This is a genomic window from Streptomyces sp. NPDC101237, assembly GCF_044767465.1.
Classification (GTDB): Bacteria; Actinomycetota; Actinomycetes; order Streptomycetales; family Streptomycetaceae; genus Streptomyces; species Streptomyces gramineus.
The window spans coordinates 108,150-162,965 of sequence record NZ_JBIWNY010000006.1 but is presented as its reverse complement, the minus strand read 5'-3'; the positions used below and the strand labels follow the sequence as shown (position 1 = coordinate 162,965).

The window sequence follows — 54,816 nt, the reverse complement described above, 5'->3', positions numbered from 1 at the left end:
GGCACGGCCATCTGCGGGTGGGCGCGGCCTCGGCCTACGTCCGCTGCGACGACGACACCGTCCTGAACGAGATCATGGCCGACAAGCGGGCCGCCGCGCTGGGCCTGCGCCGCCTGGCCCCGACCGTGCTCGCCACCCAGGGCGACCCGGCGGGCATCCTGGAGGGCCTGCGCGCGATGGGCTACGCGCCCGCCGCCGAGTCCGCCGAGGGCGACGTCCTGATCACCCGCGCGCACGCCCACCGCACCCCGCCGCGTGCGGCCCCCGAACCGGTACCGGACGGCCCGCCCCCGCCGGACGGCACCCTGCTGGCCGCCGCGATCCGTGCGATCCGCGCCGGGGACCTGGCCGCCACCACCCCGCGCAAGGCGGCCGGCACCCCGGTCCAGGGCGGCGAACTCCCGCGCACCGCCGCCGCCGAGACCCTGGCCACCATGCAGGCCGCCGTCCTCACCGGCGGCACCCTGTGGATCGGTTACGTCAACGCCGAGGGCACCGCCAGTCAGCGCGTCATCGCCCCGATCCGGGTCGAGGGCGGCTTCGTCACGGCGTACGACCACACGGCGGACGAGGTGCGCACCTACCCCCTGCACCGGGTGACCGGGGTGGCGGAGCTCGCGGAGGACTGAGCGGCCCTCAGCAGGCGTTCCGGACCGGTGCCGGGTGCCTGGTGCCTGGGGGCGGGGCGGGGCGGTGCCGGGTCGGGTCGTCGGTCGGCCGCGGGCCGGTGGGGGCCGTTCGCGCAGTTCCCCGCGCCCCCAAGCAGGTGGGCCCGCCGGCCCGGCGCGACAAGCCCCCGCCGCGCCGCAGACCGGCCGGGGGGCCTTCGCGCAGCTCCCCGCGCCCCCAAGCAGGTGGGCCCGCTGATCCGGCGCGACAAGCCCCCCGCCGGGCCGCGGACCGGGGGGCCTTCGCATAGATTCCCTAGATCCCCGCGCCCTCCAGCACGGGGGCCCGCTGGTCCCAGGTGAAGGGGCGCGGGGAACTGCGCGACAAGCCCCCACCGGCCCGCGCCGGCTCCCGGCCCGGAACCGCCGCCCCATGAGGCACACTGGAACTTTGGCCCATGACGATGGCCGCCATGGCGATGGCCGATGGGCCGAAAGGGAAAGGGTGCCGCGCGTGAATGGTCCGTTGATCGTCCAGTCCGACAAGACGCTGCTCCTGGAAGTCGACCACGAGCGGGCCGACGACTGCCGTCGGGCGATCGCCCCCTTCGCCGAGCTGGAGCGTGCGCCGGAGCACATCCACACCTACCGGGTCACCCCGCTGGGCCTGTGGAACGCGCGGGCGGCCGGACACGACGCCGAGCAGGTCGTGGACGCGCTCGTCGAGTACAGCCGCTACCCGGTGCCGCACGCGCTGCTGGTGGACATCGCGGAGACGATGGACCGCTACGGCCGGCTGACGCTCTCCAAGCACCCGACGCACGGCCTGGTGCTCACCACCACCGACCGGCCGGTCCTGGAGGAGATCCTGCGCTCCAAGCGGATCATCCCGCTGGTCGGCGCCCGGATCGACCCGGACACCGTGGCCGTGCACCCCTCCGAGCGCGGGCAGATCAAGCAGACGCTCCTGAAGCTGGGCTGGCCCGCCGAGGACCTCGCCGGATACGTGGACGGCGAGGCCCACCCGATCGAGCTGGCCGAGGACGGCTGGGCGCTGCGCCCCTACCAGAAGCAGGCCGTGGAGAACTTCTGGCACGGCGGCAGCGGTGTCGTCGTGCTGCCGTGCGGAGCGGGCAAGACGCTGGTCGGCGCGGGATCCATGGCCGAGGCCAAGTCGACGACGCTGATCCTCGTCACCAACACCGTCTCCGCGCGCCAGTGGAAGCACGAACTGGTCAAGCGGACCAGCCTGACCGAGGACGAGATCGGCGAGTACAGCGGGACGCGGAAGGAGATCCGGCCCGTCACGATCGCCACGTACCAGGTGCTCACCACCCGGCGGAAGGGCGTCTACCCGCACCTGGAACTCTTCGACTCCCGTGACTGGGGCCTGATCGTCTACGACGAGGTCCATCTGCTGCCGGCTCCCGTCTTCAAGTTCACCGCCGACCTCCAGGCCCGCAGGCGGCTGGGGCTGACGGCCACCCTCGTGCGCGAGGACGGCCGGGAGTCGGACGTGTTCTCCCTCATCGGGCCCAAGCGCTTCGACGCCCCCTGGAAGGAGATCGAGGCGCAGGGCTACATCGCGCCCGCCGACTGCGTCGAGGTGCGGGTGAACCTCACGGACTCGGAGCGGCTCGCCTACGCCACCGCCGAGGCCGAGGAGAAGTACCGGTTCTGCGCGACCACCGCGACCAAGCGGAAGGTCACGGAGGCGATCGTGAAGCGTTTCGCCGGCCAGCAGATCCTGGTCATCGGCCAGTACATCGACCAGCTCGACGAGCTGGGCGAGCACCTGAACGCCCCCGTGATCAAGGGCGAGACCTCCAACGCCCAGCGCGAGAAGCTCTTCGACGCCTTCCGCGAGGGCGAGATCAGCGTGCTGGTGGTCTCGAAGGTCGCCAACTTCTCCATCGACCTGCCGGAGGCGACGGTCGCCATCCAGGTGTCGGGCACCTTCGGCTCCCGCCAGGAGGAGGCCCAGCGCCTCGGCCGGGTGCTGCGCCCGAAGGCCGACGGCCACAAGGCGCACTTCTACTCCGTCGTCGCCCGCGACACGATCGACCAGGACTTCGCCGCCCACCGGCAGCGGTTCCTGGCGGAGCAGGGCTACGCCTACCGCATCGTCGACGCGGACGAACTCCTCGCGGAGGGCACGGAGGGCGTCGCGGGCACGGACGGCTGACGGTCCGGGCGGGCGCGGACGTGCCGCCGCAGGGCCAGCGCCGCTCCCGCCAGCAGCGCCAGCCCCAGCAGCGGGTAGGGCGCGGCGAACGGCTGCTGCCACCAGGGCAGGTGCAGGTCCCGGTCGCCCTCGTGCGGCAGCACCCACATCGTGCGGGCGGTGAACACCAGGGCCGTGCAGGCCGCGAGGAACGGGCGGCCCTCCGCCCGGAGCACCGCGAGCAGCGGCACGCACCACACCCAGTGGTGGGACCAGCTGATCGGGCTGATCAGCAGGGCCGTGAACGCGGTGAGCAGGATGCCCAGGCGCTCGCCGCGCTCGCCGTGGGCGCGGTGGGCGCGGGCCGCCAGCCACAGGCCCGCCGCCGCGAGCACGGCCGCCGGAAGCACCCAGGCCGGGCCCGGCGCCTGCGTGCCCGCCGCCCGCGCCACCAGGCCCTGAAGCGACTGGTTGTCGACGATCCAGGCCTTGCCGATCCGGCCCGTCTCGAACAGGCGCCGTGTCCAGAAGTCCACGGTCGCCGCCGGGAGGAGCAGGGCACCGAGCCCCGCCGTGGCGGCGAAGGACGCCGCCGCGACGCCCGCCTCCCTTCTGCGCGCGGTGAGGAACAGGTAGGCGATGAAGATCGCCGGGGTGAGCTTGAGGCCCGCCGCGATCCCGAGGGCCAGGCCCTTGCCGCGGGCGCCGGGCGGGCGGGTGAGGTCCCACAGGACGAGGCAGGCGATCAGCAGGTTGATCTGGCCGAAGAGCAGCGTCTGGAAGACCGGCTCCAGCCAGAGGGCGAGAGCGGTGGCCGTGCACAGCACCGGGAGGGGTGCCGGGCGGCCGGCGAGGCGGGCGGAGCGGGCGACGAGGCAGGCGAGCAGGAGCGCGTTGCCCGCGAGGAACGCCGCTTTCAGGGCGGGGACGGGGATCCAGGTCGTCGGGACGAACAGGACCGCCGCGAAGGGCGGGTACGTCGCCGGCAGCCGCCACCGGGTGACCGTGAAGCCGTACAGGTCGCCGCCGCGGACCACGGCCTCGCCCTCGGCCCGGTAGACCAGCAGGTCGGCCATCGGGGCGTGCAGCAGGAGGCACAGGACGGCGAAGGAGGAGAGGGAGACCGCCAGGAGGGAGAGGGCCAGGGTGCGGGAGGGCAGGGGGGAAGACGTCACCGTCCGGTTCGGCACGGAGGTGACCCTATGCCGTCACCTGCGGCGTATGCCCGCTTCCTCGCCGTACTCGCCGAGTATGGCGACGCTGAACGCCGCGCCGACGAAGACCTTGACGGCGCGCAGGGCGTCGCCCAGACGGTGGTGCGGGTGCGGGACGCCGTCCAGGGCGGTGGCGCCCGGTGGACGGCTCGGGGCCGGATGGATGGTTGCTGCGCTCATGCCTCCATGGTGGAACGCCGGACACGGGTACGGCATCGGTCCACGGGTCCAATTTCGCGGACCCGCCGGTCCACCCGCCGACGGACGGCACCCCCTGTCTCCGCCCCACCCCACGAGGGACACGCCCCCTAGGGGACCCGGCCACGACGGCCCGCACCCCCCAGGGGAACCCGGCCGCGACTCCGGCCCCGCTCCCGGTCCGGGCCCCGCCCGCGCGGCGCGCCCCGCCGTAAATCCATTGGCCTCCCCGGCCCTCACCTCACTACAATCTCCGCTCTTGCCCGCCTCCTTCCCCGGAGTGCCGCCGACCGGACGGAAACCGGCCGGCTGACCGCCACCTGTGCGCCACTCATCGTGGGCGCCACCCCCATCCGCAGGCTTCGGAGGCACCCCCTTGTCCACGCCCGCCCACGACCCCCTCACGGACCCGCACGCGGCACCGGCCACCGACCCCCTCTCCCGCGAGCGCGCCCACCTCGCCGGATCCCGGGCGGCCCTGCGGGCCATGCGGGAGGACGTCGAGTCGCTGGACATCAGCGACGTCAGCGCGAACTGGGTCAACGCCGAGGTGCTGGCCCGCCAGATCGACGAGCGCATCAAGGCGCTGGCCGACCTCAGCGACACGCCTCTCTTCTTCGGCCGCCTCGACTACCTGCACGCCCCCGGCGCCGACCAGGCCGAGGGCGCGGACGGCGAACGCTTCTACATCGGCCGCCGGCACGTGCACGACCACGACGGCGACCCGATGGTCATCGACTGGCGGGCGCCGGTCTCGCAGCCGTTCTACCGCGCCTCCAAGAAGGACCCGCTGGACGTCTCGCTGCGCCGCCGCTTCGGGTACACCCGCGGCGAGATCACCGCGTACGAGGACGAGCACCTGTCCGACCCCGGCGAGGCGGCCCGGACCAGCAAGCTGCTCCAGCAGGAGATCGAGCGCCCGCGCGTCGGACCGATGCGGGACATCGTCGCGACCATCCAGCCCGAGCAGGACGAGATCGTGCGCAGCGGGCTCGGCGGCACCGTGTGCGTGCAGGGCGGGCCGGGGACCGGGAAGACCGCCGTCGGCCTGCACCGGGTCGCCTATCTGCTCTACGCCCACCGGGAGCGCCTGGCCCGCACCGGCACCCTGGTCATCGGCCCGAACCGGTCCTTCCTGCACTACATCGAGCAGGTGCTCCCCGCGCTCGGCGAGCTGACGGTCCAGCAGGCCACGGTGGACGACCTGGTGGCGAACGGCGTCGAGGTGCGCGGCACCGACCCCGCGCCCGCCGCGGTCGTCAAGGGCGACGCCCGGATGGCGGAGGTGCTGCGCCGGGCGGTGTACGCGCACGTCACGATGCCCGTCGAGCCGGTCGTGGTGGTCCGCGGCTCCCGCCGCTGGCGCGTCCCGGCGTACGAACTGGAGGCCATGGTCAAGGAGTTGCTGGACCGTGGCATCCGGTACGGCGCCGCGCGCGAGGCCCTGCCGCAGCGCATCGCGCACGCCGTCCTGGTCCAGATGGAACGCTCGGGCGAGGCTCCCGACGACCGCGTGCAGGACGCGGTGGCGCGCAACACGGCGGTGAAGGCGGTCGTCAAGCAGGTCTGGCCGCCCGTCGACCCGGCGAAGCTGGTGCTGCGCCTGCTCACGGACGCGGACTTCCTCGCCGAGCACGCCGCGGGCATCCTCGACGAGGACGAGCAGAAGACGATCGTCTGGGCGAAGCCGGTGCGCGGCGTCAAGGCGGCCAGGTGGTCGGCCGCGGACGCCGTGCTGATCGACGAGACGACGGACCTCGTGCAGCGGACGCACTCCCTCGGCCATGTGGTCCTGGACGAGGCGCAGGACCTGTCCCCCATGCAGTACCGGGCGGTCGGCCGCCGCTGCACCACGGGCTCGGCGACGGTCCTCGGCGACCTGGCGCAGGGCACCACGCCCTGGGCGACGCGCAGCTGGGACGAGGCGCTGGCCCACCTGGGCAAGTCGGACGGCGTGATCGAGGAGCTGACGGCCGGTTTCCGCGTCCCGACGGACGTCATCGGCTACGCCTCCCGGCTCCTGCCGCACATCGCGCCGGGCCTCACCCCGGTCGCGTCGGTCCGGGAGAACCCCGGCTTCTTCGCGGTGCGTGCGGCCGCCGGCGCCGCCGAGACCGTGGCGGCCTGCGAGGAACTGCTGCGCAACGAGGGGTCGACGGGCCTGATCGCGGCGGACGCTCGGGTACCGGCGCTCGCGGACGCCCTGACGGCGGCGGGCATCGGATACCTCGCGCCCGGTGAGGAGACGACGGCCGAGACCCGCCTCACCCTGGTGCCGGCGTCCCTGGCGAAGGGCCTGGAGTACGACTACGTGGTGCTGGACGAGCCGCAGGCGGTGGTCGACGGCGAACCCGATGAACGCACCGGCCTGCGCCGCCTCTACGTCGCGCTGACCCGTGCCGTCTCCGGTCTGATCGTGACGCACGCGTCCCCGCTCCCGTCCCAGCTGGACTGACGCGCACGGCCACCGGACCGCCGGAACCGCTCCGGCGCCCGGCGTGCCCGGCCGGCCGTCAGACCGTGTCGAGGGCCTGCCGCCACGCGCGTACCGCCGGTGCCGAGACCGGGCCCTGCCAGCCTTTTGGCCGGGCCGCGCCGCCGATGTGGAAGGCGTCGATCCCGGCCGCCAGCAGGCTCGGCAGGTGGTCGAGCCGCAGGCCGCCCCCGACCAGGAGGGTCTGGCCGTATCCCGGCTCGCCGCGGCGCCGTGCCTCGGCGAGCAGGGTGGGCAGGCCCTCGTCCACGCCCGTCGCCGCGCCCGCGGTGAGGTAGGTGTCCAGGCCCGGCAGGTCGGCGAGCTGCTTGCGCAGCGCGTCCCGGTCGGCGGCGCGGTCGATGGCCCGGTGGAAGGTCCAGCGGCAGCCCGCCAGCTCGGCCGTCACGCGCTCCACGGCCGCCAGGTCCACGTCCCCGCCGGTGCCGAGGAACCCGAGCACGAACTGGTCGGCCCCGGCCGCGCGCAGCTCCGCGGCCACCCCGGCCAGGCGCTCGACGTCGCCCGCCGCGAATCCGTCCGTCAGCCTCAGCATCACGCGCAGGTCGATGTCGACGGCGGCCCGGATCGCGGCGAAGGTCCCGGGCGACGGGGTCAGCCCGTCGGCCGCCATGTCGGTGACCAGTTCGAGGCGGTCCGCGCCTCCGGCCTGGGCGGCGACCGCGTCCTCGGCGTCGAGGGCGATCACCTCCAGGACTGCACGCGTGCTCATAGGGCCCCTTCCGTGGTGTTCCCCGGGTACCCCCGGCACGGCAGGCCGATCCGCGGACCGGCCGGCCGTAGGAGGTCTAGTCCAATCCAAGGGTACGGGGGGACCGTATACGCACGCGAGACCGCCCCCGGCCGCTCACCCGTACAGATTCAGCTCCTCCACCGCCGCCCCGGTCAGCTCGTACGAGGCCCCGTCGGCCGCCCGGCCCGTGCACAGCCTCACGAGCGTCGCCGAGTCCCCGATGAAACGGGCCGGGGTCCGGGTCCCGCTCGGCACGCCCAGGTGGAGCGGCTCGTCCACGTCGTCCAGGTCGGCCTGCAGGCGCGGCCGGCCCCGGCCCCGGGTGATCCCCGCCAGCAGCGAGAGCGCGTGCGGCCGGGAGCGCAGGAGCGGGAGCAGCGCGTCACGCTCGACGGCGAGCAGACGTCCGGGCAGCGTGGGGTCTCGTCCTTCGTCGGCGGCAGTCGTGCGGTCCACGCCGGGGGCTTGTCCGTCGCACGCGGGAGAATGCCGGCATGGCCGATCTCCAGGAACTGCGTGTCCGCTGGCGGCACGCCCTTCTCGCGGCGCGTGGCGACGACCCGCGCCTGCCCGACCCCGACCGGTACGCCACGGCCCTGCTGGACCGCTGGCGCGAACCCCAGCGCAGGTACCACACCGCGGCCCACCTCACGGCGGTCCTCGACCACGTCGACGTCCTGGCGGAGCACGCGGACGAGCCGGACCTGGTGCGGCTCGCCGCGTGGTTCCACGACGCCGTCTACCTGCCGGACCGGTCGGAGAACGAGGAGCGTTCGGCCCGCCTCGCCGAACGCGCCCTCGCCGAGGCCGGGGTGCCGGTCGCCGGGACCGCCGAGGTGGCCCGCCTGGTCCGGCTGACCGTCACCCACGACCCGGCCCCCGGCGACCGCAACGGCGAGGTCCTGTGCGACGCCGACCTCGCGATCCTCGCCGCGCCGCCCGCCGCGTACGCCGCCTACACCGCCGAGGTGCGCGAGGAGTACCACTTCGTGCCGAGCGACGCCTTCCGGGCCGGCCGGTCCGCGATCCTGCGTCAACTCCTCGGCCTGCCACGGCTCTTCAGGACGCCGTACGGCCGGGACAGGTGGGAGCCGACCGCCCGTCACAACCTCGCCGCCGAGCTGGAAATGCTGTCGACCCCACCCGACCCGGCGCCCTAGGGTGCGGCTCATGCGTGAAATGGGCGGGGATCAGGTGGAAGAGGCCGTCGCGGCCTGTGTCGCGGTGCTGCGGCCGGCGGTGGACCGGGACTGGACGGCGGTGAAGGCGGCGGGCCTGGAGTGGAGCTGCCATGAGACGGCGGTCCATGTGGCCGACGACCTCGTCGCGTACGCGGCGAATCTGGCCGGGCGCGCGAAGGACGCGTACGTGCCCTTCGAGCTGAGGCTCGACGACGGCACCGACAACTCCGGTCTGCTGCACGTGCTCGAGACGACCGGCGCCCTGCTCGCCACCACCGTCCGGACCACCCCGCACGGCGTCCGCGCGTTCCACCCCTACCCCTTCCGCAGCGCCGACCGGACCGGCTTCGCCGCGATGGGCGTCGCCGAAGTGCTGCTGCACACGCAGGACATGGCGGCGGCCCTGGGGCTGCCCCACCAGCCGTCGGAGGAGCTGGCCGCGTCGGTCCTGGAAGTGCTCTTCCCGCACGTCCAGCCCGGCCCGACGCCCTGGACGACCCTGCTGTGGGCCACCGGCCGCGGCGAGCTGCCCGGCCGCGCCCCGGTCGCCGAATGGCGCTGGCGCAACAACCTCGTCATCGGCGCCGACCGCCTCGACCTCGTCGGCATCCGCCCCGCCGAGGCCCGTGACCTGCGCCTGGGCGGCGACGGCGGCTTCACGTGGGCCGAGGGCGGTCCGTACGAGGGCACCCGGGACGCCGCCGGGTTCCTGCTGAAGGCGTACGAAGGGGGCGTGCACCGGCCCGAGTTCGGGGTGTTCGCGCTGGTCCGACGGGAGGACGGCCGCGCGGTCGGCGGCCTGGGCTTCCACTCCGCGCCGGACGAGGAGGGCCGCGTCGAGATCGGCTACGACCTGACCGAGTCCGCCCGCGGCAACGGCTACGCGACGGAGGCGCTGCGCGCGCTGGCCGACTGGGCCCTGGCCCGCCCCGACGTGACCTCCCTCTTCGCCACCGTCGAGCCCGCCAACACCCCGTCCCAGGCGGTCCTGGCCCGCGCCGGTTTCACCAAGGTGAGCGCGGAAGGCGAGGGACTGGCCTTCGAACTGCGCGGCCGCTGAGCAGGGTCACCCCGGCAGCCCGCGCTTGCGTCGGCGCAGCCCGGCCCCGTGCAGCAGCCGCACCACCTCGCGGCTGCTGACCCGCACCGCGCCCGCCCGCACCGCGTCCGCGTACCGGTGCGAGGGGATGTCGTAGTGGTCCCGCTCGAAGGCCCGGCGCGGCACGCCCAACTCCTCGGCGAAGGCGTGCAGTTCGGCGTAGGACACGTCGCTGACCAGGTGGGACCAGAGCCGGTCGTGGCCCGGCCAGGTCGGCGGGTCGATGTACACGGTCATGAGAACACCGTCACGAGGACGCCGTCCCGCCCGGCGCCCGGCCCAGCGAGCCGACGGAGGCGACCTTCACGCCCGCCTTGTGGCACACCCAGTGCGGGTCCGGGCCCAGCTCCGGCTCGACGTCCAGGGCGTGCGGGTCGCCGGTGGGGCACACCGGGCACAGCGGCCAGCGGCCGTGCCGTTCGAGGAGCGCGTCCTGGACGTCCTGGGCGACCAGCCCCGCCACGAACTCCACCCCGTCCGGCCACTGCTCCACCCACCAGCGGCGCTGTACGACGGAGTCCTCGACCAGCGAGACGACGTCCGCCTCGGCGACCTCGCGCGCGACCAGGTCGGCGAGGACGCGGGCACGGGCGGCGTGCAGCGCCTGCTCCAGGGGGGTCACGGGGTCCATGGTCCTATTGTGCGCGGTCTTGACCCGACACCCGCAACGAAAATATCTTTCAGGAGTGACCGAGAACGTGAAGGAAATTTTCGGCAACCGTCCGGGCGGGATCCCGGCCCCCGGGAGCACGCCGCCGGCCCCGGCCGCCCTCGCGGCCAAGGTGCGGACCCTCGCCCCGTCCATGACCCGCTCCATGCAGCGCGTCGCCGAGACCGTCGCCGGCGACCCCGCCGGCTGCGCGGCCCTCACCGTCACCGGTCTCGCCGAGCGCACCGGCACGAGCGAGGCGACCGTCGTGCGCACCGCCCGCCTGCTCGGCTACCCCGGCTATCGCGACCTGCGGCTCGCCCTCGCCGGGCTCGCCGCCCACCAGCAGTCCGGACGCGCGCCCGCGATCACCACCGACATAGCCGTCGACGATCCGATCGCCGACGTCGTGGCGAAACTCGCCCATGACGAGCAGCAGGCCCTCGCGGACACCGCCGCCGGCCTGGACACCGTCCAGCTGGACGCCGCGGTGAACGCGCTCGCCGCCGCCCGGCGGACCGACGTCTACGGCATCGGGGCGTCCGGGCTGGTCGCCCAGGACCTCACGCAGAAACTGCTGCGGATAGGGCTGATAGCGCACGCGCACAGCGATCCGCACCTGGCGGTCACCAACGCGGTGCAGTTGCGCGCGGGTGACGTGGCCGTCGCCATCACGCACTCCGGGGCCACCGGCGACGTCATCGAGCCGCTGCGGGTGGCGTTCGAGCGCGGAGCGACGACCATCGCCGTCACCGGACGACCGGACTCCTCGGTGGCGCAGTACGCCGACCACGTGCTGACGACGTCGACCTCCCGGGAGAGCGAGCTGCGGCCGGCCGCGATGTCCTCGCGCACCGGTCAGCTGCTGGTGGTGGACTGCCTCTTCGTGGGTGTCGCGCAGCGGACGTACGAGACGACGGCACCCGCGCTGGCGGCGTCCTACGAGGCGTTGGCGCACCGGCATCGTAATTTGCCCCGGTAGACCGTAGGGGCGCGTGCGGTACGACGGACGCGGCCGCGCCGTGGGCCGACGTGCCCGCGCACGGAGCAGCCGCCTGTCCGGCAGGGCCCGCGTCCCTGGGTGTGTGCGCTCGACCGAGTCAGAAAGAGCCGTCCTCCATGACCACCGAACACCGCTCCCTCCGCAGCCAGCTCGACACGCTCACCACCGAGGCGTTCCGGCCCGAGCTCGCCGAGATCGACACGCTTCCCACCCTCGACATCGCGCGGCTCATGAACGGCGAGGACGCGCAGGTCGCCGCCGCCGTCGCGCTGCGGCTGCCCGAGATCGCCGGCGCCGTCGACGCGATCTCGGCCCGGATGTCCACCGGCGGGCGGCTGGTCTACGCCGGTGCCGGCACCGCCGGACGGCTCGGCGTGCTCGACGCCTCGGAGTGCCCGCCCACCTTCGCCACCGCCCCCGGACAGGTCGTCGGCGTCATCGCGGGCGGTCCCGCGGCCCTGGTCACCTCGGTGGAGGGCGCCGAGGACTCGGCGGAACTGGCCCGCGAGGACCTCGACGCCCTCGGGATCGGCGCCGCCGACGCGGTCGTCGGGATCTCGGCGTCCGGCCGCACCCCCTACGCCGTCGGCGCCGTCGAACACGCCCGCGCCCTCGGCGCCCTGACCGTCGGTCTGTCCTGCAACGCGGGCAGCGCGCTCGCGGCCGCCGCCGAGCACGGCATCGAGGTGGTCGTCGGCCCCGAACTGCTCACCGGCTCCACCCGACTCAAGGCGGGCACCGCCCAGAAGCTCGTCCTCAACATGCTGTCGACGATCACGATGATCCGGCTCGGCAAGACCTACGGGAACCTGATGGTCGACGTCCGGGCCTCGAACGAGAAGCTGCGCGCCAGGTCCCGGCGGATCGTGGCCCTGGCGACCGGCGCCGGCGAGGAGGAGACCGAGCGGGCCCTCGCCGCGACCGACGGCGAGGTGAAGAACGCCGTCCTGGTGATCCTGGCCGGTGTCGACGGCCCCACCGCCGCCCGCCTCCTGGAGCAGTCCGGCGGCCACCTGCGCGCCGCACTCACCACGGCGGCCCCGCGCACGTCACCTCCCTCCCCGACGGCGTGACCCGGTGCCGCGAGGCCCGCGCGCACCTGGCGCCGACGCCTGCGGGGCCACCGTCGTCCACGCCGTGGCCGGTGGTGGCCCCGCTGCCGGACTCGTGGCACCCGCCCCGCGCCCTCCGCGCCCCTCCCCCGCCTCGCCGGTGCGCTGTCGGTGCCGTGTGCCACGCTGGGGGCTATGAACCACTCCCAGCTCACCGCCCTGGGGCGGGCCCTTCGGCTGCTCGGCGAGCACGGGGAGGCGCTGACCGCCACCACGCCCGACGGCAAGCTGCACGAGGTCAAGAACGACCTGCGGCGCGCCCTCGACCTGCTGGAGGAGAGCGTCGGCTCGGCCGCGCCCGCCACGCGGTGCGCCGAGCACCCGCAGGGGCCGGTGGACGAGAGCGCCCCGGATCTGTGCCTGCTCTGCGAGACGCGGCGGCGGGCCGCCCGGCGGTCGGAGTACGCGGGCGGGCCGCGGCCCGCGCAGGGGGAGGCCGCCGCGGGGCCGTCGATGTCGCGGTACGGGGTGCGGGCCGACCGGCCGCAGGCCCAGCAGCGGTGGCTGCCGGAGGCGTGGAACGGACGGGAGTGGGAGCTGTGCGGCACCCCGCGCCGCGACCGGCGCGAGGCCGAGCTGTACATCGGTGCCCAGCGCCGCGGGTCCCGGCCGGCCATGGCCTACCGGCTGGTCCACGAATTCACCGACTACGAGGTGCTGCGGGTCTGGGGCACACCGGTCCACGTGGACATCGAGCCGCTCGGCAACCTCTGATCCCGGGCCGGGCGCCGCTCCGGTCAGCCGAGCAGCGGGGCGGGCGTGAACTCGTGGACCAGCCGGTAGGCCATGCCCGGACGGTACCGGGGGCCCGGGGCCGCGTCCCGGTACGCGCACGCCCCCGGTCCGGCCGGTCGCCGGTGGTCCGGGGGCGCGTGCGGGGCTCAGGTCAGCTGAGCGTCTTCAGCGAGGCGGCGTCGTAGGAGGCGAGTTCGTCGGTGCGGCCGGCCAGCACCTTGGCCGCCCACTCCGGGTCCTGGAGGAGGGCGCGGCCGACGGCGACCATGTCGTACTCGTCGCGCTCCAGGCTGTCCAGGAGGTCGTCGATGCCCCTGGTCACGGAGCCCTCGCCCACGAAGGCCTTGATGAAGTCGCCGTCGAGGCCGACCGAGCCGACGGTGATGGTCGGCTTGCCGGTGAGCTTCTTGGTCCAGCCGGCCAGGTTGAGGTCGGAGTCCTCGAACTCGGGGAGCCAGTAGCGCCGGGTGGAGGCGTGGAAGACGTCGACGCCGGCCGCCGCCAGCGGGGTGAGGATCGCCTCCAGTTCCTCCGGGGTCTCGGCGAGGCGGGCGTCGTAGTTGTCCGACTTCCACTGCGAGTAGCGGAAGATCACCGGGAAGTCCGGGGAGACCGCCGCGCGGACGGCGGCCACGATCTCGGCGGCGAACCGGGTGCGGGCGACCGGGTCGCCGCCGTAGGCGTCGGTGCGGCGGTTGGTGCCCGCCCACAGGAACTGGTCGAGGAGGTAGCCGTGGGCGCCGTGCAGCTCGACCCCGTCGAATCCGATGCGCTCGGCGGCGGCCGCGGCCTCGGCGAACGCGCGGATGACGTCGTCCAGGTCCTGCGAGGTCATCGCCTTGCCCTCGCCCTCGGTGCCGTCCAGGCGGATGCCGGAGGGGCCGACGGCGGGGGCGTCCGCCACCGGCGGCTGGCCCTGCTTGCGGACCATGCCGATGTGCCACAGCTGCGGCACGATGGTGCCGCCCGCCGCGTGCACGCCCTCGGCGACCTTCGCCCAGCCGGCCAGCTGCTCCTCGCCGTGGAAGCGCGGGATGCGGGTGCTCTGCCCGGCGGAGTCGTGGCCGACGTACGTGCCCTCGGTGACGATCAGGCCGACACCGGCGGCGGCCCGGCGGGAGTAGTACGAGACCACGTCCTCACCGGGAACGCCACCCGGGCTGAACTGGCGGGTCATCGGCGCCATCACGATCCGGTTGGGGACCGTGAGCCCGTTCAGGGCGATCGGACGGGACAGGATCTCGGCCGCGCGGGAGGCGGAGGGCGTGGTGACGGTCACGTGGGGGGCTCCTCGTGAAAAGGTGATAGACCGGACGGTATGTGCACGCGCATCGAGTGCACATCCGGTGTCAACGAGTTCCGCGGAGCCCTCCATTCCCGCCCCGGCGGGAAAGTCGTATGACCCAGGTCACGCGCCCTCGCCCGGCACGCCTGCGCGACCACCAACTCCCGCTCCGGACAACGCCCGAGGGCGGCACCCCCTGCGAACAGGGAGTGCCGCCCTCGGTCAGGACGAGCGATCGACCAGGGTCGATCAGAAGTCCATGTCACCGCCCGGCATGCCGCCCGGAGCGGCCGCGGCGGCCTTCTCCGGCTTGTCGGCGATGACGGCCTCGGTGGTCAGGAACAGCGCGGCGATGGAGGCGGCGTTCTGCAGCGCGGAACGGGTCACCTTCGCCGGGTCGATGATGCCCTCGGCGATCATGTCGACGTACTCGCCGGTCGCGGCGTTCAGGCCGTGGCCGACCTGGAGGTTGCGGACCTTCTCCACGACGACGCCACCCTCGAGACCACCGTTGACGGCGATCTGCTTGAGCGGGGCCTCCAGGGCGAGCTTCACGGCGTTGGCGCCGGTCGCCTCGTCACCTTCGAGCTCCAGCTTCTCGAACACCTGGGAGGCCTGGAGCAGGGCCACGCCACCACCGGCGACGATGCCCTCCTCGACGGCCGCCTTCGCGTTGCGAACGGCGTCCTCGATGCGGTGCTTGCGCTCCTTGAGCTCGACCTCGGTCGCGGCACCGGCCTTGATGACGGCGACGCCACCGGCGAGCTTGGCCAGGCGCTCCTGGAGCTTCTCGCGGTCGTAGTCCGAGTCGGACTGCTCGATCTCGGCGCGGATCTGGTTGACGCGGCCCTGCACCTGCTCGGTGGAGCCGGCGCCGTCGACGATGGTGGTCTCGTCCTTGGTGATGACCACCTTGCGGGCGCGGCCCAGCAGGTCGAGGGTCGTGTTCTCCAGCTTGAGACCGACCTCCTCGGAGATGACCTCGCCGCCGGTGAGGATGGCGATGTCGTTCAGCATCGCCTTGCGGCGGTCGCCGAAGCCCGGGGCCTTGACCGCGACGGACTTGAAGGTGCCGCGGATCTTGTTCACGACCAGGGTCGACAGGGCCTCGCCCTCGACGTCCTCGGCGATGATCAGCAGCGGCTTGCCCGACTGCATGACCTTCTCCAGCAGCGGGAGCAGGTCCTTGACGGAGCCGATCTTCGAGTTGGCGATCAGGATGTACGGGTCGTCGAGGGACGCCTCCATACGCTCCATGTCGGTGGCGAAGTACGCCGAGATGTAGCCCTTGTCGAAGCGCATACCCTCGGTGAGCTCCAGCTCCAGACCGAAGGTCTGGGACTCCTCGACGGTGATGACGCCTTCCTTGCCGACCTTGTCCATGGCCTCGGCGATGAGCTCGCCGATCTGGGTGTCGGCGGCGGAGATGGAGGCCGTGGAGGCGATCTGCTCCTTGGTCTCGACGTCCTTCGCCTGCTCCAGGAGGGCACCGGAGACGGCCTCGACGGCCTTCTCGATACCGCGCTTCAGAGCCATCGGGTTGGCGCCGGCGGCGACGTTGCGCAGGCCTTCCTTGACCAGGGCCTGGGCGAGCACGGTCGCGGTGGTCGTACCGTCACCGGCGACGTCGTCCGTCTTCTTGGCGACTTCCTTGACCAGCTCGGCGCCGATCTTCTCGTACGGGTCCTCCAGCTCGATCTCCTTGGCGATGGACACACCATCGTTGGTGATCGTGGGGGCGCCCCACTTCTTCTCAAGGACGACGTTGCGGCCCTTGGGGCCGAGGGTGACCTTGACGGCGTCGGCGAGCTGGTTCATACCGCGCTCAAGGCCGCGCCGCGCCTCCTCGTCGAACGCGATGATCTTGGCCATGTGAAGTGGTCCCTCCAGGACTGGGGGTGAGTCTTTACGGACCGCGCCCGCGCCCGCGACGGACGGCTCGCCGACCCGTGGGTCCTTTGCCCCACCCGGCCTGCGGGCCTCACCGACCCGGTCCATTTTTGTCACTCTCACCTTCAGAGTGCTAACGCCAATGATTAGCACTCGCCCATCGAGAGTGCAAGGCGCCCTCGCGAAGCGGGGGCTCGTTCAGGGGGGGTGGCCGGGTGACGGACGGGCGCGGGAAGCCCGGCCGGACCGGGGGCGCGCCGCGGCCGCGGCACGTCCGCGCCCGTCCGCGCGCCGCCTCGATGTCCGGGGCATGCCAAAGGGCTCGTAACCCATGACTCCCCATGGGATACGAGCCCTCCGACAAGAAGGAAGAACGACGCTGTCAGTCGGCGCGTGCTTCAGCTGGTCGCGAGCCGGACCATGTCCGCCTGCGGCCCCTTCTGGCCCTGCGAGATCTCGAAATCGACCCGCTGACCTTCCTCCAGGGTGCGGTAGCCGTCCATCTGGATCGCGCTGTAGTGGACGAAAACATCCGCACCACCGTCGACCGCGATGAAGCCGTACCCCTTCTCCGCGTTGAACCACTTGACGGTGCCCTGAGCCATGCCTAACTCCCCTATTACTGGCCCTTGCACAGATCCACACTTCGCGGATCCGGGTCAGACCTCACTCCCCAATGGTTGGGGGCGTGCGCCGGAACGCGTCGACCGCGGCTGAATGTATCTGCCCAACTGCCGTCTGCAACAGGTCAATCGGACGAGAATTCTGGACGGGAAGGGTCCGGAATGTAGTGAGAATTCGGCTGAATTCAGGGCAAGTCGGGCCCTATAAAAGCCGCAAAAGCCGCGTACGGCCGCGCACTTTGGTTACTTCTTGGCGGGCCTGCGGTATCGAATACGGGGCTCCCGACCTGGAGATCGGGATCGCGTTCCCCAACTGTACCGCGCTCAACCACACAGAATTGCCCCCTCCGCTTCTCTCACGGAGGGGGCAATCGGATGAACACTCGGTGATCGGCCTTACCGAAGGTAATGTTCGGTCATTCGATCAGCCTGTCAGCGGAACGGCGGATCAGCCGCCGGCCACGGCCGGGATGATGGAGACACCGGCGCCGTCGGGCGTGGCCGTCTCCAGTCCCTGCTCGAACCGCACGTCGTCGTCATTGACGTACACGTTGACGAAGCGGCGCAGCTTGCCCTCGTCGTCGAGCACCCGGCCGGCGATACCGGTGTGGTTCCTCTCCAGGTCGGATATGACCTCGCCGAGGGTGCCTCCTTCGGCGCTGACCTCGGCCTGGCCACCGGTGTAGGTGCGCAGGATGGTGGGGATGCGAACGGTGACGCTCACGTGTGAACCTCCGATGGGGCGACGCGCTGGAATGGACAGGGCCGGCTCAGGCGAGCCCGGCTTCACGGAACGACTCGAGCGTGGGCCGGATGGTGGCCGTCAGACCGGTCCCCGCCACGGCGTCCAGCGTCTTCAGTCCGTCACCCGTGTTCAGTACGACGACCGACTTCGACGGATCGATCTGCCCGTTCTCGATGAGCTTCCTGGTGACGCCGACCGTCACCCCGCCGGCGGTCTCCGCGAAGATTCCCTCGGTCCGCGCGAGCAGCTTGATCGCGTCGACGACCTGCTCGTCGGTGACGTCCTCCACCGCACCGCCGGTACGGCGCGCGATGTCCAGCACATAGGGTCCGTCGGCCGGGTTGCCGATGGCGAGGGACTTGGCGATCGTGTTCGGCTTCTGCGGCCGGACCACGTCGTGGCCCGCCTTGTAGGCCACCGACACCGGCGAGCATCCCTCGGCCTGCGCACCGAAGATCTTGTACGGCCTGTCCTCGACCAGCCCGAGCTTGATCAGCTCCTGCAGCCCCTTGTCGATCTTCGTGAGCTGCGAGCCCGAGGCGATCGGGATCACCAGCTGGTCCGGGATCCGCCAGCCGAGCTGCTCGCAGATCTCGTACGCCAGGGTCTTGGAGCCCTCCGCGTAGTAGGGACGCAGGTTGACGTTGACGAAGCCCCAGCCCTCACCGGCCGAGTCGCCGATCAGCTCGGAGCAGAAACGGTTCACGTCGTCGTAGTTGCCCTCGATGCCGACGAGCTCGCCGCCGTAGATCGCGGCCATGACGATCTTGCCCTGCTCCAGGTCGTGCGGGATGAACACGCAGGAGCGGAAGCCGGCCCGCGCGGCGGCGGCACCGACCGCGCCGGCGAGGTTGCCGGTGGAGGAGCAGGAGAGCGTGGTGTAGCCGAAGGCGCGCGCGGCCTCGACGGCCTGGGCGACGACGCGGTCCTTGAAGGAGTGCGTCGGGTTGCCGGAGTCGTCCTTGACGTACAGGCCGCCGGTGACGCCCAGCTCCCTGGCCAGGTTGTCGGCCTGGACGAGCTTGGTCCAGCCCGGGTTGATGTTCGGCTTGGTCGCCACGTCCGCGGGGACGGGCAGCAGCGGCGCGTAGCGCCAGATGTTCGCGGGACCCGCTTCGATGCGCTTGCGCAGCTCCTCGGTGTCGTAGGCCGAGAAGTCGTACGCGATCTCGAGCGGGCCGAAACACTCCTCGCAGGCGAACACCGGGCCGAGCGGCACGCGGTGGCCGCACTCGCGGCAGCTCAGTGCGGTGGCGGGACCGAGGTCGACGGTCGCGGGGTCGGTGGTGGTCGCAGCAGTCTGCACAGCCATGTGAGGCGAGGCCCTTTCTCCTCATCTTCCTCACGACGCATCTCGCCGTGAGACGGATTTGGCACCTTCCCTAGCCGGGAGCCCCGCGAGTGATCGACAGCGATCAGCGAGAGCCGACTGGAGGGTTGCCGGGGCTTCATCGGGCCGTATCCCTCTGCCCCTCTGGATGAGCGGTATGCGGTTGTCAACGGCCGGTGACCCCAGGACATGCGATGGTCATCGGCGTTGTTCAAGACTGTAACCGAAGGCCAGGACAGTTGAGATAGTCGTCCGAACCGCGAGATGGGTCACACCCCGCAGTGTGATCGTGACAGTGAGGAGCCGCTGACTGTGCTGGAAGAAGTCGAGCGCTGGCTGGCCACCCGCTCCTGGTCCATGAACGAACGTCCGCTGCACCGGATACTCGCCGCCAAGCAGCGCACCGGTCAGACCGTCTCCGTCGTGCTGCCCGCGCTCAACGAGGAGGAGACGGTCGGTGACATCGTCGCGATCATCCGCCACGACCTGATGCGGCAGGCGCCGCTCGTCGACGAGGTCGTGGTCGTCGACTCCGGTTCCACCGACCGTACGGCGGCGGTGGCCGCGGCGGCCGGCGCCCGGGTCGTGCACCGCGACATGATCCTGCCGCGCATCCCCGCCGTCCCCGGCAAGGGCGAGGTGCTCTGGCGCTCGCTCCTGGTCACCACCGGGGACATCGTCTGCTTCGTCGACGCCGACCTGCGGGAGTTCTCCTCCGACTTCGTCACCGGCATCGTCGGCCCGCTGCTGACCGACCCGGACGTGGACCTGGTCAAGGCGATGTACGACCGCCCGCTCGCCGGTTCGGCCGGACAGGGCGGCCGGGTCACCGAGCTGATGGCCCGCCCGCTGCTGAACATGCACTGGCCGCAGCTGGCCGGGTTCGTCCAGCCGCTCGGCGGCGAGTACGCGGCCCGCCGCTCGCTCCTCGAACAGCTCCCGTTCCCGGTCGGCTACGGCGTGGAGCTGGGCATGCTGGTCGACGCCCTGCACCTGGTCGGCCTGGACGCCCTGGCCCAGGTCGACGTCGGCGTGCGCAAGCACCGACACCAGGACGGCCAGGCCCTCGGCCGGATGTCCGCCGCGATCTACCGCACCGCCCAGCTGCGGCTGGCCCGCGGCCATCTGATCCGGCCCGCCCTGACCCAGTTCGAACGGGGCGAGGACGGCTTCGAACCGCGCACCTACTCCGTGGACACCGAGGAACGGCCGCCGATGGCGGAGATCACCGAGTACGCCGAACGCCGGGTGGCGTGACTTCGCCGTACGGCCGTATACCGCGGCGGGTCGGACGTGACCGCACGTTTGAGCGTTTCCGGGCCGGGCTAGGTTGAGGCGTATGTCTTCCACCGGCGGTGCTGAGGTGCTGGTCGCGTCCAATCGCGGCCCGGTTTCGTACGAGATGCGCGACGACGGTTCGCTGCACGCCAAACGGGGCGGCGGCGGCCTGGTCTCGGGCCTGTCGGCGATCGGGCCGGACGCGGACGCGGTGTGGGTCTGCGCGGCGCTGAGCGACGGCGACCGGGAGGCGGTGCGGCGGGCCGAGGGCGGCCGGCTGCCGGCCGGGGACACCGGCGGGCAGCAGGTCAGGATGCTCGACATCGCCCCGGACGTGTTCTCGGACGCGTACAACGGCGTCGCGAACTCGGTGCTCTGGTTCGTCCACCACATGCTGTACCAGACCCCGTTGGAACCGGTCTTCGACGCGGAGTTCCGGCACCAGTGGGCGTCGTACCAGGCCTACAACCAGGCGTTCGCCGAGGCGCTGGCGCAGGAGGCGGGCCAGGGCGCGGTCGTCGTCATCCAGGACTACCACCTGGCGCTGGCCCCGCGGATGCTGCGGCGGCTGCGGCCGGACCTGCGTATCGGCCATTTCTCGCACACCCCGTGGGCGCCGCCGGACTACTTCCGGCTGCTCCCCGACGACATCGCGGCGGAGCTGCTCGGCGGGATCCTGGGCGCGGACCACGCGGCGTTCCTGACCCGGCGGTGGGCGGACGCGTTCGTGGCCTGCTGTCACGCGGTGCTGGGCCCGGGGATCCCGGCGGCCGGTGAGACCCGGATCGGGGTGCACGGGCTGGGGGCCGACGCGGAGTTCCTGCGGAAGCGGTCGCACGAACCGGACGTGGAGGAGCGGATGCGGGCGCTGCGGGAGGAGATCGGCGAGGGCCGCCGGACGATCGTCCGGGTGGACCGGACCGAGCTGTCGAAGAACATCGTGCGGGGCCTGCTGGCCTACCGGCAGCTGCTCGACGACCACCCCGAGTGGCGGGAGCGGGTGGTGCACGTCGCGTTCGCGTATCCGTCGCGGCAGGACCTCGCGGTGTACCGCGACTACACGGCCGAGGTGCAGCGGGTCGCCGACGAGATCAACGCGGCCTACGGGACGCCCGGCTGGACCCCGGTCGTGCTGCACGTGAAGGACGACTTCGCCCGGTCGCTCGCGGCCTACCGACTGGCCGACGTGGCGCTGGTGAACCCGATCCGGGACGGCATGAACCTGGTGGCCAAGGAGATCCCGCTGGTCTCGGACGCGGGGTGCGCGCTGGTGCTCTCGCGGGAGGCGGGGGCGTACGAGGAGCTGGGCGAGGACGCGGTGGTGGTGAACCCCTACGACATCGGTGGGACCGCCGGTGCCTTGCAGGAGGCGTTGACCATGGGGGACGAGGAGCGGGCGGAGCGGTCGAAGCGGCTGGCCGCGGCGGCGACCGCGTTGCCGCCCGCGGCTTGGTTCCTTGAGCAGTTGGCGGCGTTGCGGGGCTGAGTTCCCCGGCCGCGGGCCGGTGGGGGCTCGGCGCGCAGTTCCTCCCCCGGCCTCCGGCCGGGGGCACCCCCGGCGCCCTTACGGGGCGCTCTGCTCGGCCAGTGCTTTCAGGAGGCGGACGACTTCCTCCGGGCCGTCGACCACCAGGTCGGCCCGGTCGGCGAGTTCCGTGACCTCCGCGCTGCCGCTGCACACCAGCAGGCCCGGGACGCCCTCCCCGCGCAGTTTCTCCACCGCGGCGAAGGCCGGGATGTCGCCGAGGTCGTCGCCGGCGTAGAGGATCGCGCCCGCGCCGATCTCCCGTGCGTAGGCGCGCAGGGCCACGCCCTTGTCCATGCCCGGCGGGCGGAGTTCCAGGACCAGGCGGCCCGGTTCGACGATCAGGCCGTGCCGGGTGGCCAGGTCGGTGAGCGGGGCGCGCAGGGCCTCGAAGGCGGCCTGCGGGTCCTCGGCCCGGCGGGTGTGGACGGCCACGGCGTGGCCCTTGTCCTCGGTCCAGGTGCCGTGCGCTCCCGCGGCGTCGATGACGGCCGGGAGTTCGGCGCGGACGGCGGCGATGCCGGGGTGCGCGGGCGGGGCGGTGAGTTCGCCGGTGGCCGCGTCCCAGCGTTCGGCGCCGTAGTGGCCGAGGACGACGAGGTGGTCCAGGCCGGGCACGCCGGCGAAACCGCCGTAGCGGACGGCGATGTCGGTGGGGCGGCCGGTGATGACGGCGACGGAGGCCACCTTGGGCGCGAGGGCGGCGAGGGCCGGTACGGCGTCCGGGTGCGCGCGGGCCTGCTCGGGATCGGCGACGATCGGCGCGAGCGTCCCGTCGAAGTCGAGCCCGACGAGCGCGGAACGCGGCTGCGAGAGGAGTGCGGCAAGACCTTCGCGGCCGGCGGCTGTGCGAGGCGTCGGAAGGGGTTCCGTGGAGTGGGTGCCCATACCGCCGACAGTATCGGAGCGTCCTCAAGGGGCGCTGGGGGCGCCTCCGGCCGGAGGCTGGGGGCGGAACTGCGCGACAGGCCCCCACCGCCCCGCACGTACCCCCTACCGCTCCGACCGCCGCCCCTCCCGCACCCGCCGCAGCCTGTTGACCGTCACCGGGTCGTGGGCCAAGGCCCGTTCGTCGTCGAGGAGGGCGTTGAGGAGCTGGTAGTAGCGCACCGGCGCCAGGTCCAGTTCCTCACGGATCACCCGTTCCTTGGCGCCGGGGCTCGGAAAGCCCCGGCGTTCCAGGGCGAGGATCGCCTGCTCGCGTGCGCCCAGTTCTTGCCGGTCCATGCCGAGAACCGTAGCGCTCAGCCCGTCTTCGCACGGCTGTCGGCCGCCGTCGCCTCGGACTGGAGCCGGGTGAGCACGCCGGTCGGGTCGCCGGTGGAGGCGACCGCGGTGCCGATCTGCTTCTTGACGTCGGCGCTGACCGCGGCCCACGAGGTCTTGCCCGCCGGGTACAGCTCGGAGGTGGGCAGCTGTTCGAGGAAGGGCCGGAGCTGCTTGTCCTGCGCTCGCGAGGAGTCGGTCATCGTCTGGGAGGCGGACGTGGTGACCGGGAGCAGGCCGTACTCGCGGGAGAAGTCGAGGACGTTCTTCTCGCTGTAGACGTAGTCGAGGAAGTCGCCGACCTGTTCGGCGTGCCCGTTCTGCTTGAAGGCCGCCATCCAGTCGGTGACGCCCATGGACGGCGTGCTGGTGGTCTGGCCGGCGCGGGACGGCATCGGGACGGCCCCGAACTTCACGCCCTTCTTCTCAGCCTGCTTGATGAGCGTGGGGTGGCCGTTGAGCATGCCGACCTGTCCGTCGGCGAAGGCCGCGAACGCCGTGGCCCGGTTGAGCCTGCCGGGCGAGGTCGGTCCGGTCAGGCCCTTGCCCACCAGCTCGTCCTTGAGCCAGGTGAAGGTCTCGACGTTCCGCGCGGAGTCGATCGTGTAGGTGCCGATGTCGTCGGTGTAGCCGCCGCCTCCGCTGAGCAGCCACTGCATGGTCTCCGCCTGGGCCTCCTCGGAACCGAGCGGCAGGGCGTACGGGTACGTGACGCCGTGCGCCTTGAGGGCCTTCGCGTCGGCCGCGAGGTCGTCCCAGGTGGCGGGCGGGGTGATGCCGGCCTCGGAGAAGAGGGTCTTGTTGTAGAAGAGGACACGCGTGGACGCGGCGAAGGGGATGCCGTACTGCGCGTGGTTCCACTGGCCCGCCTCGGCGAGCTGGGAGGGGAAGTCGGCCTGGACCGGGATGGAGAGCAGGTCGCCGGCCTCGTACAGGTCGCCGGCGGCCGCGTAGTCGGCGTACGCGCCGATCTGTGCCAGGTCGGGCGCGTCGCCGGCGGCGACCATGTTCTTGACCTTGCGGTCGACGTCGTTCCACGAGTAGACGCTGACGTCGACCTTCACATCGGGGTGCTGGGCCTCGTAGTCCTTGGCCAGCCGGTCCCAGTACTTCTGCGAGCTGTTGGCGGCGGAGTCTCCGTAGTCTGCTGCGACGAGTCTGAGGGTGACGTCCGAGGATCCGGTCGTCCCACAGCCACCAAGAACCGCCGTCATGCCCGTGGCGGACATCACCGCGATCATTCCTGCCCTACGCCGCCGCACGTGTACTGCCCCTGTTCCAACTGTGTCGCTGTTCAATATGTGGACCCATAAGGTCTACACCACGCAAGTGGACTAGACCTCTTGAGGGTCGGAGGGCCACACTGTTCCCGTGAGACATGTCATCGCCCTGGACGTGGGCGGCACCGGAATGAAGGCCGCGCTGGTCGGGCCGGACGGCGAGCTGCTCCACCAGGACCGCAGGGCGACCGGCCGCGAGCGCGGGCCCGACGCCGTCGTCGCCGCCATCCTTGACTTCGCCGCCGACCTGCACGCCGAGGGCGAGCGCCGGCTCGGCGAGGGCGCGGCCGCGGTCGGCCTCGCCGTGCCCGGCATAGTCGACGAACCGAACGGCGTCGCGGTCTTCTCGGCCAACCTCGGCTGGCGCGACGTACCGCTGCGCGCCGTGCTCGCCGACCGCCTCGGCATCCCGGTCGCCCTGGGCCACGACGTGCGCACCGGCGGTCTGGCCGAGGGGCGGCTCGGTGCGGGCAGGGGCGCGGACCGCTTCTTCTTCGTGGCGCTCGGCACCGGCATCGCGGGCGGCTTCGGTCTGGACGGCCGGGTGGAGCCGGGCGCGCACGGCTTCGCGGGCGAGGTCGGCCACATCGTCGTACGGCCGCAGGGTGTGCCGTGTCCGTGCGGGCAGCGCGGCTGTCTGGAGCGATACGCGTCGGCGGCCGCGGTGAGCGAGGCGTGGGCCGCCGCCACCGGCGATCCGGACGCGGACGCGGCGCAGTGCGCGCGGTCCGTCGCGTCCGGTGACCCGAACGCCGTCCGGGTGTGGGAGGAGGCGGTGGCCGCCCTGGCCGACGGGCTGGTCACGGCCCTCACCCTCCTGGACCCGCGGGTCCTGATCGTCGGCGGCGGCCTCGCGGAGGCCGGCGACGTGCTGTTCGAGCCCCTGCGGGAGGCCGTGCGGAGCCGGGTGACCTTCCAGAAGCTGCCGGCGATCGTCCCGGCGGCGCTGGGGGACACGGCGGGGTGTCTGGGGGCCGGGCTCCTCGCCCAGGACCTGCTGACTACGACTACAACTGCGGAGGTAATGCCCTGATGGCTGCCAACGAGCGCGACGACAGCGCCCCGTCAGGGGCGCGGGGAACTGCGCGACCAGCCCTCACGCACCCGCGCCTCGGGACGCACGGCCTGGTCCTCGACGGCGCCCGGGTAGTCCTCCCGACCGGAGTGGTCGAAAGCGGCCGTGTCGCGGTCGACGGCACCCGCATCGCCGCTCACGCCCCCGAGAACGCCGAGATCCTCGACGTCACCGGCCACTGGCTGCTCCCCGGGTTCGTGGACATCCACAACCACGGCGGCGGCGGCGCCTCCTTCAGCTCCGGTACCGCGGAGCAGATCCTCACCGGCGTCCGCACCCACCGCGCGCACGGTACGACCACCCTCGTGGCCTCCACCGTCACCGACGACATGGACGTCCTCGCCCGCCAGGCCGGCCTGCTCTCGGAGCTGGCCGAGCAGGGGGAGATCGCCGGTGTCCACTTCGAGGGACCGTTCATCTCGCCGTGCCGCAAGGGCGCGCACTCCGAGGCGCTGCTGCGCGACCCGGACCCGGCGGAGGTCCGCAAGCTGCTCGACGCGGCGCGCGGCCAGGCCAGGATGGTGACGCTCGCCACCGAACTGCCCGGCGGCATCGATTCGGTACGGCTGCTAGCCGAGCACGGCGTCATCGCCGCCGTCGGCCACACGGACGCGACGTACGAGCAGACGGTCGAGGCGATCGACGCGGGCGCCACCGTCGCCACCCACCTCTTCAACGCGATGCCGCAGATCGGCCACCGCGCTCCCGGCCCGATCGCCGCCCTGCTGGAGGACGAGCGGGTGACCGTCGAGCTGATCAACGACGGCACCCATCTGCACCCGGCCGCGCTGCAGTTGGCCTTCCACCACGCGGGCTCCGGCCGGGTCGCGTTCATCACGGACGCGATGGACGCGGCCGGCAGCGGCGACGGCCGCTATCTGCTGGGCCCGCTGGAGGTCGAGGTCACGGACGGGGTCGCCCGGCTGGTGGAGGGCGGGTCCATCGCCGGCTCCACGCTCACCCTGGACCGCGCGCTGCGGCGGGCGGTGACCGTCGACCGGCTGCCCGTGGAGCACGCCGTGGCCGCGCTGTCCGCCAACCCGGCGCGCCTGCTGGGCCGTTACGACCGGATCGGCTCCCTGGAGCCCGGCAAGGACGCCGACCTGCTCCTTTTCGACGCCGGCTTCACGCTGAAGGGCGTGATGCGGCAGGGCGCCTGGGTGGTCGTACCCGAACTGGGCTGACGCGGCGGGCCCCGCCACCCGGATGCGGTGGCGGGGCCCGTTCGCCGTCGTGGGCGGCACGGATCCGCTCAGAGGCCGCGGGCGGTGATGTCGCCGCGGGCGGTGGTGGCGCGGATGTCCAGCTCCGCGGTGCCGTCGTTCCTGAGGGAGTTGCCGACGCGGCCGTAGCCGGTTTTGGCGTCCAGGGTGGCCGAGACGCCGGCGGCGGCGCCGACCGAGATGTCGCCGTCCTCGGTGCGGAGCACGACCGTGCCGCGCACCGCCTCGGCGATCCGGATGGCGCCCCTGGCGGTGCTGATCTCCGCGGGGCCGCCCAGCCGGCCGATCTCGATGTCGCCGTCGACCGCGGTGAGGCGGACGCCCGCGGCCTCGTCGATCTTGATCCGCCGGTAGGCGCCGTCGAAGTCCAGGTCACCGAGGCGTCCGACGCCGCGGAGTTCGGCGCCGGAGGCGCGGACCTCGACGCGGGAGCCCGCGGGGAGCTGGACGGTGACCTCCACGGACCCGGACGGTCCCAGAAGCCTGCCGCCGGAGGCCGCGGCCTCGATCCGCAGGACACCGTCGGCGTAGCTGACGCCGGTCTGCTCGGCGGCCTTGACGTCACGGTTCCTGGCGGGGTCGGCGGGCCGCACCTCGACGGTGGTGTCGGCGCGGTCCGCGGCGATGAGCTGGACCCGTCCGGCGGGGATCTCCAGGACGGCGGAGACCGGGGCGGTGGTGTCGAACTTCTGCATCGTGCTCTCCTGTCGCTCTCTGTTTCCGATGAATGAAAAGCTACGTTGCGTTCACGACTTCGGCAATGTACTTGATGCCATGGATTGAAGGACACGCAGATCAATGGCCCTATTTCATTGCACTCATCATCGAGGTGAACGCAACGCACCTCTCGCATCGTTGCAATGGACTGGAGCCGAACGCTACGGTGGGAGCGACAGGGACCCGTACGGACGAAAGAGGACGCGATGCCGGGAGGCAGGCTCACCCAGCAGGAACGCCGCCAGATCGCGCAGGGGCTGGCCGACGACCTCGCCTACGCCGAGATCGCCCGCCGCCTCGACCGCCCGACCTCGACGGTCACCCGCGAGGTGCTGCGCAACGGCGGTCCCGCCGGCTACCGGGCCGACCAGGCGCACCGCGCCACCGAGCGCCGCGCCCACCGCAGCAGGCAGGCCGCGCCCCGGGACGCCGGGGCGCCGGCGCCCGCCCACGGACGCGACCCGGAGGCCGTGCGCGCGTACGAGGAGACGCTGACCGGCGTCATGATGGCGTCGGGCATGACCGCGATGCCGGCCCGGGTGCTGGCGTCCCTCACCCTCGCCGACACGGGCAGCCTCACGGCGGCCGAACTCGTCGAACGTCTGCAGGTCAGCCCCGCCTCCGTCTCCAAGGCGATCGCGTTCCTGGAGAGCCAGGGGCTCGTCCGCCGGGAGCAGGGCGAGGGCCGCCGCGAGCGCTATGTCGTCGACGACGACATCTGGTACCAGTCGATGATGGCCAGCGCCCGGTCCACCGCCCGGATCGTGGAGATCGCACGGCAGGGCGTCGGCGTCCTCGTCCCCGGCACCCCGGCCGCCACCCGCCTGGAGAACATCGCCCGGTTCCTCGACTTCGTCAGCGAAAGCATCGCCCGAGCCGCGGAACAGGCCCGCGAGGTCCTCCACACCAGACCCGAACTGTAGGGCCTGCCTAGGCCGGTCGCCGTCTCTTTGGCATGATCAGGATTCCGATACGCACGGCGCGAGGGGGAGGTCGCCGATGATCCTCACGGTCACGCTGAACACCGCTCTCGACATCACCTACCGGGTCGGTGTCCTGCGCCCGCACACCTCGCACCGCGTCACGGACGTGACCGAACGGCCGGGCGGCAAGGGCGTGAACGTCTCCCGGGTGCTGGCAGCGCTCGGGCACGCGACGACGGTGACCGGCTTCGCGGGCGGGGCCACCGGACGGTCGGTGCGGGAGCGGCTCGCGGAGTCGGCGGGGGTGGTGGACGCGCTGCTCCCGGTCGCCGGGCCGACGCGCCGCACCATCGCCGTCGTGGACGAACTGTCGGGTGACACGACCCAGTTGAACGAGCCGGGTCCGCAGATAGCAGCCGCCGAGTGGGCTGCCTTCCTCGGTCGTTACGAGGAGTTGCTGCCCGGTGCCTCGGCGGTGGCGCTGTGCGGCAGCCTGCCGCCGGGAGTGCCGGTGGGGGCATACGCCGGGCTGATACGGACGGCCCGTTCCGCCGGCGTCCCCGTCCTCCTCGACACCAGCGGGGAGCCGCTGCGGCGCGGTGTGGCCGCCCGCCCGGACCTGGTCAAGCCGAACGCCGACGAGCTGGCCGAACTCACCGGCTCCCACGACCCGGCCCGCGCGACCCAGGACGCCCGCCGTCGCGGCGCCCGCGCGGTGGTCGCCTCACTGGGCCCACGGGGCCTGCTGGCGGTGACCCCGGAGGGCCGCTGGCACGCAACGCCTCCGACCCCGATCCACGGCAACCCGACCGGCGCGGGCGACTCGGCGGTGGCCGCCCTGCTCTCCGGCCTGGTCGAACACCTGCCGTGGCCGGACCGCCTGGCACGGGCCGTCGCCTTGTCGGCGGCGACCGTACGATCCCCGGCGGCAGGCGATTTCGACCGCCCGACCTACGAGAAGCTGCTCGACCAGGTCACGGTGACCGGCGGGACCACGACCGCCTAGTCCTTGTTCGTGTGCTTGCCCTGCCTCACCCACAGCTGGTCCAGCAGGATGTCGCAGCTGTCTCCGCTCTGGCAGGACAGGGAGATCGTGTTGGTGCCCTTGGTGAGGGTGGGATAGGTGTAGGACGTCGTCCAGGCCTTGGCCGGGTCGGTCTGGTGTGTGTAGTTCTGCAGCGAGAACTTGCTGCCGAACGCCTTGCCGTTGATGGACAGCGTCATGCTCGCGTCCTTGACGGCGCTGTAGTGCGCGAAGACGGTGTAGATGCCGTCCGACGGGATGCCGTTGACCGTCCAGGTGACGCCGGCGCCGGTCTGGTTGAAGTTCGTGACATAGATGCCGCCGTCGGCCTTGGCGCCCTGGATGTCCGAGGCCAGGCTCGCGCCGCCGTCCAGGCGCAGGGCCTTGGCGTCGACCGGTGAGATGTCACCGGACGCCGAGACCGAGCTGGTGCTCGACGGGGTGGAGGAGGGGGACTCGGACTGGGTCGGGGACGTCGAGGCGCCGGTGTTGGCCTTGTTGTCGTCGCCGTTGCCGTTCAGCATCGCGACGCTGATGCCTATGACGACCGCCGCGACCACCGCGATCGCGCCGATGAGCAGGCCCTTGGTGTTGGGGCCTCGGCCGCGGCCGGTGTTCTGCGGGGCCTGGCGGGAGGCCGGCGCGCCGCCCGGGAAGGTCTCCGGGGCCTGGTAGGCCGCGGACGGCGGCTGGCCGTAGCCGGCACCCGGCTGCTGCTGCGGGATGGTCTGACCGCCGTACGGCGGTGCCTGCGGCGCCTGCTGCTGGCCGCCGTAGGTCCGCTCGCCGACCGAGCGCACCCTGCTGACCGCGTTCGGGTAGCCGTAACCACCGGAGCCGGACGGCGGCTGGGCTCCTCTGGCCTGGCCGTCGGCGTACAGGTAGCCGAACGGGTCGTCGTCCTCGGGCGTGCTCGCGCCGTTGTCGCCGGGCGTCATCCCTTGGTACTCCTCAACAGGTGCGGGCGGATGCGGTACAGGTATTGAGAGTCGAGCGTACCCGGTCTGACTGAGCCAAACGGGTGACTCATACCGCATCAACGCGATGACCTGGGAGTCATCCCGCCCGGCGATGTTGTTTGGGACGAGATCGTTTCTCTACGTACATCCGCTCGTCAGCGGATTTCAGGACTTCGTCCGCCGTCATGCCGCAGTGCGCCCAGCCGATGCCGAAGCTGGCGCCCACCCGCACGGCCCGGCCCTCGGCCCGGATCGGCTGGATGATCTCGTTGCGCAGCCGTACGGCCAGGTCCTGGGCGTCGGCCTTGCCGAGTCCGTCGGCGAGGATCACGAACTCGTCGCCGCCGAGACGGGCCACGGTGTCGCCGTCCCGGACGCCCCGGCTCAGCCTGCGCGCGACCTCGATGAGAACCGCGTCACCCGCGTTGTGCCCGAACCGGTCGTTGATCGACTTGAAGCCGTCGAGGTCGCAGAAGAGCACCGCGAGCCCCTTCGCGCCGTCGTCGCGGCCCTCCTCGGGGGCGACGGTGTGCACGTGGTGGTCGTAGCCGTCGTACGACTGGGCCGACGCGGCGAAGTCGAAGCCGTGGCCGTTGACGTCGTAGGCGGGGTGGCCGTAGGCCGCGTCCAGGGACTCCAGGCCGTCGGTGTCGGCGCGGCGGCAGAGCCGGGAGGAGAGCCGGGAGCGCAGCTCGGCGGAGTTCGGCAGGCCGGTCAGGGAGTCGTGGGAGGCGCGGTGGGCGAGCTGCAGCTCGCGGCGCTTGCGCTCCTCTATGTCCTCGACGTGGGTGAGGAGGAAGCGGGGCCCGTCGGCCGCGTCGGCGACCACGGAGTTGCGGAGCGAGACCCAGACGTACGTCCCGTCCCGGCGGCCCAGGCGGAGCTCGGCGCGGCCGCCCTCCGCGGAGGTCCGCAGCAGGGTGCCGATGTCCTCCGGGTGGACCAGGTCGGAGAAGGAGTAGCGGCGCATCGCGGAGGCGGGGCGGCCCAGCAGGCGGCACAGGGCGTCGTTGGTGCGCAGTATTCGGCCGTGCTGGTCGCCGCCCATCTCGGCTATCGCCATGCCGGAGGGGGCGTACTCGAAGGCCTGCCGGAACGACTCCTCGCTGGCGCGCAGGGCCTGCTGCTCGCGCTCCAGCCTGACCAGCGCGCGCTGCATGTTGGCCCGCAGGCGTGCGTTGCTGATGGCGATCGCGGCCTGGAAGGCGTACATCTGCAGGGCCTCGCGGCCCCAGGCGCCGGGATGCCGGCCGTTGCGCGGGCGGTCCACGGAGATCACGCCGAGCAGTTCGCCGCAGGAGCTGCCGGATATGCCCGGCGTGTACATGGGGGCGAAGAGGCGGTCCGAGGGGTGCCACTCGTCCTCGAAGCGGGGCGCGGGACCGTCGGTGTACCACTGCGGCACGTCGTCGTCGTCGAGGATCCAGCCCTCGGTGTGCGGTATGAAGACGAGGTCGCCCCACTTCTCGCCCATGCCGAGCCGCCGGTCCCAGGAGTCGCGGGAGCCGACGCGGCCGGTGATCAGCGCCTCGGCGGCGGAGTTGCCGGAGAGGGCCGCGACCACGAGATCACCGTCGGGGCGCACGAGGTTCACGCACGCCATCTCGAACCCGAGGGCGGTGATCACACCGTCGGCGACGGTCTGCAACGTGTCCGCCAGGCTGCGGGCCGTGTTCATGTCGGCCATGACCTGATGCAGTTGTCGCAGGGACGCAAGACGGACGTAGGGTTCCGACTCGGTCTCCATGTTCGCCCTCCCCCCGAGACCTCGCAGCGAATCAAGGGTCTGCTTCGGCGCTACTTTCCCCCGCCACTGAATCACAGCGCGCTGCCCACTCGGTACACAGGGTCAACAATTAATGCCCCTTGTGACTCAAGTCACAGCAGAAGATGAGCAATTGCGTGGAGTTTCTGCGTTTTCCCTGTGCGTTTACCGAACACAGCCTTTGGGTGTGTGTGCACATGATGCACGTTACGAGCTTTCGGCACCCCGCCCTTGGTCCTAGGACCCGCCTCGGGCGGATGGCCGATGTCGGCGGACGGGGGCCGACACTAGCGTTTCGGATGTGCTGAAGACTCCCTCCCTCACCGCCGCAGAAGCCACCGGGCATGCTGTGGGGGTGAGCAACGATGTGTTCAAGGCGGCCCTGGCGCGGCTCGCCGCGGGCGTGGTCCTGGTGACCGCGCAGGAGCCGCCGCTCGATCCGGACGACCCGATGGCACCGGCGGGCGAGGACGTCGGCATGACCGCGACCGCGTTCGTGTCGGTATCCCTGGATCCGCCATTGGTGCTGGTCAGCCTGCGTACCGGTGCCCGTATGGACGACCTGCTGGACGAGCAGCCGCTGTGGGCCGTCTCCGTGCTCACCGAGAGCCAGCGGCACATCGCCGGCCGCTTCGCGATGAAGGGCCGCATCAGCGACCGGCTGCTCTTCGAGGACATTCCGTACACGCGCGGCGAGGCCACCGGCGCCCCGCTGGTCGGCGGCGCGCTCGCGACCCTGGAATGCCGTACCGAGCAGCGGGTGATCGCCGGTGACCACACTCTGGTGATCGGCCGCGTCCTGTCCGCGGAACTCCCGAGCACGGAAGGCGGACCGCTGTTGTATTTCCGGGGCCGTTACCGGCAGCTCGGATGAAACCGCGCGGTCTGTTTTTCCATTCCCTCGGGCACACATTCCGCGGGGGCCCAGGGAAAGGCGGAACCGCGGCGCGATGCGATCGCGAACGGAAAATTGCGGCGGGGATCCACCGGGTGGATCAGCCGTCGGCGACTACGACCAGTCGCGGCCGGAGCGCCCCCGTTTGGTGTCCGACCGCTGTTTCTTCTCCCGCAGGCGCCGTTCGTTGATGCCGCGGGGGATACGGGTCGGCGTGCGGGGCTTCGGCGGCGGCGCGGTGGCCTCGGCGAGGAGCGCCGCGAGGCGTACGGCGGCGGTCTCGCGGTTGCGCCACTGCGAACGGTGCTCGGACGCCCGTACGACCACCGAGCCGTCGACGAGACGGCCGGCCAGCCGGGCCAGCGCGCGTTCCTTCCAGACCGGGGGCAGCGCCGTGGTGTTCGCGAGGTCGAAGCGCAGCTCCACCTGCGAGTCACTGGTGTTGACGTGCTGCCCGCCCGGACCGGACGACCGCGAGAAACGCCAGTGGAGCTCGGCCTCGGGGAGCGAGACGGAGCCGCGGATGAGGTACGGACCGGACATGTCCCCATGGTCGCGCGGCTGACCGGCACACGTCACGCGATTATCCTCCGTCACCCGTTCGGTAAAGAAAGTAAAGCGAGATGGAACCTTCGGTACCCCTCGTGGCGTTCATACGGGTAGCTGTAGCTTCAAGCCCGTACGCCGCACGGCCGTACGCAGACAAGGGAAAGGACTCCCGACCATGGCTGTAAGCCTGTCCAAGGGTGGCAACGTCTCGCTCACCAAGGAGGCTCCGGGCCTGACCGCCGTCACCGTGGGCCTCGGCTGGGACGTCCGCACGACCACCGGCACGGACTTCGACCTCGACGCCTCGGCGATCGCGGTCAACCCGCAGGGCAAGGTCTACTCCGACGGCCACTTCGTGTTCTTCAACAACAAGCAGACCCCGGACAACTCGATCGTCCACACGGGCGACAACCGTACGGGTGAGGGTGCCGGCGACGACGAGGCGATCAACGTCAACCTGGCGGCCCTCCCGGCCGACATCGACAAGATCGTCTTCCCGGTCTCGATCTACGACGCGGAGACCCGCTCGCAGAACTTCGGCCAGGTGCGCAACGCCTACATCCGGATCGTCAACCAGGCCGGCGGCGCCGAGATCGCCCGCTACGACCTCTCCGAGGACGCGGCCACCGAGACCGCGATGGTCTTCGGCGAGCTGTACCGCAACGGCGCGGAGTGGAAGTTCCGCGCGGTGGGCCAGGGCTACGCGTCCGGCCTGGTCGGCATCGCCCAGGACTTCGGCGTCAACGTCTGACGACCGCTGCGCAGTGCGGGAGCCCCCGGTCGCGTGGGTCGCGGCCGGGGGCTCCTGGCGTCCGCCCTCAGATCACCGACGCCGCGTACGCCACGAAGGGGGCCCAGGCGGCGGGCGCGAGGGTGAGCCGGGGGCCGGGGGCCGTGCGGTACTTGGAGTCACGGACGTGGATGGTCGTGGGGGTGGGGGCTATTTCGAGGCAGGACTCTCCGTTGGTGCCGCCGCTGTAGCTGCTCTTGAACCACACCAGCTCGGCAGGCTCCACGGAGGAGGCGTTGCGGATCATGTCTCTCCCAGCAGTTGCTCAATAAAGGCCTGTGACTCCCGGGGAGGGAGAGCCTGCGCCCGGATGGTGCCATATTGCAGCTCAATGAGGCGAAGCTGTTTCGGGTCAGTGGTCGGTCGCCCGTTGAACACACCGTCTGCGCGTCCGACGGCCGTGCCGTCCGGGAACTTCAGCAACTCGATCCTGCCGTCCAGCCCTGGATGCGCGTCAGTGTTGGTCGGCATGACCTGAAGTGTGACGTGGTGCAATCGCCCTGCTTCCAGCAGCCGTTCAAGCTGCTGTCGCCACACCATTGTGCCCCCAACCGGCCGACGCAGCGGCGCCTCTTCTAGCACGAAGTGCATGGACGGAGCCGGGTCGCGCTCGAAAACTGACTGCCTGGCCAGACGCGCCGTCACCATGCGCTCGACGTCGTCCGGAGAGTAGGGCGGCTGCGCTGCGGAGATCACTGCTCGCGCATGCTCAGGCGTCTGCAGCAGACCAGCGATGATGTTGCACTCGTACAAGCCGATCTCAACGGCCTGCGCTTCCAGCTTGGCCAACTCCCGTACCTTCTTCGGGTACCGGACCCTCTTCACGTCCTCCCACATCGCCGAGACCTGGCCGCCCGCGCCCAGCACCTCGTCCGCCCGGTTCAGATACTCCTGGCGAGGGATCCGCTTGCCGCCCTCGACCTTGTAGACCATGTCCTCGCCGTAGCCGACGACCTCTCCGAACTCGGCGGCCCGCATCCCCGCCGCCTCCCGCCGCAGCTTCAGCTGACGCCCGACCGTGGCGACGACCGCCACGCCCCAGTCGTCGTCCGGGTCGACCTCCCAGCCCGGCTCGGTCACCTCGCTCATCCCACACCCCTCCGTGCCGTACGCCCGCGCCCGACAGCCAGGACAGCACCGGACAAGGTCCGGACAGTCACCGTACGCAAGGGCTTCGTCACTGTTCACGGTATGCAGGCCCGGCCACGCTGAGTGATGTGAACGATGAAATCTCCACCCCCGTCCGCAACATGAGCCTGCGGCTGTCGTCCACGCCGCGGGGCGCCCGCCTGGCCCGGCTGCTGGCCGCCGAGCAACTGCGCGCCTGGGGGCTGCCGCTGGACCCGGCGAGGCAGATCGTGGCCGAGCTGGCGGCGAACGCGGCGACGCACGGACGGGTGCCGGGACGGGACTTCGGGCTCGCGCTCTACGTCGTGGGAGGAACCCTGCGGATCGAGGTGACGGACACCCGCGGCGACCGCCCGCCGCACTCCCGGCCGCTCGCACCGGACGCCGAGTCCGGCCGCGGGCTGGTCCTCGTGGAGGCGCTGGCCGACAAGTGGGGCGTGGCGCCGGGTCTGTCGCCGCGCAAGACCGTGTGGGCCGAGATCGACGTGTCACCGAAGCCCGGAGACGCGGGCCGCGGTGCCCAGGGACGCCACTGACCAAGGAAGGAAACCGGGGAAAAGAACCCCACCAAGCCCCACCCCTCCCGCCCGCCGCCCGGCGTCACTCCCGCGAGTGAATATGCCCAACTCGACTGGCTTTGGTGCGGGTTGCGTGCCCTACGCTCAGCGCGACAGCAGCGAAAAAACTTCGGCCCCCGCCGGGACGGCAATCCCAGTGCGAGGGCCTGACCACCTAGGAAGCAACACCTTCCCGATGGATACGAAAAACCCTAGCGCGCCCTCGTGCGCCGAGCCCCGTGTTGCCACCAAGAAGCACCCGAATCGGGGGTCCGGCGGTCTCCTGCACGACAACGCCCGCCACACCTCCCACTTCGTGGTGATCGGCAACCACCTGGCGCAGCACCCCACCCTGTCGGCGCTCGCGATCGGCTTCGGGGTGCACATCCAGTCGCTCCCCAAGGGCGCCCGGGTCGACATCAAGAGCCTGGCGGCCCGTTTCCCGGAGGGCAGGGACCGTATCGCGGCCGCGCTGCGGGAGCTGGAGGCCGAGGGCTATCTGCGGCGGGAACGGGAGCGGATCGCGGACGGCCGGATCGTCACCCGTACGGTCTCCTGCAACCGGCCCGGCCACCGCGCCGGGCACCCCGAGGACGCGGCCCGGCCGAAGACGGCGGCGCGGGAGCCCGGACGGAAGAAGGCGCTGCCGCCCGTACCGGGTCCGGCCCGCTCCTCCCCCGCGCTCCTGCGGACGGCCGTCGACGTCCTCGCGGGACTTCGCCGCCACGACGCGCGGCTCATGCTGTCGGAGGCCGACACCGGGCATCTGGCGCCGGGCGTCATGGCGTGGCTGGAGCGGGACGTCACCCCCGCCGCCGTACGGCACGCCCTGACCGCCCGGCTGCCCGACGAGCCGCTCCACCGGCCCGCCGCCCTGTTGGCCCACCGGCTGGCGGACGGCCTGCCGCCACCACCGCCCTTCCGGGCCCCGGCCCCGCCGCCCGCCGCCCCCACCCGGGTGCGCAACTGCGACGGCTGCGACCGGGGCTTCCGCTCCGCCGAGCCGGGACTGTGCCGCGACTGCCGGAGCGATCCTCCCGAGGAGACCTAGCATGGAGGCGACGGTCCTTGCCCCTGGGCACAGACGACGAGGAGCGAGCGCCACGACCACTTCGTCCACGGCGAGGACGTCACCATCGGCGACTGGACCATCGCCACGGACGGTCTGCCCCGCTATCCGCCCGATAAGTTGCCCCCATGATCCTCGCCCCGCTCCCCCTCACCGCCGACCACGACATCCCGGCCCCGCTGCTCACCGAGCTGACCGCGCTGTACGCCTCGGACCGGGAGTTCCAGGCGCTCAGCGGTGACTTCCCCGACCCCGACGACATCCGGCCCGAGCAGGTGGCAGAAGCGCTCGCCGACGAGATGGTGAACCCGGACGTCGAGGTGCTGCTGGCGCGGGCCGAGGGCCGGCTGGTCGGCGTGGCGATCACGCTGGCCCGGCATCCCGATCCGGAGGACCCCGATCCGTGGATCGGGCTGCTGCTGGTCGACGCGGCGGCGCGGGCCCGCGGGTACGGGCGGCGGATCGCCGAGGGGGTCGAGGAGCGGTTCCGGGCGGCCGGACGGGACGCCGTGCGGCTGGCCGTGCTGGAGAACAACCCGAAGGGGTTCGCGTTCTGGACGGCCCTCGGGTACGAGGTGATCGGGTACCGTCCGGACCGGCGGCTCGGGCGGCCGTGCGCCGTCCTGCGCAAGGAACTGGGCGGGGCGAAGGGATGACCGGGGCGGCCCGCGCCGCCGTACGGCCGGTCCTCGCGCGGGGCTGACCGGGGCGCGCACGGGATGCCGGGACGCCATGACACCATCGACGACGTGCTCGACATCGGCTACGCCCTCTCCAACCGGTTCCCGGACCCGCCCCAGACCGACTACCGGCGGGTGGACGTCCACGCGCTGCGCCACGACCTGTTCTGCGGGGACGTCTACCTCGCCGACACCAAGGCGGACCGGGAACTGTCCACAGCCTGGGGATGGGTGCCGGTGCTCGACTTCGCGTGGGCGCTGTGCGACATCGTGGAGCGGATCGACCGCGACCCGGCGGGCTCCCGGGCCTCCCGGCCGCAGCGCGCGGAACTCGACTTCACCGAGTCCACCGACCGCATGCTCTTCGAGCGCCGCTTCGGCTGGGTGGACGTCGAGGCCGACTGGATGCCGGCCGAGGAGCCGGCGCTCACCTTCTCCCACACCGAACTGCGCCGCGAGGCACGGGACTTCCTGCACGACCTGATCGCCGACCTCACCGACATGCACGAGGGCCTGGCGGACAACCCGGCGATCTGGACGCTCCAGGCCCGGTTCCCGAGGGTGTCGTAGCCGTCCCGGACGGGTTGAACGACGTCCGGATGTACGGCAGTTGACCGGTCGACCAGACCGGGATGACAACTGAGGCGGAGGACGTTCCGCCTGGCCCGGCCGCCTTTACGTTGACTCCGTGCGGACGCAGCGGCAGTCAGGTGACGGCGGGAAATCCCCTTCTTCCGAGAACTCCCGGCCACCGCTGCCGACCACCCCGACCCCCCTGCGCGCGACCGTGCCCGTGGGCCCCACGGAACACGCGATGCTGGCCCTGCAGGGGAAGGCCGGGAACGCGGCCACCACGCAGGCGCTGCGGCGCGCCAAGGGCAAGGGCGTCCTCCCCCCGTCGGCGGTACGCGGCCGGCCGGTGGCGCCGGTGGCCACCGTGGAGGAGGAGAACACCGACCCGGGCCTTGAGGTGCCCCCTTACCTGATGTACTTCCGGGCCGCCGGACTGTCCACGGCGTACGCGCTGACCGGCCAGGAGTTCGTGCGCAACGCGGTGGCCGCCGTCGTCGGACACGGCGCGGGCACGGTCGCCGACATCGCCGCCGAGCTGGCCGGACGCCCCGAGTCCTTCTACGGGCCGGGCCGCGCCTTCGCGGTCCAGGGCAAGAACGGCAAGGAGTGGTACGACGTCACCGTCAGCATCACCCGCGCCGCCGACGACCGGCCGCCCGCCTTCCACCCCAAGGACGTGCTCGCCCGGACCGTGCAGGACCCGGCCGGGCCGCCGCTCGCCGCGCTGGACGACGCCGAGGGCAAGGACACCAAGGTCGACGTCCAGCACAACACCGCCACCACCGTCGCGACCACCGCGACCGGCGGATCCAGCAAGGGCCTGGGCGGCATGGCCTTCGGGCTCGCACCCGTCGTACCGGGACTGTGGCTGGGCGGCGCGGGCCTGGCGAACGCGCAGCCCTGGCAGTCCGCGCGGGAGTCCCGCGGCCAGCGCAACGTGGCCGAACCCCGCGTGCTGCGCAGCGAGAAGGGCTCGGTGGAGGCACCGCGCAAGGTGCGCTACGGCGTGCGGATCAAGCAGCGGGGAGCCCAGCACGCGGCGCGGCCCGCGCAGACCTTCCACGGCTCCGGCACCCTCACCCAGCGCGTCCCCACCGAACACCTCGTCCCGGCCGGCACCACACCGCCCGCCGCCCCGCAGCCGCTCCAGGCCGGCACCGCCCGGCTCGTCACCCTCGCCGACTCCCTGGCCCCGGTCGCCGTCACCGACACCGCCGGCCCGCACCAGGGCGGCGGCGGGCTCTTCGACACGGTCGCCGGCGTCCTGCACCCCTCCCTCACCGCGCCCGGTGCCCCCGGCCGCGCCCGGCTCTACGAGGCGACCTCCACGGCGACCGTCCTGGAGGACATGCCCCGGCTGCTGCGGGACGGCGTCACCGGCGAGGACCTCGCGTCCAAGGACGGCAGCAGCGTCGGCAGCTACCGCCTGCACGCCGAGATCACCGGCATGTCGCCCGCCTGGGGCACCGGCGGGACCCAGCTGCGCACCCACCAGCAGACCCAGCACACCCTCACCGAGAGCGCGGGCAAGGGACGCGCCGTCACCGGCGGTCTCGGCCCGGCCATCGGCGTCGGAGCGGCCGGCAACGCCGCCGTGGTACGGGCGACGGCCATGCCGGTCGCGGCGGCCCGCAAGGCGCGGTTCACGGTGGCCGAGCAGACCGTGTCGAGCCGCCAGGGCGCGGAGGTGCGCGGCGACAAAGTCCTCTACCTGGCGACCGTCCGGTTCACCGCCGAGGGCACCGGCCCGCGCTCGGCCGAGAACGTCCTGCGCCCCGGCACCCGGGCCGCCCGGCACTCGATGCAGGTGTGGATGAGCCTGCGGGCCGACGAGGCACGGTCGCTCGGGCTGCCGCTGCCGCCCGGCGTCGAGGCCGGGGAGTTCATCGAGAAACCGCGGCGGACCGACGAGAACGGTGCGGAGACCGACGTCGAGCGGCACCTCCCGTTCGGCGCCATGGGCTCCAGCGTCGTCCTCAGCCGACTCGACACCGGCCCCATGGTCCGGGCCGTCCAGGAGCTGTTCGCGACCGATCCCCGGCTGGCCGGCTACCTGCCCGCCTTCGGCACGGACCCGGCTCCCACGCCCGGCAAGGAGGAGGCCGCGGTGCAGCGGCGCAACCACCGCGAACTGATGGCCGCCCTGTCCGAGACCAACCTGCGGGTCAACAAGGACCAGCTGACCACGACCGGCATCCGGGTGCGGCTGCGCCGCAAGACCACGCTGCACTCGCACGACGTGCAGCTCCTGGTCCGCGGGCAGCTCCGCGAGACCGGCTACCTCGGCGACACCGACAACTGGCTGGTGCGCAGCCACTCCGGCGTGGCCGGCAACGCGCAGAGCGGCCGCAGCAGTTCCCGCTCGATCGGCGGCCTCGTGCTCGGGCAGGCCAGGCTCGTCCCCGGCTTCCTGACCGGCTCGGCCCGCTACGAGCGGCACCGCACCGGCACCCGCCGCAACCAGGGCGGACCCACCACCCGCACGGACGTCCTCACCAACGGCTCCGAGACGGCCAGTACCTTCGGAGCGGCCCTGCGGCTGGACGTCGACGTCACCATGACCTCCCGGCAGCGCACACTCGGCCGCGCCCTCACCCCCGGCTCCCCGGGCCAGGACGCACCCGAACCGAAACGGCTGGCCGGACTGCACCTGGACGAGCAGGACGTACGGCTCGTCACCCCGACCGAGTTCACCCTCGACGAGGAGGGCAGACAGCGGCAGGAGGCGGCACGCGGCCGGCGGCGGGCGCAGGCGCCGCGCCCCGACCACGCCGTCACCGCCGAGGGCATCGGCGACCTGGCCACGCTGGTGCCCCGGCCCTCCGCCGGACAGCCGCTGCGCGACTGGCAGCTGGTGGAGACGGTCGGCGACGGACAGGCCGTCCGCGACCTCGCCTTCCAGCTGCTGTCCCGGGCCGCCGCCCGCGACAAAGGCGTCCGCGAGGACCCCGCGCTCCAGGCCGAAGGGCTCGCGCCGCGGCTGGCGATCGAGGAACGGTTCGGGCCGCAGGCCATCACGGCGGCCCTGCGGCAGGCCGCGTCCTCCGGCTGGGTGGTCAAGAACCTGCGCTATCCGCGGCGGCTCGCCGCCCTGAACGGGGCCGTGGGCACCCGGCTCACGCTCGCCAACCCGAAGTTCCTGCACCGGGGCGCCGGACCGGGCACCGAGACCTTCGTGCTCGGCGGCCACCAGGCGGCCGGACAGGAGGGGCAGGGCACCACCAGCACCTGGCAGGTCGGCGCCACCGGCTCCGAGAACGGCCCCGAGTGGCGGCTCGGCCAGGGCCTGTCCGGGAACCGCACCAGCAGCGAGGGCGACACCCGGTCCGCCGCGCTCTCCGGCACGGTCGAACGCAACGCGCACACCCCGAAGAAGGCACCGCTCTACCTGGTCCAGTGCGACCTGCTCGTCACCATGGTCGCCGAGGTCAAGGTCACCGGCGGCGGCCCCTACGTGAAGACGGCCGCCCGCACCCTGCCGGGCGAGGCGGCGGTGTGGCTGACCGAGGCGCAACTGCCCGCCCCGATCCGCAGGCAGCTCAAGCTCGACGCGGAACCGGTGACGGCACCGCCGTCGTCGCGGCCGGGACGGCGGGCCGCGGAGAGCTCCCGCGCGGGCGCCGAGCGCGAGGCCCGCGAAGGGGGCCGCCGGGAGACGGCGGGCCGCACCGGCACGTCGGCGCCACCGGCCGCCACGGGACCGTCCTTCGACCGCGGGCTGCCCCTCGGCTTCGGCATGATCGAGAACCTGCCGAACTTCGTGCCGCTGCTGGCCCGGCTGCGCACCCGCCTCGCGGAGAGCGGACAGCAGACCCTCGCCGACGACCTGCTGCCCCGGCGCCAGCTCGCCGACCGCAACGACAACGTGCAGCGGCTGCTGCGCGTCCTGGACCGCGACGGCAGCGCCGGGCTGCTCTCCGGCGCCATGGACGGCGGGGTCACCGTCGAGCTGTTCGACGGCCGCAGGACGCCGTACTGGGCCGTGTTCAAGGTCAACCGGCTGGGCGACGGCGCCCACGAGGGGGCGGCCGACGACGGCCGGGACCTGGAGTACATCACCGCGGCCGTCGCCCAGCAGGCCGCCGCCCACGACCAGGGCACCTCCACCGGCGTGGAGGGCGTCTTCGCCGGGTCCGGCAAACCCGACGGCGGCGCGGGCCAGCTGAAGAGCATGGGCGGCGCGGGGGGCCTCGGCGTCGGCTCGGGCGGCTCCCGGCGCTCCGGCACGGCGTCCCGCGGCCAGCTCGGCATGAAGACGGTCGCGGAGGCGAAGACCGCGAAGTCGTCGAAGGTGCGCGTGCCGATCGAGGCGACCCTCGAACTGCACCGGGGCGACCGCCGGGTGGCGCTGGTCTCCCTGGGCCGCCAGGCGCTGACCCACCGCGTCCTGGACAAGGACCTGGCGGCGCTCGGCCGGGTGACCGCACCGCGCCACCAGCCGGTGGCCGCCGCGCCCGGCCCCCGGGACGACCGCCCGGCCGCGCTCGGCGGCTGGCGCTCCGCGGGCGTGCGGCTGCCGATGGAGGCGCAGGTGAACGGATTCCAGGGCGCGCCGCAGGTCCGGGAGTTGGTAGGCGCCGCGGTCCGGGAGGCGGGCGGCGGCGACCGGTTCCGCGACAAGGGCCAGGCCGCCGCGTACACCCTGAACGAGGCCGTCTCCACGGAGTGGCTGATCGCGGCGCTGCCGCTGCTGACCTCCGCCGGGGCGGAGCTGCCGCCGGTGCACGCCACCGGAGCGGCCGGCCAGGACCTGCGGGCGTCCCTGCACGCGCGGCTGCGGGACGGCCGGGTGCTGGGCGTCGGCGACAAGATGACCTTCGAGACGGTGGGGCAGAGCCACCTGGACGCGCCCCGGCCCACCCAGACGGACGGTCTCGGCTCGGCCGACCACGGCCGGTCGGCGCGCGGTCTGGCGGGCGCGGGACTGCTCAACGCCGACGAGTTCCGCCTCAACCAGATGATGGCCAACGCCGGCGGCAGCGGCGGTGCGGCGGACGCGGCGGTGAACGCGTCGGGTTCGATGCCGCTGCACAAGCCCAAGGCCGCGGCGGTGCTGGTGCAGTTCACGCTGGACGTGCGGGTGGTGGCGCGGGTGAGCGACCGGCTGCGCCCCGGCCGTACCGGCACCGCCGTACGGGAGCTGACGCTGCCCCGGCCGGTCGTGGTCCGCATGCCGGAACAGGCGGTCCGCCGCATGCTGGCCGCGCAGCCGGACCGGCTCCAGGACCCCGACGACCACCTGGGCCTGCGCAGGGCGGCCGCGGTCCCGCCCCGGGAGTGACCTCCTTGCCCCGGCCGCGCTCCAGCGGTGCCCGCGGCGGCCGGGGCGCTCCCGCACGGGGGTACCCGCGGCGGCCGGGCTCAGCGGGGGTGCCCGCGGCGGCCGGGCCCCAGCGGCGGTGCCCGCGGCGGCCGGGCCCCAGCGGCGGTGCCCGCGGCGGCCAGGCCCCAGCGGCGGTGTCCGCGGCGGCCGGGCTCAGCCCTCCACGCGGATCCCCAGTTGTGCGGCCAGCACCGGGGCCAGGTCGAGCAGTTGGGAGGTGCTGATCACCGCCCCGGCCAGCCGCTCCACCCCTCTGGCGATCTCCAGGGCCGCGGCGCCGCGCAGGTCGACGTCCTTCATCGTCACCCCGGTGAAGTCGGCCTCCTTCAGCGTGCAGTCGACGAACTCCACCCGCTCCAGGACCGCGTCGCCGAAGTCGGGCTCCACCAGGACGCAGCCCTCGAAGACGACGTCCCGGAGCCTGGCCGTGCGCAGGTTGAGGTAGTCGATCTTGCCGCCGCGGACCACCACGCGCTCCAGGACGGCACCGTGCAGCTGGGTGCCGCCCAGGCGGGCGTCGACCAGCTCGACATCGCGGAGCGTCGCGTCGGCCAGGTTCGTGCCGACGCCGCGCGGCGCCGTGAGGACCGTGTCCAGCAGGCGGGCGTGCCGCAGTCCCGCCTCGTCGAAGGCGCAGCCGGTCAGCGCGCAGTCCATGAAGCGGGCGCCCGCGCCGTCCTGCCCGGCGAGGTCGGCCTCCCGGAACTCCAGCCCGTCGTAGTCGCCGTCCGGCTCCAGCTCGCCGCCGCCCCACGGCTCCAGCTGGGGCAGCCGCACCTCCGGCCGCCGCGCGCCCTTCACCCTGCCACCACCGGACCCGCCGGCCACTGTCCTCGCCATGCCCCCATCTTGCAGGCCGCCACTGACAGGCAAGAGGAGCATCAACGGAGCCGACCGGGATCGGCCGCTCCGGAATGTCAATCACCCACCCGACGTTGCGGCCGTGCATGAATCGCCTCATGCGAATTCTCCGGGACCTCGGCGGCACGGCGTGGAGGTACGTCCGCAGCGCTCCCGGCACGTACGTCTGGCTGGCGATCCTCTTCGTGACGACGGTCGCGCTGCACCACATGTCACCCGCGTTCGAACAGCAGTTCCTGCGGCAGCGGTCCACGAACATCCGCGAGCTGTCGGACAACCCGGTGCGGGTGCTGGTCGCCAGCGCGATGTGGATCGGCGGCGGCCACTGGCTGCCGTACGCCGTCCTCTACACCGTCTTCCACGCCCCCGCGGAACGCTGGCTCGGCACCGTCCGCTGGCTGCTGGTGTGCGTGACCGCGCACGTGCTGGCCACCCTGATCAGCGAGGGCGCGCTGCTGAAGGGCATCCACGACGGCATCGCCCCGCACTCCGCGGTCAACACCCTGGACATCGGGGTGAGTTACGCGCTGGCGGGGGTGGTCGCGGTGCTCACGTACCGGATCGCGACACCCTGGCGGTACGGGTACCTCGCGGTCGTCCTGCTGGTCTACGGGCTGCCGCTGATCGGCTCGCCCACCTTCACCGACCTCGGGCACCTCGTCGCCGCGCTGATCGGTCTCGCCTGCTATCCGCTGGTCAGAGGCCGCGGAAAAGCATGGAATCCGAAGGAGACACTGACCGCTCTCAAGGGTTAACGTCCGGCCATGAGCAGCTCGGCAAGCGGTGTCGTCAACGGTGGCATCTCCTTCTGGTACGCGGACGACGGCCTCCCCGAGGTGCGGGAGCCGCTCGACGGCGACGCGTCGGCGGACGTGGTGATCGTGGGCGGCGGCTACACCGGCCTGTGGACCGCCTACTACCTGAAGAAGGCCGCGCCCTTCCTGCGCATCACGGTCCTGGAGCAGAAGTTCTGCGGCTACGGCGCCTCCGGCCGCAACGGCGGCTGGCTCTACAACGGCATCGCCGGCCGCGACCGGTACGCCGCGCTGCACGGCCACGACGCCGCCGTGCGCCTCCAGCAGGCCATGAACGGGACCGTCGACGAGGTGATCGCGGTCGCCGCCGCCGAGGGCATCGACGCCGACCTGCACAAGGGCGGCGTGCTGGAGGTGGCCACCACCCCGGCCCAGCTGTCCCGCCTGCGGGCCTTCCACGCCCACGAGCTGTCCTTCGGCGAGCGGGACCGCGAGCTGTACGGCGCCCGGGAGACCCGGGAGCGGATCCGGGTCGCCGACGCGGTGGGCGCCGCCTGGACGCCGCACGGCGCCCGCCTGCACCCCGTGAAGCTGGTCAAGGGGCTGGCATCGGCGGTGGAGGCGCTGGGCGTGCGGATCCACGAGTCCACGCCGGTGACCGAGATCCGCCCGCGGCACGCCGTCACGCCGTACGGGACGGTCCGCGCCCCGTACGTCCTGCGCTGCACCGAGGGCTTCACCGCGAACCTCAAGGGCCAGAAGCGCACCTGGCTGCCGATGAACTCCTCGATGATCGCCACCGAGCCGCTGACCGAGGAGCAGTGGGCCTCGGTGGGCTGGCAGGGGCTGGAGACCCTCGGCGACATGGCGCACGCCTACATGTACGCCCAGCGCACCGCCGACGGGCGGATCGCGCTCGGCGGCCGCGGGGTGCCGTACCGCTTCGGCTCACGGACCGACAACGACGGCCGGACGCAGGAGACGACGATCGAGGCCCTCCGCGAGATCCTGGTCCGGTTCTTCCCGTCGCTCGCCGGAGTCGCCGTCTCACACGCCTGGTCCGGGGTGCTCGGGGTGCCGCGCGACTGGTGCGCGACCGTCACCCTCGACCGCTCCACGGGGCTCGGCTGGGCCGGCGGCTACGTCGGATCCGGCGTCGCCACCACCAACCTCGCGGGCCGCACCCTGCGCGACCTCGTCCAGCTCGACTCCGGCCAGGCGGGCCGCACCGACCTGACCGAACTCCCGTGGGTGGACCACAAGGTCCGCAAGTGGGAACCGGAACCCTTCCGCTGGCTCGGCGTCCAGGCCATGTACGCCACGTACCGCACCGCGGACCAACACGAACGCCACCACCCGAGCCCCGACTCCTCCCGCCTGGCCAGACTGGCGGACCGGGTGTCGGGGCGGCACTGACACACCGGCCGGACAGTCCCGGAGCCGACGCGAGGACACGAGGAGAGCCCCCTGTCGGATTCGAACCGACGACCTACGCGTCACCAGTGCCAGGGTTTCCCTCCGGGGGACTCTGTCTCACTCCGGCTACTCCGGAAATCCCAGGTCGTGAGGGTCGGTCACTCCGGCTCACTCCACCGATCCCGGGCCCCGGCAGGACCTCCGCTCACGCACCGCTCACGCGGGCGGGCTATCCGGGGAGGCTCCCTGAACTGGGCCGATTCCATCACGCCGCACTCCCCCGCGCACCACCACGACCGGACAGAACGAGGCCCCCTCGGGGCCTCACAGATCGGCAATACTGGCCGGGCGCTGGCTGCCCGCTGGCACCGTGACCGCACATAACTACCGCACCACCCAGGGGGAACCGTGCGCCGTCTTGTCGTACCCATCGCTGCTGTCCTGTTGACTACCGCCTGTTCGGCTGGCGCCGAGCACGCGTCTTCGTCCCCGACTCACTCCGTTCGCCACACCGCCGTCAGTCACGCGAGCAAGACACCATCCGCCGCGAAACCGGCGTCGAAGCGGAAGTCGGCATCAACACCGAAGCCGAAGCCGTCTGCACCGAAGGCGACGGCGAAGAAGAAGTCGTGCGAGCCGACGAGGGACGTCATCGTCTGGTACAAGGTGCCGGGCCTGCCGAACAGTGCCCAGGTTCTGGGCAACTACTTCCTGGCGACGTGCGAAACCACCTTCCAGTCCCTGCCGCGAACGTCGCCGACTCAGGCGGGGTACTGCACCGAGGCCGCATGGGCGAGCGACAACCCGGGGTACAACGCCGAGGCGGAGCCAGCCCCAAGGCTGAAGAAGGTGCAGGCGTCAGTAGGCCCTGCCTGCTGACGGCAACGGCCCCAGCCCGGTCGGCGTCCGCCTGGGGCCTCGGGGCTTCTCGGTCAGGCGCGGGCGGACACGATCAGCGTTCCGATGTGCCCCGGCTTCGGAGCGTCCACAACCCTGGCCTCTGCTGTGGAAAACCCGGCACGCAGCAGGTGCCGCTCCCACACCACCGGCTTGTAGCTGTAGCGGTAGGTGAACATCGCCTTTCCAGCGAACCCGCCCTTGTACATGCCCTGCGGCCCATACGCGCCCGGAATGGCCGGCGGCTGGGAGAAGACGAAGACGCCGCCCGGGACCAGGCGCTCGCGGATGAGCGGGAAGAGGCGGGACGGGTCGGTGAACCAGGCGGCGCCGAAGATGGAGTACACGGCGTCGTACCGGCCGTTGTCCGCGGCGAGCCAGTCGAGGACCTCGCCCTGCTCGATCCGCACGCCGAGCGGCGCCCACTTCTCACTGGCGCGCTGCACCATGCGCGGGGACAGGTCGATCCCGGTCGCCTTGACGCCCCGCTGCGCGAGGTGGGCGAGGGCCCGGCCGGTGCCGCAGCCGACTTCCAGCACGGCCTCCGGGCTGCCGAGGAGTTCCGCGCCTGGCCCGTGGCCGGCGTACTGGGTCCAGCAGAAAGACGGCTTGGCGTCGTCCTTGAACGCCGACTCGGCGAAGGCGTCCCACAGTTCGGTCTCGGCAGGGATGTCGTGCGGTACGGGCACAGCGCGTTCCTTCGGTTGTCGGGATGCGGGAGCCCCCGCCCTCGGGGAGCTGTGCGGGCGGGGGCGACTGTAGCGGTCGGTCAGTGGCTGTCGGGGACCTTGTCGTCGCACGGCGAGCAGTCCGTGCCGTCGATGGCCCACAGTTCCTCGTCGATCGCCCAGCCCTGGGAGCGCAGGAAGTCGCCGGTGCGCAGGCACAGGCCGTCGCGGCGGCGCTCGATGAACGGGGCGTGGTGCTTGAACCGGCCGCCGTTGTAGAGACGGCAGATGCCCCACCAGACGGATGTGTCGAGGATGAGCTGGTGGACGCCGATGTCGACGAGCTTGCCGACGCCGAGGTGCACGCTGGGGTTCTCGATGGAGCCCATGACGTACATGACGGCGTTGGCGAGGATCCGTTCGGCCATGTCTCGCACCATGGCGTGGTCGCGCAGGAGCAGGGCGATCTCGCGGTCCCACAGGCTCATGCCGGAGTCGAAGATGTTGGTGGTCAGCTCGGTGATGTGCGGGGCGACCGCGTTGAGGAGTTCCCGCGGGTCGCGGGTGCGGGTGGTGGCGGAGTGCTCTAACGCGACGGTCACGTCTTCCTCCTGTTGTGGATGGGCGCTCTCGGTCGGGGCGCCGCCTCTCGCCTGGCGCGAGAGGAGTCTCAGAAGCCGGCGTGGTGCCGCGCCAGCCGGACGGGCATGACCGGCTCGGGCTGAACGCAGTCCTCACCCTCCGCGTGCACGACCAGGCGGACGTCGGGCCCCGAGGCGCGGTGCAGCCAGCGGACTGTGCCGTCCTCGGCGCGAACGCCGCAGGCGACGCGGACACCGGCGACATGCTCGGGTTCGTTGTCCCACATCGGGCTCATAGGGACGCTCCCCTGGGCCTGCACCGCGGGCACCCGCACGGCGGGTACGCCAGGTTCATCACGACGTGATCCGATGCGGGGAGCACGCGCGAGGTCACGGGCGTGCGCTCCAGCGTCTCGGGATCGACCCGGTAGACCGTGATGGTCAGACCAGGGTGCGCGGCGTTGCTGCCTGTCTCGGTCACGGATTCACGATGCTCCGGTCACAGGCGGTAGCGCGGCGTCAGTGCAGGCGTCAAAGCGGCGACATTGAGGGCGTCATTTCGGTGTCATTCTTTGCGGGTGAGGTCTACCGTGATCCGTATGGCCACACCGAACAGTGCACTGCGAGCAGCACGCATGGGCCTGCTCATGTCCCAGGACGACTTCGCCCGCGCCATCCGCGACGCCGGCACCCGCGCCGGACAGCCCAACGACGCCAACAAGCGGCTCGTTCAGCGCTGGGAATCCGGCAGCACCGCCGCCCCGCGCCCCGTGTACGCCCGAGCCCTCGAGGTCGTCACCGGGCTGCCCATCGAGTCGCTCGGCTTCACCGTCGTAGCCCAGACCCGGGTCTCCGAGGACGGGCGGGGCGGTCACGATATGGAGCCACCTGCCCCCGCAGTCACCCCTGCGGCCGTGGCCCAGCAGAGCGAGCCCCACGCAGCACACCGGAACTACTCTGGGGTCTGGCTGTCACGGTACGAGTACTTCAGCTCCGGCCGTGACGCCGCGTTCACCGGGCTGCACTACGTCGTCCTCCTTCAGCACGGTAACCGGCTGACCGCGCGCTCCCTGCCCAACGGCTCATCGAATCCGAACTCTCCCCTGACGATGGACTTGGAGATCGACGGGCACATCGCCACCGGCACGTGGACCGAGCAGACCGCCACTGACGGCTACTACCGGGGAGCCCACTATCACGGCGCGATCCAGATGCTCGTCGAGTCGACCGGCCGCCGCATGACGGGCAAGTGGGTCGGCTTCGGCAAGGAGTTCGACGTCAACACCGGGCCGTGGGAGTTGGTGTTCCACAACGCGTCGACGACGAAGGCGACCCTGGCCGCATACGACCGGCCGCCGGAGGCATGACCCCGGACGCACGAAAGCGGCCCCGCCCTCCCGAAGGAGAGCGGGGCCGCAGTCGTTCAGTGCCGGTCGATGAGGTGAGCGTCGCGCGAGTCCGGCTCGGGGACCGACCCGCCGATGCGTTCCGGGAGATCGTCGCCGCAGCCGGCCTGCCGCCGATCAACCTGAGGGATCTGCGCCACGGGGCGGCCGCTCTGGTGAAGGCCGGCGGCGACATTCACGACGCCAAGGCGAAGCTGACGCACTCGACGATCGCCCTGACGTCGGACACGTACAGGGAACTCTTCGAGGAGTACGAGGAGGATCTGGCGGAGCGTTCGGCAGCGGCCGTCTCCCCCGCGCCCGGAAGCCTGCTCCGGACACCGGCGCTCACGCATGAGCGAGACGGCGAAGGGCCGACCGGGGTTGAAACCTCCCCTGACGAGCCCTCTCGTTGAGCCCCCTGTCGGATTCGAACCGACGACCTACGCATTACAAGTGCGTTGCTCTGGCCATCTGAGCTAAGGAGGCGTGCGCGCGGGTGTGGTGGGCGCGTGCCTGTGCAGTGTACCCAGCTCCCGGCCGGTGCCCGCCGAAAATTTCCGCGAAGTTCACAGGCCTCCAGGTACTGACATACAGGGTGAACGCCAGGTACCGTCCTGAGCCAGTTCACTCTCGTGGACTACACCAACCACCTTCCTACAACGGATCGTCCGGCACGTTCCTGCCGGTAGAAGGGGGCCTCTGAGCCATGGCCACTGTCACGTTCGACAAGGCGACCCGGATCTACCCGGGCTCCACCAAGCCCGCCGTAGACGGACTCGAGATCGCGATCGAGGACGGAGAGTTCCTCGTCCTGGTCGGTCCCTCCGGTTGCGGCAAGTCCACCTCGCTGCGGATGCTCGCGGGCCTGGAGGACGTCAACGGCGGAGCCATCCGCATCGGCGACCGCGACGTCACGCACCTGCCGCCGAAGGACCGGGACATCGCCATGGTGTTCCAGAACTACGCCCTCTACCCGCACATGACCGTCGCCGACAACATGGGCTTCGCGCTCAAGATCGCCGGCGTCAACAAGGCGGAGATCCGGCAGAAGGTCGAGGAGGCCGCGAAGATCCTCGACCTCACCGAGTACCTGGACCGCAAGCCGAAGGCCCTCTCCGGCGGTCAGCGCCAGCGTGTCGCGATGGGCCGCGCCATCGTGCGCGAGCCGCAGGTCTTCCTCATGGACGAGCCGCTGTCCAACCTGGACGCCAAGCTCCGTGTGTCGACCCGTACGCAGATCGCCTCGCTCCAGCGCCGCCTCGGCATCACCACCGTCTACGTCACCCACGACCAGGTCGAGGCCATGACGATGGGCGACCGCGTGGCGGTCCTCAAGGACGGTCTGCTCCAGCAGGTCGACTCCCCGCGCAACATGTACGACCGTCCGGCCAACCTCTTCGTCGCCGGCTTCATCGGCTCCCCCGCCATGAACCTGGTCGAGGTGCCGATCACCGACGGCGGCGTGAAGTTCGGCAACAGCGTGGTGCCGGTCAACCGCGAGGCGATCCAGGCCGCCGCCGACAAGGGCGACCGCACCGTGACCGTCGGTGTCCGTCCCGAGCACTTCGACATCGTCGAGCACAACGGCGAGGCCGCGTCGGTCCTCTCCAAGGACACCGAGGACGCCCCGGCGGGCCTCGCGGTCTCCGTGAACGTCGTGGAGGAGCTCGGAGCCGACGGCTACGTCTACGGCAGCGCCAAGGTCGGCGACGACCTCAAGGACCTGGTCGTCCGCGTCAGCGGCCGCGCGGTCCCGGACAAGGGCGCCACGCTGCACGTCGTGCCGCGGCCCGGCGAGATCCACGTCTTCTCGACGTCCACGGGCGAGCGTCTCTCCGACTGAGCGATCAAAGAGAGAAACCTCTGACCAGGGTGAACTTGCCCAGGTTGACGGAAAGGGCCCCGCGGCCTGCTGCGGGGCCCTTTCCGTTGCCCCGAACTACCCCGGCAAGGGGGTGATTTTCGAGCACCGTACGTCAACCCCGTACCCCAAACACGGCACTTCTCCATCCCCCGAACCGGTGACTAAATGTCGCCAAATCATTACCGCACGCTACCCTCACACGCGTGAAGCACTCCACCACCCCTCAGACGCGACGCGGCCACCGGGGCGGCCCTGCCCGCCGTATCGGCCGCACGCTCGCCCTCGTCCTGCCCGTCGTCCTGGTGCTCTCCGGGACCCTCGCCGTCACCCGCGTCAACTGGACGGGAAGCCCGCGGAACTCGGTGCTCACCGCGACCGACGTGACCGGCACCCGCCTCTCCTCCAAGGCCGTCTCGCGGGCCCCGCAGGACGTCCTGCGCGAGCAGCTGATGACCGAGCTCCAGCACAAGAACCCGGGCCAGGTCCTCACCCACCTCCAGCAGGCGGTTAACGGCCACCCGTCGCTGGCCGAGCACTGCTCGTCCATCGCCCGTGCGCTGGGCCGGGCCGCGGTGCGCATCTACGGCGCCTCGCGCGCCCAGTCGTACGCGCGCCCGGTGTGCGACACGGCCTTCGCGTCCGGCGTGCTGGCGGCGCACAGCTGAACACCGGCCGATGAGCGGATGACGGGTCGCCGAGGGCCGCCGTACGGCGGGAAGCCGGACCGGGGGCGCGTCGTACAGTTCGGGGCATGACCCATCCGAACGCCGCGTTGCGCCCCACTCAAGCCGTGGTCCTGGCCGGTGGCCAGGGCTCACGGCTGCGTCCGTACACCGACGACCGGCCCAAGCCGATGGTCGAGATCCCCGGTACGGGCACGCCGATCATCGGCCACCAGTTGACCTGGCTCGCCGAGGAGGGCGTCACGGACGTGGTGGTCTCCTGCGGCCATCTCGCGGACGTCCTGCAGAAGTGGCTGGACGCCGCCGACCTTCCGCTCTCCGTCACCACGGTGGTGGAGAGCGAGCCGCTGGGCCGCGGCGGCGGCCTGAAGTACGCCGCCGCGCACCTCCCGCACTCCGACCGGCCCTGGTACGCCACGAACGGCGACATCTGGACGCGGTTCTCGCTGCGCGACATGGCCGACTTCCACACGGAGCGGGACGCGGTGGCCACGCTCGCGCTCGCCCGGCCCCGGATCCCCTGGGGCGCGGTGCAGACGGACGGCTTCGGCCACATCACGGACTTCATCGAGGCGCCGCCGTCGACGTTCGAGATCAACGCCGGTGTCTACGTCTTCTCACCCGAGTTCGCCGACATGCTTCCCGAGCGGGGAGACCACGAGCGGACGACGTTCCCGCACCTGGCCCGGAGCCGGCGGCTGGCCGGGTTCCCGATCCCGCAGGGCGCGTACTGGCGGGCGATCGACACGGCGAAGGACCTCACGGAGGCGGCGAAGGAGTTGTCGACGCTGGGGAGGTAGACGGGGGGGGCCGCGGCGCGCTTCGTCGGCCGCGGGCCGGTGGGACTTCGTCGGCCGCGGGCCGGTGGGGGCTTGTCGCGCAGTTCCCCGCGCCCCTTTAGGCGCGGTTCGTCGGCGTCGGCCGCAGCGGGCGCGGAAACCGCGCGAGCAGCCACTGCCGTGACACGGTCGGCAGCGGCTCGTCCACGCCCTCCGGTGCTCCCCGGTACGGCGCGGCCCCGCCCCCCTCCCGCGCCCCCTGAACGACGCCTACGCGGCCCCGCGTCCGTCAAGGCGCGGGGCCGCTTCGGTGTGGGGTGGGGGTCAGCCTAGGAGGCCGCCCACCAGGCCGGGCTGGCCGGAGGAGGAGGCGCCGCCGGAGGTTCCCGTGCCGGTGCCGGTCCCGCCGCCCGTCGAGGAACTGCCGCCCGTGGCGGTGCCGCCCGACGTGGGGCCGGCCGTGGTCGGGGCGGGCGCCGTGTGCCGCGGCGGGGCCTGGCCCGTGGTGCCCTGGGTCTGGCTGGGCGTGGTCGTGGTCGCGCCCGTGCTGCGGGTCGCGCCCGGGGTCCTCGCGCTCTGCGAGGGGCTCGCGGTCGCGGCGCCCGACGGGGGCGTCGAGGCCGACGGGGTCTTCGCCTTGTGCTCGGCCGACTGGCCCGGCAGCGGAGAACCCGGGAGGTTGTTGCGGGGCGCCTCGCCGGGGCCGGGGACGACCACGCGGCTGGAGTCGCGGACCGCGCCGCCGAGCAGGGAGCCGACCAGCAGGGTGATGCCGATCGTGATGGCCGTGATCAGGGCACCGCGGCGCAGCACGAAGGCGCGCAGGTCCCAGATGTCGGAGTGCGGACCGAGGCGCCGCCAGGCACTGCCCGCGAGACGGCCGTCGACGGAGTAGACGGGCGCGCCGGCGATGATCAGCGGGGACCAGGCGGCGAGGTAGATGATGTCGGGCGCGTCGTAGGCGGGGACGGTCTTCCAGCTGACGGTCACGATGAGCGCGGCGGAGAGCAGCGCGCCGACGACCGCGGCCACCCGCTGCCAGCAGCCGAGGACGGTCAGGACGCCGACGATCACCTGGAAGAAGGCGATGACCAGGCCGGATCCGACCGGGTGCTGGAGGGCGAACTGGCGCAGCGGCTCGGCGACGTCCCACGGGTGCAGTGTGTTCAGCCAGGTGACCATGGAGCCGCGCTTGCCGCCGTCGAAGTAGACGGGGTCGCACAGCTTGCCCATGCCGGCGTAGATGGAGATGAATCCGAGGA

Annotated in this window: 54 protein-coding genes, 1 tRNA gene and 1 riboswitch (2 of these 56 running past the window's edge); of the genes, 28 read left to right on the top strand and 27 right to left on the bottom strand. The window is 72.2% G+C overall.

Going from position 1 to position 54,816, the window contains the following annotated elements:
• On the top strand, window positions 1–629 hold the end of the coding sequence (locus tag ACIRQ9_RS12000; RefSeq protein ID WP_404170364.1) for a helicase-associated domain-containing protein. Its footprint begins 1,906 nt before the window's first position; only the last 629 of its 2,535 coding nucleotides appear in the window; the start codon falls outside the window, past its left edge; its stop codon occupies window positions 627–629.
• A gap of 493 nt (window positions 630–1,122) precedes the next feature.
• The gene (locus ACIRQ9_RS11995; protein WP_404170362.1) at window positions 1,123–2,793 is read left to right on the top strand and encodes a DNA repair helicase XPB; all 1,671 of its coding nucleotides are present in this window, start codon (window positions 1,123–1,125) and stop codon (window positions 2,791–2,793) included.
• Here ACIRQ9_RS11995 and ACIRQ9_RS11990 read toward each other — a convergent pair.
• Both ACIRQ9_RS11990 and ACIRQ9_RS11985 read right to left on the bottom strand, forming a co-directional pair.
• Window positions 2,724–3,848 (bottom strand): glycosyltransferase 87 family protein, encoded by a 1,125-nt coding sequence (locus ACIRQ9_RS11990; RefSeq protein WP_404170901.1) that lies wholly within the window; start codon window positions 3,846–3,848, stop codon window positions 2,724–2,726. The two genes, ACIRQ9_RS11995 and ACIRQ9_RS11990, sit on opposite strands and share 70 nt — an antisense overlap.
• A gap of 132 nt (window positions 3,849–3,980) precedes the next feature.
• Window positions 3,981–4,166, bottom strand: coding sequence for a hypothetical protein (locus ACIRQ9_RS11985; protein ID WP_351321422.1), 186 nt, complete (start codon window positions 4,164–4,166; stop codon window positions 3,981–3,983).
• A gap of 394 nt (window positions 4,167–4,560) precedes the next feature.
• Here ACIRQ9_RS11985 and ACIRQ9_RS11980 point away from each other — a divergent pair, with 394 nt between their 5' ends.
• Window positions 4,561–6,639: a HelD family protein gene (locus ACIRQ9_RS11980; protein ID WP_404170359.1), complete on the top strand. Its 2,079-nt coding sequence runs from the start codon at window positions 4,561–4,563 to the stop codon at window positions 6,637–6,639.
• A 58-nt stretch (window positions 6,640–6,697) separates the two neighbouring features.
• Here the strand turns inward: ACIRQ9_RS11980 and ACIRQ9_RS11975 are convergent, their stop codons facing one another.
• Together ACIRQ9_RS11975 and ACIRQ9_RS11970 are read right to left on the bottom strand one after the other, a co-directional pair.
• Entirely contained in the window at window positions 6,698–7,390 is a 693-nt protein-coding gene (locus ACIRQ9_RS11975; RefSeq protein WP_404170356.1) for a copper homeostasis protein CutC, read from the bottom strand.
• A 135-nt stretch (window positions 7,391–7,525) separates the two neighbouring features.
• Window positions 7,526–7,867, bottom strand: coding sequence for a hypothetical protein (locus tag ACIRQ9_RS11970; protein WP_404170353.1), 342 nt, complete (start codon window positions 7,865–7,867; stop codon window positions 7,526–7,528).
• A gap of 38 nt (window positions 7,868–7,905) precedes the next feature.
• Between ACIRQ9_RS11970 and ACIRQ9_RS11965 the strand changes: the two genes are divergently transcribed.
• The gene (locus ACIRQ9_RS11965) at window positions 7,906–8,571 is read left to right on the top strand and encodes a hypothetical protein (protein ID WP_404170351.1); all 666 of its coding nucleotides are present in this window, start codon (window positions 7,906–7,908) and stop codon (window positions 8,569–8,571) included.
• A gap of 10 nt (window positions 8,572–8,581) precedes the next feature.
• Window positions 8,582–9,652 (top strand): GNAT family N-acetyltransferase, encoded by a 1,071-nt coding sequence (locus ACIRQ9_RS11960; RefSeq protein WP_404170348.1) that lies wholly within the window; start codon window positions 8,582–8,584, stop codon window positions 9,650–9,652.
• 6 nt (window positions 9,653–9,658) lie between these two features.
• Here the strand turns inward: ACIRQ9_RS11960 and ACIRQ9_RS11955 are convergent, their stop codons facing one another.
• The gene (locus ACIRQ9_RS11955; RefSeq protein WP_404170345.1) at window positions 9,659–9,928 is read right to left on the bottom strand and encodes a DUF4031 domain-containing protein; all 270 of its coding nucleotides are present in this window, start codon (window positions 9,926–9,928) and stop codon (window positions 9,659–9,661) included.
• Between the two features lie 10 nt (window positions 9,929–9,938).
• Complete coding sequence (locus ACIRQ9_RS11950; protein WP_404170343.1) at window positions 9,939–10,322, bottom strand: hypothetical protein; 384 nt, start codon at window positions 10,320–10,322, stop codon at window positions 9,939–9,941.
• 55 nt (window positions 10,323–10,377) lie between these two features.
• Between ACIRQ9_RS11950 and ACIRQ9_RS11945 the strand changes: the two genes are divergently transcribed.
• The 3 genes from ACIRQ9_RS11945 (at window position 10,378) to ACIRQ9_RS11935 (ending at window position 13,169) form a co-directional block, all read left to right on the top strand.
• On the top strand, window positions 10,378–11,322 hold the full coding sequence (locus tag ACIRQ9_RS11945; RefSeq protein ID WP_404170340.1) for a MurR/RpiR family transcriptional regulator: 945 nt from the start codon (window positions 10,378–10,380) through the stop codon (window positions 11,320–11,322).
• Between the two features lie 137 nt (window positions 11,323–11,459).
• Window positions 11,460–12,416, top strand: a complete 957-nt coding sequence (gene murQ, locus ACIRQ9_RS11940; RefSeq protein ID WP_404170337.1) for an N-acetylmuramic acid 6-phosphate etherase — start codon at window positions 11,460–11,462, stop codon at window positions 12,414–12,416.
• Window positions 12,417–12,590: 174 nt separating this feature from the next.
• Window positions 12,591–13,169 carry a hypothetical protein gene (locus tag ACIRQ9_RS11935; protein ID WP_404170334.1) on the top strand — a complete coding sequence of 193 codons (579 nt, stop codon included), beginning with the start codon at window positions 12,591–12,593 and terminating at the stop codon, window positions 13,167–13,169.
• 172 nt (window positions 13,170–13,341) lie between these two features.
• Here the strand turns inward: ACIRQ9_RS11935 and ACIRQ9_RS11930 are convergent, their stop codons facing one another.
• From ACIRQ9_RS11930 to thrC, 5 genes are all read right to left on the bottom strand, one after another.
• Window positions 13,342–14,469: an NADH:flavin oxidoreductase gene (locus ACIRQ9_RS11930; RefSeq protein WP_404170331.1), complete on the bottom strand. Its 1,128-nt coding sequence runs from the start codon at window positions 14,467–14,469 to the stop codon at window positions 13,342–13,344.
• Between the two features lie 255 nt (window positions 14,470–14,724).
• On the bottom strand, window positions 14,725–16,347 hold the full coding sequence (groL, locus tag ACIRQ9_RS11925) for a chaperonin GroEL (RefSeq protein WP_351711336.1): 1,623 nt from the start codon (window positions 16,345–16,347) through the stop codon (window positions 14,725–14,727).
• A 416-nt stretch (window positions 16,348–16,763) separates the two neighbouring features.
• On the bottom strand, window positions 16,764–16,970 hold the full coding sequence (locus ACIRQ9_RS11920) for a cold-shock protein (RefSeq protein WP_019057200.1): 207 nt from the start codon (window positions 16,968–16,970) through the stop codon (window positions 16,764–16,766).
• A 466-nt stretch (window positions 16,971–17,436) separates the two neighbouring features.
• On the bottom strand, window positions 17,437–17,712 hold the full coding sequence (locus ACIRQ9_RS11915; protein WP_404170328.1) for a MoaD/ThiS family protein: 276 nt from the start codon (window positions 17,710–17,712) through the stop codon (window positions 17,437–17,439).
• A 46-nt stretch (window positions 17,713–17,758) separates the two neighbouring features.
• Window positions 17,759–19,045 (bottom strand): threonine synthase, encoded by a 1,287-nt coding sequence (gene thrC / locus ACIRQ9_RS11910; protein WP_404170325.1) that lies wholly within the window; start codon window positions 19,043–19,045, stop codon window positions 17,759–17,761.
• A gap of 18 nt (window positions 19,046–19,063) precedes the next feature.
• Window positions 19,064–19,218, bottom strand: a riboswitch (SAM riboswitch).
• A gap of 157 nt (window positions 19,219–19,375) precedes the next feature.
• Here thrC and ACIRQ9_RS11905 point away from each other — a divergent pair.
• On the top strand, window positions 19,376–20,320 hold the full coding sequence (locus ACIRQ9_RS11905) for a glucosyl-3-phosphoglycerate synthase (RefSeq protein WP_404170322.1): 945 nt from the start codon (window positions 19,376–19,378) through the stop codon (window positions 20,318–20,320).
• Window positions 20,321–20,402: 82 nt separating this feature from the next.
• A complete protein-coding gene (locus ACIRQ9_RS11900) occupies window positions 20,403–21,827 on the top strand; it encodes a trehalose-6-phosphate synthase (RefSeq protein ID WP_404170319.1) in 1,425 nt (474 codons plus the stop codon).
• A gap of 78 nt (window positions 21,828–21,905) precedes the next feature.
• Here the strand turns inward: ACIRQ9_RS11900 and otsB are convergent, their stop codons facing one another.
• From otsB to ACIRQ9_RS11885, 3 genes are all read right to left on the bottom strand, one after another.
• Complete coding sequence (gene otsB, locus ACIRQ9_RS11895; protein WP_404170317.1) at window positions 21,906–22,754, bottom strand: trehalose-phosphatase; 849 nt, start codon at window positions 22,752–22,754, stop codon at window positions 21,906–21,908.
• Window positions 22,755–22,859: 105 nt separating this feature from the next.
• Window positions 22,860–23,093 (bottom strand): DUF3263 domain-containing protein, encoded by a 234-nt coding sequence (locus ACIRQ9_RS11890; RefSeq protein WP_404170314.1) that lies wholly within the window; start codon window positions 23,091–23,093, stop codon window positions 22,860–22,862.
• Window positions 23,094–23,110: 17 nt separating this feature from the next.
• Window positions 23,111–24,361 (bottom strand): extracellular solute-binding protein, encoded by a 1,251-nt coding sequence (locus tag ACIRQ9_RS11885; RefSeq protein WP_404170312.1) that lies wholly within the window; start codon window positions 24,359–24,361, stop codon window positions 23,111–23,113.
• Window positions 24,362–24,503: 142 nt separating this feature from the next.
• On the opposite strand from ACIRQ9_RS11885, the gene ACIRQ9_RS11880 reads away from it, so the two are divergent.
• Window positions 24,504–25,445, top strand: coding sequence for an ROK family protein (locus ACIRQ9_RS11880; RefSeq protein ID WP_404170309.1), 942 nt, complete (start codon window positions 24,504–24,506; stop codon window positions 25,443–25,445).
• Window positions 25,445–26,671, top strand: coding sequence for an N-acetylglucosamine-6-phosphate deacetylase (nagA, locus tag ACIRQ9_RS11875; RefSeq protein WP_404170306.1), 1,227 nt, complete (start codon window positions 25,445–25,447; stop codon window positions 26,669–26,671). The genes ACIRQ9_RS11880 and nagA overlap by 1 nt, the downstream gene beginning before the upstream one ends.
• Window positions 26,672–26,739: 68 nt before the next feature.
• Here the strand turns inward: nagA and ACIRQ9_RS11870 are convergent, their stop codons facing one another.
• A complete protein-coding gene (locus ACIRQ9_RS11870; RefSeq protein ID WP_404170304.1) occupies window positions 26,740–27,405 on the bottom strand; it encodes a DUF4097 family beta strand repeat-containing protein in 666 nt (221 codons plus the stop codon).
• A 228-nt stretch (window positions 27,406–27,633) separates the two neighbouring features.
• Between ACIRQ9_RS11870 and ACIRQ9_RS11865 the strand changes: the two genes are divergently transcribed.
• A complete protein-coding gene (locus tag ACIRQ9_RS11865) occupies window positions 27,634–28,350 on the top strand; it encodes a helix-turn-helix domain-containing protein (RefSeq protein WP_404170301.1) in 717 nt (238 codons plus the stop codon).
• A 76-nt stretch (window positions 28,351–28,426) separates the two neighbouring features.
• Window positions 28,427–29,356: a 1-phosphofructokinase family hexose kinase gene (locus tag ACIRQ9_RS11860; RefSeq protein WP_404170298.1), complete on the top strand. Its 930-nt coding sequence runs from the start codon at window positions 28,427–28,429 to the stop codon at window positions 29,354–29,356.
• Here ACIRQ9_RS11860 and ACIRQ9_RS11855 read toward each other — a convergent pair.
• Window positions 29,353–30,312 (bottom strand): carbohydrate-binding protein, encoded by a 960-nt coding sequence (locus tag ACIRQ9_RS11855; protein ID WP_404170295.1) that lies wholly within the window; start codon window positions 30,310–30,312, stop codon window positions 29,353–29,355. The genes ACIRQ9_RS11860 and ACIRQ9_RS11855 overlap by 4 nt on opposite strands.
• Window positions 30,313–30,430: 118 nt before the next feature.
• Window positions 30,431–32,080 (bottom strand): diguanylate cyclase CdgB, encoded by a 1,650-nt coding sequence (gene cdgB / locus ACIRQ9_RS11850; RefSeq protein ID WP_404170292.1) that lies wholly within the window; start codon window positions 32,078–32,080, stop codon window positions 30,431–30,433.
• Between the two features lie 319 nt (window positions 32,081–32,399).
• Between cdgB and ACIRQ9_RS11845 the strand changes: the two genes are divergently transcribed.
• Window positions 32,400–32,972 carry a flavin reductase family protein gene (locus ACIRQ9_RS11845; RefSeq protein WP_404170289.1) on the top strand — a complete coding sequence of 191 codons (573 nt, stop codon included), beginning with the start codon at window positions 32,400–32,402 and terminating at the stop codon, window positions 32,970–32,972.
• Between the two features lie 135 nt (window positions 32,973–33,107).
• Here the strand turns inward: ACIRQ9_RS11845 and arfB are convergent, their stop codons facing one another.
• Window positions 33,108–33,536: an alternative ribosome rescue aminoacyl-tRNA hydrolase ArfB gene (gene arfB, locus ACIRQ9_RS11840; RefSeq protein ID WP_404170286.1), complete on the bottom strand. Its 429-nt coding sequence runs from the start codon at window positions 33,534–33,536 to the stop codon at window positions 33,108–33,110.
• Between the two features lie 181 nt (window positions 33,537–33,717).
• Between arfB and ACIRQ9_RS11835 the strand changes: the two genes are divergently transcribed.
• A complete protein-coding gene (locus ACIRQ9_RS11835; protein WP_404170283.1) occupies window positions 33,718–34,293 on the top strand; it encodes a TerD family protein in 576 nt (191 codons plus the stop codon).
• Between the two features lie 67 nt (window positions 34,294–34,360).
• Here ACIRQ9_RS11835 and ACIRQ9_RS11830 read toward each other — a convergent pair whose 3' ends face one another.
• Complete coding sequence (locus ACIRQ9_RS11830; protein WP_404170280.1) at window positions 34,361–34,579, bottom strand: DUF397 domain-containing protein; 219 nt, start codon at window positions 34,577–34,579, stop codon at window positions 34,361–34,363.
• Complete coding sequence (locus tag ACIRQ9_RS11825) at window positions 34,576–35,421, bottom strand: helix-turn-helix domain-containing protein (RefSeq protein WP_404170278.1); 846 nt, start codon at window positions 35,419–35,421, stop codon at window positions 34,576–34,578. The genes ACIRQ9_RS11830 and ACIRQ9_RS11825 overlap by 4 nt, the downstream gene beginning before the upstream one ends.
• 128 nt (window positions 35,422–35,549) lie before the next feature.
• On the opposite strand from ACIRQ9_RS11825, the gene ACIRQ9_RS11820 reads away from it, so the two are divergent.
• The 5 genes from ACIRQ9_RS11820 to ACIRQ9_RS11800 all read left to right on the top strand — a co-directional run bounded on the left by ACIRQ9_RS11820 (window position 35,550) and on the right by ACIRQ9_RS11800 (window position 43,620).
• Window positions 35,550–35,996: an ATP-binding protein gene (locus tag ACIRQ9_RS11820; RefSeq protein ID WP_404170275.1), complete on the top strand. Its 447-nt coding sequence runs from the start codon at window positions 35,550–35,552 to the stop codon at window positions 35,994–35,996.
• Between the two features lie 217 nt (window positions 35,997–36,213).
• The gene (locus ACIRQ9_RS11815) at window positions 36,214–37,068 is read left to right on the top strand and encodes a helix-turn-helix domain-containing protein (protein WP_404170272.1); all 855 of its coding nucleotides are present in this window, start codon (window positions 36,214–36,216) and stop codon (window positions 37,066–37,068) included.
• Between the two features lie 146 nt (window positions 37,069–37,214).
• Window positions 37,215–37,742: a GNAT family N-acetyltransferase gene (locus ACIRQ9_RS11810; protein WP_404170269.1), complete on the top strand. Its 528-nt coding sequence runs from the start codon at window positions 37,215–37,217 to the stop codon at window positions 37,740–37,742.
• A gap of 93 nt (window positions 37,743–37,835) precedes the next feature.
• A complete protein-coding gene (locus tag ACIRQ9_RS11805) occupies window positions 37,836–38,336 on the top strand; it encodes a hypothetical protein (protein WP_404170898.1) in 501 nt (166 codons plus the stop codon).
• A 244-nt stretch (window positions 38,337–38,580) separates the two neighbouring features.
• A complete protein-coding gene (locus ACIRQ9_RS11800) occupies window positions 38,581–43,620 on the top strand; it encodes a hypothetical protein (RefSeq protein ID WP_404170267.1) in 5,040 nt (1,679 codons plus the stop codon).
• 195 nt (window positions 43,621–43,815) lie between these two features.
• Here ACIRQ9_RS11800 and ACIRQ9_RS11795 read toward each other — a convergent pair whose 3' ends face one another.
• Window positions 43,816–44,502 (bottom strand): pentapeptide repeat-containing protein, encoded by a 687-nt coding sequence (locus tag ACIRQ9_RS11795; RefSeq protein ID WP_404170264.1) that lies wholly within the window; start codon window positions 44,500–44,502, stop codon window positions 43,816–43,818.
• Window positions 44,503–44,621: 119 nt separating this feature from the next.
• Here ACIRQ9_RS11795 and ACIRQ9_RS11790 point away from each other — a divergent pair, with 119 nt between their 5' ends.
• The gene (locus ACIRQ9_RS11790; RefSeq protein WP_404170261.1) at window positions 44,622–45,278 is read left to right on the top strand and encodes a rhomboid-like protein; all 657 of its coding nucleotides are present in this window, start codon (window positions 44,622–44,624) and stop codon (window positions 45,276–45,278) included.
• Between the two features lie 9 nt (window positions 45,279–45,287).
• A complete protein-coding gene (locus ACIRQ9_RS11785; RefSeq protein WP_404170259.1) occupies window positions 45,288–46,694 on the top strand; it encodes an NAD(P)/FAD-dependent oxidoreductase in 1,407 nt (468 codons plus the stop codon).
• Between the two features lie 521 nt (window positions 46,695–47,215).
• Here the strand turns inward: ACIRQ9_RS11785 and ACIRQ9_RS11780 are convergent.
• The 4 genes from ACIRQ9_RS11780 to ACIRQ9_RS11765 form a co-directional block, all read right to left on the bottom strand.
• Window positions 47,216–47,347 carry a hypothetical protein gene (locus tag ACIRQ9_RS11780; RefSeq protein ID WP_404170256.1) on the bottom strand — a complete coding sequence of 44 codons (132 nt, stop codon included), beginning with the start codon at window positions 47,345–47,347 and terminating at the stop codon, window positions 47,216–47,218.
• Window positions 47,348–47,626: 279 nt separating this feature from the next.
• On the bottom strand, window positions 47,627–48,280 hold the full coding sequence (locus ACIRQ9_RS11775; protein WP_404170253.1) for a class I SAM-dependent methyltransferase: 654 nt from the start codon (window positions 48,278–48,280) through the stop codon (window positions 47,627–47,629).
• An 80-nt stretch (window positions 48,281–48,360) separates the two neighbouring features.
• A complete protein-coding gene (locus tag ACIRQ9_RS11770; RefSeq protein ID WP_404170250.1) occupies window positions 48,361–48,861 on the bottom strand; it encodes a hypothetical protein in 501 nt (166 codons plus the stop codon).
• Window positions 48,862–48,929: 68 nt separating this feature from the next.
• Window positions 48,930–49,136, bottom strand: a complete 207-nt coding sequence (locus tag ACIRQ9_RS11765; protein ID WP_404170247.1) for a hypothetical protein — start codon at window positions 49,134–49,136, stop codon at window positions 48,930–48,932.
• 303 nt (window positions 49,137–49,439) lie between these two features.
• Between ACIRQ9_RS11765 and ACIRQ9_RS11760 the strand changes: the two genes are divergently transcribed.
• Together ACIRQ9_RS11760 and ACIRQ9_RS11755 are read left to right on the top strand one after the other, a co-directional pair.
• The gene (locus ACIRQ9_RS11760) at window positions 49,440–50,207 is read left to right on the top strand and encodes an XRE family transcriptional regulator (protein WP_404170244.1); all 768 of its coding nucleotides are present in this window, start codon (window positions 49,440–49,442) and stop codon (window positions 50,205–50,207) included.
• 59 nt (window positions 50,208–50,266) lie between these two features.
• Window positions 50,267–50,641 (top strand): hypothetical protein, encoded by a 375-nt coding sequence (locus tag ACIRQ9_RS11755; protein ID WP_404170241.1) that lies wholly within the window; start codon window positions 50,267–50,269, stop codon window positions 50,639–50,641.
• Here the strand turns inward: ACIRQ9_RS11755 and ACIRQ9_RS11750 are convergent.
• Window positions 50,641–50,714 (bottom strand) — tRNA-Thr (locus tag ACIRQ9_RS11750). The genes ACIRQ9_RS11755 and ACIRQ9_RS11750 overlap by 1 nt on opposite strands.
• A 220-nt stretch (window positions 50,715–50,934) precedes the next feature.
• Between ACIRQ9_RS11750 and ACIRQ9_RS11745 the strand changes: the two genes are divergently transcribed.
• The 3 genes from ACIRQ9_RS11745 (at window position 50,935) to ACIRQ9_RS11735 (ending at window position 53,575) form a co-directional block, all read left to right on the top strand.
• A complete protein-coding gene (locus tag ACIRQ9_RS11745) occupies window positions 50,935–52,071 on the top strand; it encodes an ABC transporter ATP-binding protein (protein WP_404170238.1) in 1,137 nt (378 codons plus the stop codon).
• Between the two features lie 224 nt (window positions 52,072–52,295).
• A complete protein-coding gene (locus ACIRQ9_RS11740; RefSeq protein WP_404170235.1) occupies window positions 52,296–52,757 on the top strand; it encodes a hypothetical protein in 462 nt (153 codons plus the stop codon).
• Window positions 52,758–52,843: 86 nt separating this feature from the next.
• The gene (locus ACIRQ9_RS11735; RefSeq protein WP_404170232.1) at window positions 52,844–53,575 is read left to right on the top strand and encodes an NDP-sugar synthase; all 732 of its coding nucleotides are present in this window, start codon (window positions 52,844–52,846) and stop codon (window positions 53,573–53,575) included.
• Window positions 53,576–53,878: 303 nt separating this feature from the next.
• On the opposite strand, the gene ACIRQ9_RS11730 is transcribed toward ACIRQ9_RS11735, so the two are convergent.
• Window positions 53,879–54,816 carry the 3' portion of a DoxX family protein gene (locus ACIRQ9_RS11730; RefSeq protein WP_404170229.1) on the bottom strand. It continues 757 nt past the right edge of the window, so 938 of the gene's 1,695 nt are visible here — the last part of the coding sequence; its start codon lies beyond the right edge, outside the window; the stop codon is at window positions 53,879–53,881.

What these genes read in the sequence shown, in the direction of transcription:
- ACIRQ9_RS11920 (WP_019057200.1), bottom strand. Translation starts at nt 16,970, where the DNA reads ATGGCTCAGGGCACCGTCAAGTGGTTCAACGCGGAGAAGGGGTACGGC.
- ACIRQ9_RS11735 (WP_404170232.1), top strand. Translation starts at nt 52,844, where the DNA reads ATGACCCATCCGAACGCCGCGTTGCGCCCCACTCAAGCCGTGGTCCTG.
- ACIRQ9_RS11975 (WP_404170356.1), bottom strand. Translation starts at nt 7,390, where the DNA reads ATGAGCACGCGTGCAGTCCTGGAGGTGATCGCCCTCGACGCCGAGGAC.
- groL (WP_351711336.1), bottom strand. Translation starts at nt 16,347, where the DNA reads ATGGCCAAGATCATCGCGTTCGACGAGGAGGCGCGGCGCGGCCTTGAG.
- ACIRQ9_RS11985 (WP_351321422.1), bottom strand. Translation starts at nt 4,166, where the DNA reads ATGAGCGCAGCAACCATCCATCCGGCCCCGAGCCGTCCACCGGGCGCC.
- ACIRQ9_RS11965 (WP_404170351.1), top strand. Translation starts at nt 7,906, where the DNA reads ATGGCCGATCTCCAGGAACTGCGTGTCCGCTGGCGGCACGCCCTTCTC.
- ACIRQ9_RS11890 (WP_404170314.1), bottom strand. Translation starts at nt 23,093, where the DNA reads ATGGACCGGCAAGAACTGGGCGCACGCGAGCAGGCGATCCTCGCCCTG.
- cdgB (WP_404170292.1), bottom strand. Translation starts at nt 32,080, where the DNA reads ATGGAGACCGAGTCGGAACCCTACGTCCGTCTTGCGTCCCTGCGACAA.
- ACIRQ9_RS11935 (WP_404170334.1), top strand. Translation starts at nt 12,591, where the DNA reads ATGAACCACTCCCAGCTCACCGCCCTGGGGCGGGCCCTTCGGCTGCTC.
- ACIRQ9_RS11990 (WP_404170901.1), bottom strand. Translation starts at nt 3,848, where the DNA reads ATGGCCGACCTGCTGGTCTACCGGGCCGAGGGCGAGGCCGTGGTCCGC.
- ACIRQ9_RS11780 (WP_404170256.1), bottom strand. Translation starts at nt 47,347, where the DNA reads ATGACGTCCCTCGTCGGCTCGCACGACTTCTTCTTCGCCGTCGCCTTC.
- ACIRQ9_RS11800 (WP_404170267.1), top strand. Translation starts at nt 38,581, where the DNA reads ATGCTGGCCCTGCAGGGGAAGGCCGGGAACGCGGCCACCACGCAGGCG.
- ACIRQ9_RS11855 (WP_404170295.1), bottom strand. Translation starts at nt 30,312, where the DNA reads ATGACGCCCGGCGACAACGGCGCGAGCACGCCCGAGGACGACGACCCG.
- ACIRQ9_RS11865 (WP_404170301.1), top strand. Translation starts at nt 27,634, where the DNA reads ATGCCGGGAGGCAGGCTCACCCAGCAGGAACGCCGCCAGATCGCGCAG.
- otsB (WP_404170317.1), bottom strand. Translation starts at nt 22,754, where the DNA reads ATGGGCACCCACTCCACGGAACCCCTTCCGACGCCTCGCACAGCCGCC.
- ACIRQ9_RS11950 (WP_404170343.1), bottom strand. Translation starts at nt 10,322, where the DNA reads ATGGACCCCGTGACCCCCCTGGAGCAGGCGCTGCACGCCGCCCGTGCC.
- ACIRQ9_RS11900 (WP_404170319.1), top strand. Translation starts at nt 20,403, where the DNA reads ATGTCTTCCACCGGCGGTGCTGAGGTGCTGGTCGCGTCCAATCGCGGC.
- ACIRQ9_RS11960 (WP_404170348.1), top strand. Translation starts at nt 8,582, where the DNA reads ATGCGTGAAATGGGCGGGGATCAGGTGGAAGAGGCCGTCGCGGCCTGT.
- ACIRQ9_RS11835 (WP_404170283.1), top strand. Translation starts at nt 33,718, where the DNA reads ATGGCTGTAAGCCTGTCCAAGGGTGGCAACGTCTCGCTCACCAAGGAG.
- ACIRQ9_RS11765 (WP_404170247.1), bottom strand. Translation starts at nt 49,136, where the DNA reads ATGAGCCCGATGTGGGACAACGAACCCGAGCATGTCGCCGGTGTCCGC.
- arfB (WP_404170286.1), bottom strand. Translation starts at nt 33,536, where the DNA reads ATGTCCGGTCCGTACCTCATCCGCGGCTCCGTCTCGCTCCCCGAGGCC.
- ACIRQ9_RS11825 (WP_404170278.1), bottom strand. Translation starts at nt 35,421, where the DNA reads ATGAGCGAGGTGACCGAGCCGGGCTGGGAGGTCGACCCGGACGACGAC.
- ACIRQ9_RS11785 (WP_404170259.1), top strand. Translation starts at nt 45,288, where the DNA reads ATGAGCAGCTCGGCAAGCGGTGTCGTCAACGGTGGCATCTCCTTCTGG.
- ACIRQ9_RS11790 (WP_404170261.1), top strand. Translation starts at nt 44,622, where the DNA reads ATGCGAATTCTCCGGGACCTCGGCGGCACGGCGTGGAGGTACGTCCGC.
- ACIRQ9_RS11860 (WP_404170298.1), top strand. Translation starts at nt 28,427, where the DNA reads ATGATCCTCACGGTCACGCTGAACACCGCTCTCGACATCACCTACCGG.
- ACIRQ9_RS11885 (WP_404170312.1), bottom strand. Translation starts at nt 24,361, where the DNA reads ATGTCCGCCACGGGCATGACGGCGGTTCTTGGTGGCTGTGGGACGACC.
- ACIRQ9_RS11810 (WP_404170269.1), top strand. Translation starts at nt 37,215, where the DNA reads ATGATCCTCGCCCCGCTCCCCCTCACCGCCGACCACGACATCCCGGCC.
- ACIRQ9_RS11870 (WP_404170304.1), bottom strand. Translation starts at nt 27,405, where the DNA reads ATGCAGAAGTTCGACACCACCGCCCCGGTCTCCGCCGTCCTGGAGATC.
- murQ (WP_404170337.1), top strand. Translation starts at nt 11,460, where the DNA reads ATGACCACCGAACACCGCTCCCTCCGCAGCCAGCTCGACACGCTCACC.
- ACIRQ9_RS11830 (WP_404170280.1), bottom strand. Translation starts at nt 34,579, where the DNA reads ATGATCCGCAACGCCTCCTCCGTGGAGCCTGCCGAGCTGGTGTGGTTC.
- thrC (WP_404170325.1), bottom strand. Translation starts at nt 19,045, where the DNA reads ATGGCTGTGCAGACTGCTGCGACCACCACCGACCCCGCGACCGTCGAC.
- ACIRQ9_RS11760 (WP_404170244.1), top strand. Translation starts at nt 49,440, where the DNA reads ATGGCCACACCGAACAGTGCACTGCGAGCAGCACGCATGGGCCTGCTC.
- ACIRQ9_RS11795 (WP_404170264.1), bottom strand. Translation starts at nt 44,502, where the DNA reads ATGGCGAGGACAGTGGCCGGCGGGTCCGGTGGTGGCAGGGTGAAGGGC.
- ACIRQ9_RS11745 (WP_404170238.1), top strand. Translation starts at nt 50,935, where the DNA reads ATGGCCACTGTCACGTTCGACAAGGCGACCCGGATCTACCCGGGCTCC.
- ACIRQ9_RS11815 (WP_404170272.1), top strand. Translation starts at nt 36,214, where the DNA reads ATGGATACGAAAAACCCTAGCGCGCCCTCGTGCGCCGAGCCCCGTGTT.
- ACIRQ9_RS11955 (WP_404170345.1), bottom strand. Translation starts at nt 9,928, where the DNA reads ATGACCGTGTACATCGACCCGCCGACCTGGCCGGGCCACGACCGGCTC.
- nagA (WP_404170306.1), top strand. Translation starts at nt 25,445, where the DNA reads ATGGCTGCCAACGAGCGCGACGACAGCGCCCCGTCAGGGGCGCGGGGA.